Genomic DNA, 51,932 nt, shown 5'->3' with positions numbered 1-51,932 from the left:
TGGCGCTGTCTCTGGGCCTCGGGGGCGCGCGGAGCAGGGGGGTCGGGGGGGCTGTGGGCATGGCTCTGTGCCGCTTGGCGACTAGGGCAGTAGGGCAGTAGGTGTCTATTCAGCCGACAGCTTGCGGATGAGAAGCCGCAAGAGCTTTCCTACGCTCTCGCTGTGAGGCATCAATGATTCGACTGCCTCGCGAGAGGTAATTCCAACCCGTTGCGCGATTAGAAGGTGTGTCTCCAGTTCCTTGAGTGATCCCTGGGCGATCCTGAGAAACTGCTGGTAGGAAGCTCGGCTTTCTCGGCCGTAACCCTCGGCGATGTTGGCTGGCACAGACGTTGCTGCCCGACGCACCTGACCCGTCAGCCCGTAGAGCTCGTCCTTCGGCCAGGTCCTTGTGACTTGGGAGATTGCAACCGTTAGGTCCATGGCTTGCTGCCAGACGATCAGATCCCTGTACGATGCGATCTTGTCCGTCATCCTTGCCCTACTGCCCTACTGCCCTAACTGCCCTACTGCCATATTGCCCTACTCTCCTACTACACATTCAGCAGCAAATACTCCCGCTCCCATGGGCTGATCACTTCCATGAAGGTCTCGAATTCCGCCCGCTTGATCGCCGCATAAGTCGCTGCGAAGGATTTGCCGAGTAGGGCGCAGAGTTCCTCGTCGGCCTCGAACAGGTCGACGGCTTCGAGCAGGCCGCGCGGCAGGTCGATCTCATCCTCATTGGCGGTCGTCAGTACCGGCGGATCGGCCTTGATCTTATTGGTCATGCCGATCAGCCCGCAGGCGAGCGATGCGGCCAGCGCCAGATAGGGATTGGCGTCGGAGGAAGGAATGCGGTTTTCGACGCGCCGCGCTGCCGGGTCGGAGCGTGGCACGCGAAAGGCCGTGGTGCGGTTGTCGTAGCCCCATTTGTTGTTGACCGGCGCCGAGGCCGCCTGCGTCAGCCGCCGGTAGGAATTGACGTAGGGCGCAAACATCACCAGCGCGTTCGGCACATGTTTCTGCATGCCGCCGATGAAGTGGAAGAAGGCCTCGGTCTCCGAGCCGTCCTCCGCGGAAAAGACGTTCTTGCCGGTCTTCTTGTCGATGATCGACTGATGGATATGCATGGCCGAACCGGGCTGCCCCTGGATCGGCTTGGCCATGAACGTGGCATAGATCTCGTGCTTCAGCGCCGCCTCGCGGATGGTTCGCTTGAACATGAACACCTGGTCGGCGAGCTCGATCGGATCGCCGTGACGCAGATTGATTTCGAGTTGGCCGGCGCCCTCTTCGTGGATCAGCGTGTCGATCTCCAGGCCCTGGCTTTCGGAGAAATGATAGATGTCGTCGATCAGTTCGTCGAATTCGTTGACCCCGGCGATCGAATAGCCGGCGCCGCCGCCGATCGGCCGTCCGGAGCGCCCGACTGGCGGGGTCAGCGGGTAGTCCGGATCGGGGTTCTTGCGCACCAGGTAGAACTCGATCTCGGGCGCCACCACAGGTCTCAGCCCGCGTCTGTCATAGGCGGCAAGCACGCGCTTCAGAACGTTGCGCGGTGTGAACTCGACCGAGCGGCCGTCCTGGTGGACGAGGTCGCAGATGACCGCCGCCGTCGGGTCCTCCTCCCACGGCACCACCGTCAGCGTCGAGAGGTCAGGCATCAGCTTGAGGTCGCCATCGTCCTCCGGATAGTGGAAGCCGTTGCCGTCCTCCGGATAACCACCCGAGATCGTCGTCATGAACACCGCCGAAGGCAGGGCAAGCGAGGTGTTGGAGGTGAACTTCTTCGACGGCATCATTTTGCCGCGCGCAACCCCGGCCTGGTCGGGCGTGATGCATTCGATGTCTTCGATGCCGCGCCATTCCAGCCAGGCGCTGACTTCCTTCCAGTTCTTGACGCCACGTTGGTTTTTCACGAAGGCAGGCGTGCGGGCGCGTCCTCCGCGGCTCGACGGACGGACTTCCTTTTTTGCAGGCGGCATCAATCACCAGATTTGTTGCAGATTGTGGAGTATAGCCGTTGCCGGCGACCAAAGGGAAGGGGAGCCGGCTGGCGTGCGCCTCGATTACCGGGGGAACACAACGACTTCCGGATAAAAACATCCTGGTCTAGGGTCGGCGTCCCGCAACGCCGCAATTGAAGACGCCGAATGCAACACAGCCGCAAACTGACGACGATCGGCTTCGACGCCGACGACACGCTGTGGCAGAACGAACAGTTCTTCCGCATGACCGAGAAGCGCTTTGCCGCGCTGCTCGCCGACCACGCCGAGGAGGACTGGATTTCGGCAAGATTGCTGGAGGTCGAGAAGCGCAACCTCGCGGTCTACGGCTTCGGCATCAAGGGATTTACGCTGTCAATGATCGAGACGGCGATCGAGGTCACCGAAGGCCACGTGCCTGCCTCAACCATTGCCGAAATTCTCGCCGCGGGCCGCGAGATGCTCAGCCATCCGATCGAGCCGCTTCCCTATGCGCGCGAGACCGTGGAAAAGCTGGCCGGCGCCTACCGCCTGGTGCTGATCACCAAGGGCGACCTCTTCGACCAGGAACGCAAGCTCGCGCAATCCGGACTGGGCGAGCTGTTCCATGCGGTCGAAATCGTCAGCGACAAGAGCGCTGCCACCTATAGCCGGATCTTCAGCCGTTACGGCGATGGCCCGGAAAAGGGCATGATGGTCGGCAACTCGCTCAAATCGGACGTCGTGCCGGCAATCGAAGCCGGCAGTTGGGGCATCCACGTGCCGCATGAACTGACCTGGGTGCTGGAGCATGTCGAGCCGCCGGTCTCAGCACCGCGCTTTCGCCAGATAGCCAATCTCGGTGAACTGCCGGGCCTGATCGAGCGTATCGGCGAGATTGATTGATCAGGTCTGCAGTCGACGCGTCGCGATAGAGGTCAGTTGCGGCCGAGCCCGACCAGCCGGTCGATCACCGGCTGCAGCCGTTCGGTGGTGATCGGCTTGACGACCACCGCATCGATGACGCTCGACAGGCCCAGGGTCTCCGGAGTGCCGGTCTTGACTGAGAGCAGGATCACCAACGGAAGCGATTTGCCTGACGCCCTTCGCAGCGCATCGATGCCCGACAGCAAGGCGTCGCAGTCACCGTTCTCCGCTCCGCCGTCGAGAACGACAGTGCCGGGAATCAGCGCGTGCAAGGCCTTTGCCGCGGTTTCGGGAGTTTCCGAGATCGGTTTGAGGCCGGACCGCTCAACGATCTTTGAAACCACGACCCGGTTGATCGGTGATTTTCCGACCACCAGCACCCGCGAGAAATCTGGGAGCATCCGCGTCTCCACGCCCCGGCTAACGAACGCCGCCTGCTTTGCAGTCTCGATTTCGCGATTCGCTGGGCACATGGCGGGGCAGGCCGTTGTTCAGTGTTTCAATGCAGGGTTGAAACTTGACAGGTAATTGGCGTGAGATCGCTGCTCATGTCAAGCTGAAATGGCATATCAGGAGAATATCGCAAGAAACATTAAAATTCAAATTAAGTGCTTTTCTTTGCCGCCGCTCGAAAGGAGAAGTCGCCATTACAACTGGGCAGGCTTCAGCGAAGTTTGGCTGTGCAGCGCGAACGCATCAACTCGCAGCCGTAGCCGGATTGAAGCAGGTTGGATGAAGGCGAGGCAAGTCTGTCGCGAGCTTGTCGCATCGCCTCGCTGGACTATCCTTCCTCGTTGGCTAAGCACGTCTCTTTGAGCGACGGGAGATGACAATGGAACTCGTGACTCATAAGAAATTTAAAAACGGCCGGTTGATGCCATGGGGAAAGGGTACGGTCGTTACCGGCGCAAAGGGGTTTGTCTACCTTTCCGGAAATACCGCGACGGCCGAGGACTACGATCCGATCGGCAAAAGCGGCGGCGGCGCCATTGGCGACGCGGCAGCACAGTGGCGCGCAGTTCTCACCAACATCAAATCAGATCTGGAGGAGCTTGGCAGCGCGCTCGAGCATCTCATCCGGCTGACCTTCTTTGTTAAGGGGCCATTTCCCGATGGCGGCGTTCTGAGCTCCCCCAATTTCCGCTTGGACGTCTTGGACGAATTCTTTGCGGTGCACTGCCCGAAGCACTGCAGCTACAACAACCCGCCGCCCTCGGAAGTTATTGGAGTTGCAGCGCTTGCTCAGTCTGATCTTGTCATTGAAATCGTTGCATTAGCAGCTCTGCCGGACTAGGCAGAGCCGCAGCCTGCGAGGTGCGATAGCATGCGTTCAAAAAGGCGCGGTGCGGTAGAATTCATTAGTCGTGGCTCCGCTGTGTGACGATGACCGGGATCAGCAGATCGCCCCAGTTGCCATCGCCGCCATGGTGACGTGCCGAGCGCACCAGTTCGACCGAGACGCCGGCCTCGACCGCCTTCATCACCGACTGATTGAGCCTGTGCAGATCGTTCGCCAACATGCGAATGGTCGCCTGCTGGTCGACATTCATGCTGGTGGCTTGCTCTTCGGCCCGTTCCTTGACGCGGCTTATCGATGCCATTGGTCTTCTCCTTGTGTTGTCATGCCCGTTTGGGCGTTCCCTCTGTTTGTCTGCTATTCCGCTATTCCGCTGCCGGCCTGAATTGGGCGTGCTCGGTCGATCCATGCATGGCCGTTGTCGAAGACTGGCCACCGGTGATCGCCATCGAGACGGCGTCGAAATAGCCGGTGCCGACCTCGCGTTGGTGCTTGGTGGCAGTGTAGCCATTGGCTTCCGCGGCGAATTCCGCCTGCTGCAGTTCCGAATAGGCAGCCATCTGCCGCTCCTTGTAGCCGCGGGCGAGCTCGAACATGCCGAAGTTGAGCTGGTGGAAACCGGCCAGCGTAATGAACTGGAACTTGTAACCCATGGCGCCGAGTTCCTTCTGGAACTTCGCAATCGTCGCGTCGTCGAGATTCTTCTTCCAGTTGAAAGACGGCGAGCAATTATAGGCAAGCAGCTTGCCGGGATGGTGCTTGCGCACACCCTCGGCAAACGTCCTGGCCTGCGCCAGATCGGGCTTGGAAGTCTCGCACCAGATCAGGTCCGCATAGGGCGCGTAGGCGACGGCGCGGGCGATGCAGGGCTCGATGCCATTGCTGACACGATAGAAGCCCTCCGCGGTGCGGCCGGCGCCATAATCGACGAAGGGCTGGTCGCGCTCATCGATGTCGGAGGTCAAGAGCTGTGCCGCTTCCGCATCGGTGCGGGCCACGACCAGCGTCGGCGTGCCCATGACGTCGGCGGCAAGCCGCGCAGCGTTGAGGTTGCGGATGTGTGCAGCGGTCGGGATCAGCACCTTGCCGCCGAGGTGGCCGCATTTCTTCTCCGAAGCCAGCTGGTCCTCGTAATGGACGCCGGCCGCACCCGCCTCGATGAATGCCTTCATGATCTCGAAGGCGTTGAGCGGCCCGCCGAAGCCGGCTTCGGCATCGGCGACGATCGGCGCGAACCAGGTGTCGACCGACAGCCCCTTGCCTTCGGAAGTCTCGATCTGGTCGGCGCGCTGCAAGGTGCGGTTTATGCGCTTGACCAGTTCGGGCGCCGCATTTGCGGGATAAAGCGACTGGTCCGGGTACATGGCGGAAGCGGTGTTGGCATCGGCGGCGACCTGCCATCCCGACAGATAGATCGCTTTCAGCCCGGCCCGCACCTGCTGCATTGCCTGGTTGCCCGACATGGCACCGAGCGCGTTGACGAAATCCTCTTCATGGATGAGCTGCCACAGCCGGTTTGCCCCCATTTCGGCGAGGCTCTGCCGAATCTGCACCGAGCCGCGCAGCCGTCTCACGTCCTCTGGCGAATACGGCCGTTCGATGCCATCGAAGCGCCCTTGGGGCGCCGACGGGACAAGGTTGTAAAAATCGGTCATTGGTCACTCCAGGCTGGCTTTAATGCCGGTTTCGGAAACGCCGTACAGAAGGAATATGTGCGCCGTGTGCGTGACATCATTTACATGTCGGCACTACGCAAGCGAGACAAACTCCGAAATTGGCCATGAAATAAGAGAAAACCTGTGTTGTATTTGACTGATGAGAGCTGTAAATTTGTCATGATTGTAAACGCCGCCATGCCATCAGCGGATGTAAATTTTTGTCAAGGACAGTCGATTGGCCGACCATAAAATCTTTGCCGGGCCGCGCATTCGTCGCATCCGCAACGCCAAGGGCCTGACCCAGACGGCGATGGCCGAAGGGCTCGGCATCTCGCCGTCCTATCTCAATCTCATCGAGCGCAACCAACGGCCGTTGACGGTGCAACTGATCCTGAGACTGGCGTCCGTCTACAAGGTCGACCCACATGAATTGCAGGGCGAGGCGAGGGGTTCGGTCGCCGATTTGAAGGAAGTGTTTTCAGATCCGTTGCTGGCCGGCGAACTGCCAGGCGACCAGGAACTCATCGAGCTTGCCGAGGCGGCGCCCAACGCTTCCGCCGCTGTGATAAAGCTGTTTCGCGCCTATCGCGAGCAGGCCGCGCGGCTATCCGATCTCAACGAGCTGCTCGCGCGTGAGGGCAAAGCCACCGCACTCTCCGGCGCCCGGCTGCCGATCGACGAGGTGCATGAGATTTTCGAACGCCGGCCGAACCATTTTACCGCGCTCGAAGAGGAAGCCGAGGCATTCACGTCGGTGCTCGATCCCGGCGACGATCTGTTCAGTGCGTTGAAGGCTTGGCTGCGGCGTGAATTCGGCGTCGTCGTCAAGGTACTGCCGGTCGCCACCATGCCCAACTGGCGCCGTCGCTATGACCGTCACTCGCAGCGCCTGTTCCTGTCCGAGCGCCTGTCGCCATTCGATCAGTTGCGCGAGGTGGCGATGGAGGCCTGCCTGATCCGCATGAGCGTTGCTGTCGCTGCCGAAATCCAGGCGCTGAAGCTGACCACAGACGAAGCCCGCCGGCTCGCCCGTTTCGAACTCGGCCGCTATGCCGCGCACGCGCTGATGATGCCCTATCAGCCTTTTCACGCCGCTGCGGTCCGCGCCCGCTATGACATCGACATGTTGCGGTCGCGCTTCGGCGTTTCCTTCGAGCAAGCGGCGAACCGGCTGACCACGCTGCAGCGGCCGGGTGCGTCGGGCGTGCCATTCTTCATGCTCGAGGTCGACAGTGCCGGCAATCGCTTCCGCAAGGCGGGCAGCCACGGCTTTCCGCAAAGCCGCTTCGGCGGCGGCTGTCCGAAGCTGCCGGTCCATACCACCTTCGCCCAGCCCGGCCAAATCCTGGTCGAGGCCGTGGAAATGCCCGATGGTGCGGCGTTTCTCTGCATCGCCCGCACGCTCGAAGGCCCGCAGGGCTCGTTTGCCGAGCGACCGCGCCGCACCGCGCTGCTGCTCGGCTGCGACATCGGTTTTCGCGATGAGATCGTCTATGGAGCAGCGTTGCCGGGGCCGGCCGCCATCGGCAAGGCCGGACAGAACGCCACTGTGTCCGCGACGCCGGTCGGCCCTGCCTGCCGGCTGTGTGAACGCATCGGCTGCCTCGCCCGCGCCGAGCCACCGCTGACACGCCCGCTCGGCCTCGACGAGATGGTGACGGGACTGTCGGCGTTCGATTTTCAGTGACGGCAAACAGAGTTGCCGGGGATCGTGCCGCGGGCGCATTCTTCTATCGGCTACCGCTGCCTATCAGAACGTCCATTTCAATCGTCAGCGGCTCTCCAGGGCTCGGCGAAGCTAGCCCGCGCCAGACCTCCTCGCGCACGATGTGCTTCATATCCGGAGGAAGCTGGACATACTCCTGACCGCTCAATGTTGCGCCCTTGGCGATGCCGCTGAAATAGTCGTCGAAGGACGAGAACTTGATGGGCCGCGTTTCGAGCTGGACGTCAATCTTTCGAAACCCGGCGCGATAGAGCAAATCATGCAAGCATGTGGCGTCGGGGACGGAGAAGAAGCGATTTAGCTTTTCAGCTTTCTCAGGGGCATGGCGGGCGATTACCGCACCTATTCTGGCGAACAACGAACGCTCTGGCGTCGTTGTCACGCTAACTGCAGTCCAGCCGTTGGGGCGCAGAACCCGGCGAAATTCCGAAAGCGCTCCAAGCTGGTCCGAGAAGAACATGAGCCCAAGCTGACAGGTCACTGTGTCGAACCGACGGTCCTCATAAGGAAGCGCGTGAGCGTCGAACGTAGCGAGGGTGATTGGCTGGTCTTTCAAATTGCGTTTGGCGGATTCGAGCATGGCCGGCGAGATGTCGCCGCCAATCACGGCGCCGGAAGGGCCTACAATGATGGCAGCGGCTTGCGCTGCCGCTCCGGTGCCCGTTGCGACGTCGAGCACGCGATGGCCAGGCGCAATCCGTGCTGCCTTCAGCAAGGACGGGATAAACGAGTTCGTCGCACGGGCGAACAACTCGTCATAGCCAATCGCCGCCGTTTTGTAGAATGGCTCATCCATGGGGGCGCCCTATACATTTGCACCGCACGTCGAGCATGGGGCGTCTGTCGATGATCGGGCATCTCTGTGCACCTGTCGGTGCGCCAAATGGAACACGATGCTGGATCACTCCCCATCCCCGTCTTTGCGTTACGCGATTAAGGCACGTTTCTGTCGTCCGCTGTGCATCGTGCCGCCTCGAAATCGCCGACAGTCCGACTCATGACCGACATATCATCACCGCAGATCGCTGTTTCGCCTCCGCGAAATGAGGAGCGTATCGGTTTCCTGCTGGTGTTCCTGTCGGCCCTGATGTGGAGCCTCGGCGGTACCATTGCCCGTTTCATCGATGCCGGCGACAGCTGGACGGTGGTGTTCTGGCGCTCGGTCTGGGCCGCCGCCTTCCTGCTCTGCTTCATGGTCTGGCGCGACGGCTGGCGTGGCACGCTGAAGCTGTTTCGCGGCATGGGCCTGGCCGGCCTTGCGGTGGCGTTTTGTTTCGCCACGGCGTCGACCTCTTTCGTCGTGGCGCTTGCATATACCACCGTCGCCAACATCCTGTTGATGCAGGCCGGTGTGCCGCTTCTGGCGGCGTTGTTTGCCTGGGCGCTGTTTCGCGAGCGGGTGGCCGTGGCGACCTGGCTGGCGATCGCCGCCGTCATTGCTGGCGTCGCCATCATGGTCTCGGAATCGCTCGATGGCGCCGTATCGCCGATCGGCGACGGGCTGGCGCTGCTCATTGCCGTCATGTTCTCGATCGCCACCGTCATCACGCGCCGCTTTGCCCATGTGCGTATGACCCCGGCGACCTGCCTCGGCACGATGCTGGCGGCCGCCTTTGCGGCCTCCCAGGCGTCGGCACTCGGCGTTTCCAGCCACGATATGGGCTTTCTCTTTGCCTTCGGCGTGGTCAATCTGGGGCTCGGCCTCGCCTTCTTCGCCACCGGCGCCCGGCTTGTTCCGGCGGCCGTCGCGGCGCTGCTCGGCACGTTCGAGCCGATCCTAGGCCCGATCTGGGTCTGGCTCATTCATTCCGAGGTGCCGTCGGCGCGTACCATCGTCGGCGGTGCGGTTGTCGTCACGGCACTCCTCGTCCATATCGGGCTCGAATTCAAGCGCCAGACGCGGCCGCAACGGGCGGGCGTCACCGGTGTGCCTTCGCCTAATTGATGCAGCGCGCGCGCCAAAGCGAGATGGACCATTGACAATGTCGCAGCCGCGCGGGCAGGCTGCGATCACGGCAACAACAAGACAGGCGTATCTTGCCAAGTCTCCATGCCGGCTGCATCGAGGCCGGACAACATCGTCGTCTCCCTGCGCGCGCCGTAGCGAAAGCTTCTGACGGCGCCGCAACACCACCAACGCCACGCCAAGTCTTCACTGTCGCCTCGTCGCCGAACCATAATGGCGCCGGCAATTCGCGCTTGTCGCCTGCCTGCAAGCTCAATACCCTGAAGCAAATGCCCAGCCGGGCGCACGCCGCGACGAGCTGGCGACGGAACACTCATCAAAGGAGAATAGCATGACCCGCAAAGCGCTCTGGCTTTCGGCGACTTCGGCGTTTCTGGCAGTTTTTACCTTGGGCGTGCATGCCGAGGACCGTGTCGTCAATGTCTTCAACTGGTCGGACTATATCGACAGTTCGATCATCGACGACTTCACCAAGGAAACCGGCATCAAGGTCGTCTACGACACCTATGATTCCAACGAAATTCTCGAAACCAAGCTGCTTGCCGGTGGTAGCGGCTACGATGTCGTGGTGCCGACGGCAAGCCCGTTCCTGGCCCGTCAAATCCAGGCCGGGGTATATCAGAAGCTGGACAAGTCGAAGCTGCCCAACCTTTCCAATATGTGGAACGTGGTGATGGAGCGGGTTGCGAAGTTCGACCCCGGCAACGAATATTCGGTCAACTACATGTGGGGGACCACAGGCATTGGCTACAACACCGAGAAAGTGAAGGAAGCCCTCGGCGTCGATAAGATCGACAGCTGGGATGCGGTCCTGAAGCCGGAGAATATCGCCAAGCTCGCCAATTGTGGCGTGTACTTCCTGGATTCGCCTACAGACATTTTTCCGACTGTGCTGAACTATCTTGGCCTCAAGCCTGACTCGACCTCTCCTGACGACCTTGCCAAAGCCACAGATCTCATGCTGAGCATCCGGCCATCTATCCGCAAATTCCATTCGTCGGAATACATCAACGCGCTCGCCAATGGCGACATCTGCGTGGCTGTCGGATTTTCGGGGGATCTCTTCCAGGCCCGCGACCGTGCGGCGGAAGCGAAAAAGGGGGTCGACATCGCCTACACGATTCCAAAGGAAGGTGCGGAAATGTGGTTCGACGAAATGGCGATCCCGGCCGATGCACCGCATGTCGCCGAGGCACACGAATTTCTGAACTACATGATGAGACCAGAAGTTATTGCCAAATCCACCAACTTTGTCTTCTACGCCAATGGCAACAAGGCCTCTCAGCCGCTCGTCAGCAAGGAGATCCTTGATGACCCGGGCATTTATCCGGATGACTCGACGCTGGCCAAGCTGTTCACTGTCGGTCCATATGACCCCAAGACGCAACGTCTCGTCACCAGATCGTGGACCAAGGTCATCACGGGACAATAGTGATCTGACGCGACCCCGGTGGCTGACTGCCGGGGTCGTCTTTTAGGGACGGAATCAGGCACGGAGTGGGACATGAAATCGCTTGGCAGCATCCGCAGGGATTTCGCGCCATGGAACGATCCGAATGCCAAGCCATACATCCAGTTCGACAACGTCACCAAGAAGTTCGGCGACTTCACTGCCGTCAACAATCTGTCGCTGACCATCTTCGAACGCGAATTCTTTGCCCTGCTCGGGGCCTCGGGCTGCGGGAAATCGACGCTGCTCAGGATGCTTGCCGGCTTTGAGGAACCGACCGCCGGCCGTATCCTGCTCGATGGCCAGGATCTGCGCGGCATCCCGCCATATCGGCGGCCGGTCAATATGATGTTCCAGTCCTACGCCTTGTTTCCGCACATGACGGTCGAGAACAACATCGCGTTCGGCCTCAAGCAGGAAGGCATGGCCAAGGCCGATATCGACAAGCGCGTCGCCGAGATGCTGAAGCTGGTCAAGCTCGAGCAGTTCGCCAAACGCAAGCCGCACCAATTGTCGGGCGGCCAGCGCCAGCGTGTCGCACTGGCCCGCTCTGTGGCCAAGCGGCCGAAAGTCCTGCTGCTCGATGAGCCGCTTGGCGCACTGGACAAGAAGCTGCGCGAGGAAACCCAGTTCGAGCTGATGGACCTGCAGCAGAACCTTGGCCTCACCTTCGTCGTCGTCACCCATGACCAGGAAGAGGCGATGACGATGGCCGACCGCATCGCCATCATCGACAAGGGCGAGGTGATGCAGGTGGCGACGCCGGCCGAGGTCTACGAGGCGCCGGGTTCCCGCTTCGTCGCCGGCTTCGTCGGCAATGTGAATATGTTCGACGGCAAGATCGCGGCTGGCGAGGCCGGCAGCGCAAGCATCGACGCCGGCAACGGCATCACCATCCGCACCGAAAATGCCGGCCGTGCCGCCGCCGGAACGTCCGTTACCTTTGCTATCAGGCCGGAGAAGATCAAGGTTTCCTCCACGAAACCGGCTGGTGCCGTCAATGCCATCGAGGGCGAGGTCTACGACATCGCCTATCTCGGTGACATGACCGTCTATCACGTCAGGCTGGATGACGGTCAGGTGGTGCGGGCAAGTACCATGAACGCGGCACGCATCACCGAGGATCCGCTGACCTGGAACGACCGCGCCTGGGTTTCCTTCCGACCCGACGCCGGCGTCGTGCTGACACGGTAGGGACTGATCATGTCCGCTGTCACCGCCGCAACAAGCTCCTCGGCAAGCGCTGCCGGCAAATCCGCCTTGGCCAGGCTGGGAGCGGCTTTGGTTAGCCGTCTCGTCATCATCATCCCCTACCTCTGGCTGCTGTTCTTCTTTCTCGTCCCCTTCATCATCGTCTTTAAGATTTCGCTGTCGCAGACCGCGATAGCCATGCCGCCCTACACGCCGGTGCTCGATTTCCGCGACGGCGTTTCCGGGGTTGTCGCGTGGTTTGGCGCGCTCAATTTTGACAACTACATCTGGCTGACGCAGGACGCGCTCTACTTCAACGCCTATGTGACGAGCGTCATCGTCGCCGCCATCTCGACGGTCCTGACGTTGGTGATCGGTTATCCCATCGCCTATGGCATGGCACGCGCTCCGGCGACGATCCGCCCGACCTTGCTGATGCTGGTGATCCTGCCGTTCTGGACCTCGTTCCTGATCCGTGTCTACGCCTGGATCGGCATTCTCAAGCCCGAGGGCCTGCTCAACGAGCTGCTGCTCGCCACTGGCATCATCAGCCATCGGCTGATCATCCTCAACACCTACACGGCGATCTTCATTGGCATCGTCTACTCCTATCTGCCGTTCATGGTCCTGCCGCTCTATTCGGCATTGGAGAAGATGGACAATTCGCTGATCGAGGCCGCCAAGGATCTCGGCTGCCCGCCGACCAGCGCCTTCTGGAAGATCACGTTCCCGCTGTCGCTGCCCGGCGTCATCGCCGGCTGCCTGCTGGTGTTCATTCCCGCCGTCGGCGAGTTCGTCATCCCCGATCTGCTCGGCGGCTCACAGACACTGATGATCGGCAGGACGCTGTGGAGCGAATTCTTCGGCAACCGCGACTGGCCGGTGTCGTCTGCCGTTGCCGTCATCTTGCTGCTGCTGCTGATCGTGCCGATCATGCTCTTCCAGCGAGCCCAGGCGCGTGCCCAGGAGCAGGACCTATGAACGCTACCTGGAGCCGCTTCAACATCGTTTCGATCGTGCTCGGCTTTGCCTTTCTCTACCTGCCGATCGTCCTGCTCGTCGTGTTCTCTTTCAACGAGTCGAAGCTGGTCACCGTCTGGGGCGGCTTCTCGACGAAATGGTACGTGTCGCTGTTCCACAATCAGGGTCTGATGGACGCCACCTGGGTGACGGCGCGCGTCGGCGTCATCTCGGCCACCGTGGCGACCGTGCTCGGCACTCTGGCCGCGCTCACCCTGACGCGCTACACGCGCTTTCGCGGCCGGCTGCTGTTTTCCGGCATGGTGTTTGCGCCGCTGGTCATGCCGGAAGTCATCACCGGCCTGTCGCTATTGCTGCTCTTCGTCGCTGTCGGCTTCGACCGCGGCTTTCTCACGGTGACGCTTGCCCACACCACGCTGACCATGTGCTTCGTCGCTGTGGTGGTCCAATCGCGCCTGATCACGTTCGATCGTTCGCTGGAAGAAGCCGCGATGGATCTCGGTGCGCCGCCGGTAAGGACCTTCTTCCAGATCACGCTGCCGGTCATCATGCCGGCGATCGTCTCTGGCTGGATGCTGGCCTTCACGCTCTCGCTCGACGACCTGGTTATTGCCAGCTTCACCTCGGGGCCTGGCGCCACGACGCTGCCGATGAAGATCTACAGCCAGGTCCGCCTTGGCGTGACGCCGGAAATCAACGCGGCGTGCACCATTCTGATCGCGGTCGTCGCAGTTGGCGTGATCATCGCTTCGCTCGCAAACAAACGCCGCGAGGTGCAGCGGCAGCGCGACGAGCAGGCGGCGCAGCGAGGTTGAGTTCCTGCTGCCTACTCGCCTGAAACACCGCGACTTATCGGCGAGATGAACGGCGTGCTCCAGGTGCCGCCGACGAAGAACGACGACTGCTGGGGCGCTTGGCCGTTCGTCTGCGTGGCAGCCTGGCTCGGCTGGACGATGCCGCCGGACAGCGCCAGCCCGCGTCCGGCATAGGATGCGATGCCGGAAAGCCAGATCTTGTATTGCGCGGAATTCACCTCGGCCTTGTCGATGCGCGCCACGCCGTTCGAAACGCTCGCCTTGAGCTCGGCCCCGTCGATCGGCAGCGTTCCGTCCGAGACGTCGTCGAGCGCGAAGAATCCGCCCTGTTCGGTGTGCTTGAGGAACGCCGGCAGGTTAAGCCGGCTCAGCGCACCCGCGCCGAAGGTCGCGGACAGCGAGCCATTGGCGTTTTCGAAAATGGAGTCCCAGGTTCTGCCCGGCCCCTTGAGGATGACCGAAACGGTTCCGGTGCCGATCGGCACCAGCCGCGTCATCCCGGCCGCGGTGCCGAAAGCGCCGCCGTCGATGTCGGAAGCAAGCAGCCGGATCTCGACTTCCGTGCCGGCGGGCTTGCGGTCGAAACGGACGCTGCTTTGGACGTTGCCGCCAAAGGCGGATGCATCGGAGATGTCGAAGACGGCGAGGCCGTTCTTGACCTGGGCGGTGGCGGCGACGTCGGCAAGCTGGATTGCACCTGCCGTGGCATGCGCGGCGGACAGCCTGAGATCGAGATTGATCCGGTCGGCGAAGCTTGTGTCGATCTCGCCCGGACCGGCGGCGCCGGCGGATGGTACGGGGGTAAAGGCGGAGAGAAACGATCTGAGGTCGAGCGTATCGAAGGCAAGTGTGCCGGAGATCACCGGCAGTGCCTCGCCGTAGGTGAAGTCCAGCGCGCCCATTCCAGGGTTGTTGTCGAGGGTCAGGGCCGTATTTTCGAATTTGATGCGCCCGGCCGTCGTGGTGATCTTGCTTGAAACCGAGATCGAGCCGATTGCCGCACCGGGCGCGATGCCGGCCTGCGACCATTCGAGCACGCGTCGCAGCGAAGGTGCGGCAAATTTTGCCTGGCCGTCGAAATAGCCGTTCTCCGACATGCTGGCCAGCCCGTCGAAGGAAAAGCTGGCCGGCGCCGCCTTGAAGGAAAGCGTGACCGGTGCTGCGCCGCCGCCAAACAGCACAAGCGGGTTCGGCGATGCGGCGTCGACGGAAACGCTTTCGCCGCGCCATATCCCGGTTGCCGACAGCGTCGCATTGCTGTTCATCGCGGCCCAATTCGCCTGGCCGCTCAGGCTGCTCAATATCTCCTGGTCCTTGCCGCCGATGGCGGCGACCACGCGGCCGTCCCTGAACTCGACTGTGCCGAACGGATCTGCCGGCAGCTTGCCGAGATCCGGCTTGGCGGGATTTGTGTTGATCACCGCGCGGGCAGCATCGATCGAACGCGTAATGCGCCCGCCGCTCGGAATCGCAGGCAGGAAAAACCCGCTCGCGGTACGCTGAACCCTGATCGTCGGTCGCACCAGCCGCGCAGTCGAAAACACCACGTCGCCACGCAGCGCCGCCATAGCCGAGAGGTCGACCTCGACCCGCTCGGCCTCGATCACAGGCGGTGCATCCGTCTCTGTCCATTGCGACAGCGTCACGTCGCTCAGGATCGCCCGGAAATTCGGCCAGACCTCGATGCGCGGCGCGCCGTCGATGGTGACCCTGAAACCGCTCCAGGCGCTCATTTCCCACGCGATGCGGTCACGCACGATACGGGTCGAGGCGATCAACGGCAAGGCTGCGACAACCAGCGCGATGACGATGACGGCTGCGCCGATCGCCCATATTCCGCGTCGGATCAAAGGTGATGGCATATCGCCCCGTATGCTTCCATTCCGACAAAATCGCCCGACGGGTGTAACCGACGGCTGACGCATTTCAAGTCTTTATGGCCCGGCGATGGCATTTGCGCACACCCTGACCGGCGCGGTCCAACAAAATCTTGCTCTGCTGCATCGCGATATGCATAAGCGATGCAGCCTGCGGAGGAACAATGATGGCCGACGACGCACCGCTCTGGATGCCGACGCAAGAGCAGATCGACGCAGCGCCGATGACCGCCTTCATGAATGCCGCGGCGAGCAGGGCCGGCAAGGCTTTCTCTTCCTATGCCGACCTGCATCGCTGGTCGATCGATGACCGCGAGACCTTCTGGAGCCTGGTCTGGGACTTTTGCGGCATCGTCGGCGACAAGGGCGAACGCGTGCTGGTCGATGGCGACAAGATGCCCGGCGCGACCTTCTTCCCTGACGCGAAGCTGAACATCGCCGAGAATCTCCTGAAGAAAACCGGGCTTGGCGACGCCATCGTCTTTCGCGGCGAGGACAAGGTCGAGCGGCGGCTGTCCTGGAACGAGCTGCATGCGCTGACCTCGCGCCTGCAACAGCTCTTCCTGTCGCTCAAGGTGAAGAAGGGCGACCGCATCGCCGCGATGATGCCGAACATGCCGGAGACCGTTGCGGCGATGCTGGCTGCCGCCTCGATCGGCGCCGTCTGGTCGTCCTGCTCCCCCGATTTCGGCGAGCAGGGTGTTCTCGACCGGTTCGGCCAGATCGAGCCTGTCGTGTTCATCGCGCCGGACGGCTATTGGTACAATGGCAAGGCGATCGAAGTCGCCGACAAGATCGCGGCCGTGGTGGCGAAGCTCGCCACCGTGCGCAAGGTCCTGATTATCGATTATCTCGGCACCTCGACCGACGTCGCGGCAACCATCGGCAAGGCGGCTGCGCTGGAGGAGGCGCTGTCACCCTTTGCCGCCAGGCCTGTCAGTTACGAAGGGCTGCCGTTTTCGCATCCGCTCTACATCCTGTTTTCGTCAGGCACGACCGGCATCCCCAAATGCATCGTCCATTCAGCCGGCGGAACGCTGATCCAGCACGTCAAGGAAGAGCGGCTGCATGCCGGCCTGCTCGACGGCGATCGCTTCTTCTATTTCACCACCTGCGGCTGGATGATGTGGAACTGGCTGGTGTCGGGCCTGGCGTCGGGCGCCACCTTGCTGCTCTATGACGGCTCGCCTTTCTACCCGGACGGCAATGCGCTGTTCGACTTCGCCGATGCCGAGAAGATGACCTACTTCGGCACCTCGGCCAAATTCATCGATTCCGTGCGCAAGGCCGGCCTGAAGCCGATCCACACGCATGATCTTTCCAGTATGCGCACCATCTCCTCGACCGGCTCGCCGCTGTCGCCGGAAGATTTCCGTTTCGTCTATGAAGGCATCAAGAAGGACGTGCATCTCGCCTCGATCTCCGGCGGCACCGATATCGTCTCCTGCTTCGTGCTCGGCGTGCCGATCGAACCGGTATGGCCCGGCGAGATCCAGGGACCCGGCCTCGGCCTTGCCGTCGACGTCTGGGACGATGATGGCCGTCCGCTTCGCCAGGAGAAGGGGGAGCTCGTCTGCACCAAGCCGTTTCCGGCAATGCCGATCGGCTTCTGGAACGACCCTGACGGCAAGAAATACGAGGCCGCCTATTTCGAGCGCTTCGACAATGTCTGGTGCCACGGCGATTTCGCCGAATGGACCGCCCATGGCGGGCTGATCATCCATGGCCGTTCCGACGCCACGCTCAATCCGGGCGGTGTCAGGATCGGCACGGCGGAAATCTACAATCAGGTCGAGCAGATGCCGGAAATCCTCGAAGCGCTATGCATCGGCCAGGATTTCGACAATGACGTGCGTGTCGTGCTGTTCGTGCGGCTGGCTGCCGGCGTCGAGCTCGATGCCGAGCTGGAAAAACGCATCCGCGCGAAAATCCGCACCGGGGCGAGCCCGCGCCATGTGCCGGCCAAGATCGTCGCCGTCAGCGATATTCCGCGCACCAAATCGGGCAAGATCACCGAGCTCGCGGTCCGCGACATGGTGCATGGCCGCGCCATCAAGAACAAGGAAGCGCTCGCCAATCCCGAAGCGCTCGAGCTGTTCCGCAATCTGCCGCAGCTTGCCGACTGAGCATGAAGCCCGGGCTGGAACCGGGTCATGGTTAACGAAATGTCTCCGCGGAATTTACCTAGATTTCATGAGTGGTACACATTGGTAAATTTTCCGGCGTGCCGGTAAGGATTTGTTAAGGCCCGGCATCGATAGTCGTGCGTAACTTGAGGGAGAAATCCCGTTCCTCTTAGCCCCCAGAGGATCTGATTCGCTCAAGCCCCCGTTGTGACAGCAATTCTATCATTCAAGGCGTCCCATTGGACGCCTTTTTTCTTTGCGCAGCCATAGACCTAACCGGCCAGCACGCGGGTCGAGGGGAAGGCGACTTCGACCAGGGTTCCCTCGCCGGGCGTCGAGTTGATGGTGAACCGGGCACGGTTCGCTTCGACCATCGCCTTCGTCAGCGGCAGCCCGAGACCGGTGCCGTCGCCGCGGCCGCGCTTCAGCGCGTTGATCTGCTTGAACGGCTTCAGCGCCTGCTCGATCTCGGACTGGCTCATGCCGATGCCGGTATCGCGCACGCGCATGACGACGTCGCCGGAGAGCTCATAGGCGGTCGACACGATCACCTGGCCGCCGGCCTGCGTGTAGCGGACGGCGTTCGACAAGATGTTGAGCGCGATCTGCCGCACGCTGCGCAGATCGGCCACCACTTCCGGCAGTCGCGAGGCGAAGCTGGAGCGGATGATGACGCGTTCCCGGTTGGCTTGCGGCTGCATCATCGCCACGGTCTCGGCCAGCGTGTCGTTGAGCGACACCGCCTCATAAGCCATCTCCTGCTGACCGGCCTCGATTTTCGAAATGTCGAGCAGGTCGTTGACCAGATCGAGCACGTGGTTGCCCGAACGGTTGATGTCGCGTAGATAGTCGCGATAGCGGTCATTGGCCACCGGCCCGAATTTCTCGTCCACCATCAGCTCGGAAAAGCCGATGATGGCGTTGAGCGGCGTGCGGATCTCGTGGCTGATGCGGGCCAGGAAATCCGTCTTCTGCGACGAGGCGCGTTCGGCGACCGCGCGCGCCTGGGTCAGGTCCTCTTCGGCGCGCTTCCACTGGGTAATGTCGCGCACCACCGCGCAGAAGCCGCTGTCGTTGGGCAGTCTGCCGATGGTCATGAACAGTGGGATGAAGCGCCCCTGCGCCTCGCGTCCGATCACCTCGCGGCCATCGTTCATCACGCTTGCAACGCCGGGCTCCGACAGCCCCTCGAGATAGTCACGCGCCGCGCGCTGGCTTTCGATCGCAAACAGCGAGATGAACGGTTTGCCGGTCACCTCGTCGCTGTCGAAGCCGAACAGCGCTTCCGCCGGACGGCTAATTGAACGGATCGTTCCGTTACGGCCGATCAGCACGACGCCGTCGGTGGCGGTATCGATGATGGTGCGCATTTCGGCGATGCGCGCCTTGAGCTCGGAAACATCCGGCCGCGTTTGATCGTCGGCGGCGCCATGTGGAATGGCTGCTGCTTCGTCGTCGCCGGAACGGCGTACGACCAGCATCAGCGCCTTGCCGCTCCCCCAGGGGACGGAGCGTAAAATCGCGTCGATCGGAAATTCCTGACCGTCGCGCGTCTTCAGCCGTAGAGCGCGGTCGCTACCGTCCGAACTGCCGTCGTCGGCATAAGGATCGGCAAACAGCGCGCCGAGCCCGCCGGCCTCGTCCAGCGCGTCGAGCGTCGCATAACGGGTCAGGCCAAGGAATTCCTCGTTTGCGTAGTGCAGCTGGTCGCCGGAATGGATAAGCACCGGCACTGGCAGCTTGCCGAGGATCGAGGTATCCGGCCCCTTGTTGTCCTCTCCGGCAAACGCCGACGGCACGAAGCCGTCGAGTTTGAGCGGTGGTGCCAGCGGCCGCCCGATGGGCGGCACCTGGCCGGCAACGTCGGCTGCGGCTGTGCTGTCCTCGGACCAATCCTCGCTGTCCTCGGCGTCACGGAAATCTTCGGCCGTCATGCTGTCGTCGTCGCCATCCTGCGGCGCTTCGGCGACGATCGTTCGACGGTTCGTGCTGGGCTCAACGCCTTCCTGCGCTTCATCGCTGGGTTCGCGGTCGGCATAGCCGAGCAGCGATCCGGAAACAGGGCGTGTGACGGGTTCGCCGGCTTGCGCCTCTGCTGCCGTCTCGTCGGGTTGCTCGCCGTCGAGCCGGGCAAGATCGTTCTGGTCCTCGGCATCGGCCTCGGGCGGTTCGGCCGCCTCGCTTTCCGGACTTGGCGCCGGCATTTCACCCTTGTCCGTCGGACCGGCTTTTTTCAGCTTTGGTTCGTCGGCCTTGCCGGCTGCCTCGACTTTGGTCGCGGTCTCCGCAGCCGGCTTTGGCTTCTCGGCGCTGGGCTGTTCGTCTACCGGCTTTTCGGCCGGGGTGCTGTCCTTCTTGAGACGCTCGCCAATCTCGCGAAACGCGCTGCGTTCCAGCGTCGACAGGCCCTTGTCGTTGGCCGGCTGCCGGTGCTCGGCCAGCCGGATCACCTTGTCGGCAAAGCGCCGCTCGGGCTTTGGCACGATGGTCAACGCCGGCACTTCGCCCCGGAACGGATCGGCGGCTTTCGGTGTCTCGGGGGCAGGTTCAACGGCTTCGGGCCCGACCGCGGCAGGCTTCTCCTCGGCGACAAGGGCCATGCCGGCCGCGTCGGGATCGATCACCGCATCGCTGCTGCGGGCGACGCCGAAACCGCGAAAACCTTCGAAAACGCGGCTGCGGCTGTAAACCGGGAGCGCCGCCAGATCGACGGGTATCTTCAGATCGGTGCCGGCGACCGGCCACAGCACGGAGCGGCCGGACCAGGTGTCGCGCCGTTCGAGCAGGCCGGCGATCTCGCCTGAAGGATCGAGGCCGTAGGCGGCTGAAACGTCCTCGAAGCGGCGGCCGATCACGTCGGCTGCGGGCTTGCCGACGAGTTCGGTAAATTCCGGCGACAGGGCACTGAACCGGCCCTCTGCGTCGGTACGCCAGACGAAACGCATGGGCGCGGCCGTACGATCAATCGCGGGGCCGCGGCCTTGGGCCCGGGAAGCGGCTTTGATCGCTTGTGTGGCGCTTTCCTGCGGGGCGTCCAGACCGGCCGGCGAAGCGGCGGGGCTGGCTGGTGTCTCGGCTTCGCCGAACACACCTGCCCCGGGCGGGACCTGCGTGTCGTCGCCCGCATTGAAGTACCAATGGTCATGCTGCGTCGGCGTTTCGCCAGCCGTGTGCTGATTGTCGGCCCCCGAAACCTGCTTGGCTGTGTCGGCAGGCTCGTGCTCCGCCGATGCGGAGCTGCCTTCGATCGCCGCAAGGTCGATCTCCGCCGCGCCGGTGGTGGTGATTGGCGGCTCGGCGATTGGCTGCTCGTTGTCCTGGTCCGTTGGTTGGGGAAGACCGCTCGGCGCCGCTGCTGCCTCGCTGCCGGCTTCCGCGCCGGCGCGCTCGCCAACAGGAGCCTCGCCGTCAAGCCGGTCCTCGTCGATCACCACAAGCAGGTGCCGCTCGTCCGTCAGCCGGGCAAAGCCTGCCGGATAGGAATTGGACCCGCCCGGAACCAGGCGCTTGACGATGCGGTCGCTCTCATTCGCCACGTCGGCGACAAGCGCGGCCAGCGTCTCAGGCCGGATGCCGAGCGACGAAAAGCCGTCCGACGCGGCGTCGATATTGCCCTTGGCATCGACAAAGGCGATGTAGTGGCCGTCTTCGGTAAAGCCGCTGATGGCGCGATCGGCGATCTCGGCCGCGCTGCGCGAGCCGGTCTGCGCCGCCGGCAACGCCAGCATGATTGCTTCCTCGCCATCGGGCATGGTCACCGCGCTGGCCAGGAAACCAACCGCGCGGCTGGTCAGCCCGGTCGCCAGGCGGACCGTGATGGCACGGTCGCGGCCGATCCGCGGAAAACCGCTGGTTGCCATGATCTGGCGCCTGGCGATCAGCGGCAATCCTGCCGAAGCGCCGATGATGGCTCCGATGTCCGGATAGCCGAATACCGCTGCGCCGGGGCCGTTGGCCCATATCACCTGCTCGAGATCTGCCGACAGAATGGCGATCGCGTCGCCGGCGGCGAAGCGCAGGCGGACCGCGTCGAGCACGGCAACATCGAGGAAGGAGTAGTTTTCAGCCGGCATGCGCTTGGCGACCCTCACAGAGCGGGCAATTTGCGGTTAACGCTTTGTTAATAAAAGCCGACGGCGCGAAGGTCCACAAGTCATAGCGTGCAACCAGCGGAATCTCTAGGCGCGTGGTTAACGTCGCGAAACAAATAATCAATGGTGCGATGCAACAAACATGTTGCAATGCACAAAATTTGCCTTTATATTGCCACGATAGATGAACGAGACGGCTTTCTGTCAAAGCCGCTGCCGCTGAAAAGGATGGAAAATGTCCAGGACCAAGACCGCCGACACGATCGAAAACGTTGAATTCCCAAGCTTCGACGCTTCCAAGGCCACCGATCAGATCCGCGCCTTCGCCGAAAAGGGCGTCGAGCAGTCGAAAGAGGCCTATGCCAAGCTGAAGACCGGCGCCGAGGAGACCCAGAAGGCTCTGGAGTCGACCTACGAGACCGCCAAGACCGTTTCCAGCGACCTGTCGCTCAAGACCATCGCCGCCCTGCGCGCCAATGCCGAGGCCGGCTTCTCGCATTTCGAAGCCCTGATTGGCGCCAAGTCGCTGTCGGAAGTCGTCGAGCTGCAGACTGCGTTCCTGCGCAAGCGCGTCGAAATGACCGTTGAGCAGGCCAAGGACTTCCAGGCGGTTGCTGCCAAGGCGGCCGAGGACGTATCTAAGCCGATCAAGACCGCCTTCGAGAAGGCCGTGAAAGAAATTAAGATCGCCTAATATTTGCACACAGTTTGACGATGCATCAAAAGGTCGCATTTCGTCAGACAAATAGATGTGCGATATAGCGGTTTAAGCGAATACCCGGCGGGTGGAACCTCCTCCCTCTGCTCACCGGGATAACCAGCCAGCACCTCCTCCCGCTGGCTCGTAACAGGAAAAGGCCGGCACCTCCTCCCGCCGGCCTTTTCTTTGTCCGGCGAAAAATGACGCGATGCCGGAGCGATCTTTTGCTTTGCCAAAAGCCTTGAATTAAACTCCGATAGCCCGTATGGACGCATCGCCGAACGACAGAGCGGGTCCCGGAGAATGAACGTTCCGTCTGGATATCGCTCGGGCAAGCGTGCCGTTGTAGCTCAGATGGTTAGAGCGCCGGATTGTGGATCCGGAGGTCGCTGGTTCGATCCCAGCCAACGGTACCATTCAGCTTTCAGCCAGGTTTCTGACCAATAGCGCCAAGCGATCTCTACGACCCTGGCGCGGTCACCTGCGATCCCGCCTGACGCGCACCGCGCAGGTGATCCACAAGGGCTCTCAGCTTCGGCGCGATATTCCGTCGGCTGGGAAAATAAAGATAGAAGCCCGCAAACGGCGGAAAATAGTCGTCGAGGATTCGCACAAGCTCGCCGCGGTCGATCCAGGGGCGGAATGTGTCCGCCATGCCGAACGTGATTCCGGCGCCTGCAACGGCCAGCCGGATCATCAGCCACATGTCGTTAGTGGTGATCTCGGGCGCAACCGCCACGTCGAACTCGCGCCCGTCCTCGCCAAACTCCCACCGATAGGGCGAAACTCCCGGCGCCGGCCGCCAGCCGATACAACGATGAGCCACAAGCTCGCGCGGATGGGCGGGTGCTCCGAACTTTTCGAGATAGCGCGGGGCGCAGACGGCCATCTGTCGCTGATCGCCCGATACCGGCACGGCAATCATGTCCTGCTCGATCACTTCGCCGAGCCTCACGCCCGCATCATAACCTTCGGCAACGATGTCGAATTCCTCGTCGGTGACCACGATATCCAGATGCACCTCGGGAAATCTTTCTGCAAAGGACGCCAGCAACGGCCCTGACAGAAACGTCTCCGCGATCGACGAAACCGCGATCCGCAGCCGGCCGCGTGGGCGGTCCAGAAACTCCGTGGTGGCTTCGATTGCCGCGTTCACGTCGGCGATCGCCGGTGCGACGCTCGCCAGCAGGCGCTCGCCCGCCTCGGTCAGATTTACGCTGCGTGTCGTGCGCTGCAGCAATGCGATGCCAAGGCGCTGTTCAAGCCTGAGGACGCTCTGGCTGACCGCCGAGCGCGTCACGCCCAGCCGGTCTGCCGCAGCGCGGAAATTGCGTTCCTCGGCCACTGTGACGAAGACGGCAATTGCATTGAGATCGATGTCCATTGGTTAGCTAAACTTACCATCGAGGTTACCAGCGGGCGGGTTATCGCGACAATGCCATGGCTCTATCTCTGTCGCAATGGCAAGAAAGGCTTGATCCTCCCGATCAAGCCGATGCCGGATGACCAAGGAGATAACCCATGACATCACTGCCTTCCTCCTGGAACCTGGATGGAAAAGTCGCCCTCGTGACGGGCGCGGCACGCGGCATCGGCCGCTGCACGGCGGAGCTGCTGCGTGCCAGGGGTGCCCGGATCGTGGCAAGCGATCTCAGCGACACTGTACGTGAATTGGAAGCCGAGGATGTGGCAACCCTGGTCGGTGATGTCGCTGACGAGGCTCTGGCCAGACGCTCGGTCGAACTCGCGGCGAAGCGCTTCGGACGACTGGACATCGTCGTGAACAATGCCGGTCGCACGCTCAACAAACGTCTGACGGAGACCTCGGTCGACGACTATGACCGCATCCTGCAGATCAATGCGCGCGGCAGTTTTGTCACCGCTCGGGCTGCGGTGGAGTTGATGGCCGCCGGCGGTGGTGGCGCGATCGTCAATGTCTCGTCGATCTCGGCCGTCGCGGCCTTCGAGACGCAGGCGGCCTATGCATCCTCCAAGGCGGCAGTCGCACAGCTGACCAAGGTGATAGCGATCGAATACGGGCGCATGGGCATTCGCTGCAACGCCGTTGCCCCTGGCGTGATCGAAACCGACATCATGGAAGGCGTGGTGGAGAATGGCCGGGAGATGCTGCGCAGCTTCGGCGATGCGCATCCGATCGGCCGGATCGGCCAGCCGCAGGAAGTTGCCGAGGCCATCGCCTTTCTTGCCTCGCCGGCGTCCAGCTTCATCACCGGGTCCCTGCTTCTGGTCGATGGCGGCTACACCGCCCAGTGACCCCAAATAAGGCTGGCGCACTGCGGGAGCTCACCCGCACGCCATCCTTCACATCGTGAAAATAACCGCTGAACCAAAAGGATTATCTCGATGACCATGAACAAAGTTGTTCTGATCACCGGTGCCTCCAGCGGCATCGGTGCTGGCATCGCCCGCGAACTTGGCGCGGCAGGTGCAAAGCTGATGCTTGGCGCACGGCGCACCGACCGCCTTGAAGTCCTCGCAGCCGAAATCGAGGCAGCTGGTGGAATCGTTCGCGTACGAGCGCTCGACGTCACCAAAAGGGCGGATGTCGCAGCATTCGCCGATGCTGCGCGGGCCGAATGGGGCCAGGTCGACGTCATCGTCAACAATGCGGGCGTCATGCCGCTCTCGGCCATGGCAGCCATGAAGGTCGACGAGTGGGAGCTGATGGTGGACGTCAACATCAAAGGTGTTCTGTACGGCATCGCGGCGGTCCTGCCGGAGATGACGGCACGCGGCTCCGGGCATATCATCAATATCGGTTCCATCGGCGCACTGGCCGTCTCGCCCACGGCTGCCGTTTATTGCGCAACGAAATACGCTGTCCGCGCGATTTCCGATGGGCTCCGCCAGGAGAGTGACGATATCCGCGTAACCTGCATTCATCCTGGCGTGGTGGAAAGCGAGCTGGCCAACACGATCTCCGACGAAGCCGCTGCCGCCGCCATGAAAACCTGGCGTGCTATTGCCCTGCAACCCGATGCCATCGCCAGGGCAGTGCGCTACGCAATCGAACAGCCCGACGATGTCGACGTCAACGAGATCGTCGTGCGTCCGACGAAGGCGGCGCATTGATGCGATCCACTTTGGCCGCAATGCTTACGGGTATTGCCGTTGCTGTAGCCCCAACCGGCCTGACCCTTCCTTCAACTCCAATCCTTGCGGAGGAATCAATGACGCGCCAAGATCACCCCTATGTCGGAATGTGGGTCACCGAGGATCGCCATATCAGGCACGAACTCCTGCCGAACGGCCGTTATGACGAAGCGCGCGGTGACCGCGAGAGCGCCTATCGGGGACGCTATGAAGTGCAGGGAAACCACATAGAATACTGGGACGATACGGGCTTCACCGCGGACGGAGAGTTCGTCGAAGGCGTTCTCTATCATGCCGGCATGATCCTTTATCGCCAGCGGTAGAGAGCCACCCTGAGACAAGCAATTCAGGGTTCCACAAGACGCTATTGCATGCCTTGCATGAGGCGCTCGGCAGTTTGCACCACAAGGCCCGCCACACCACATATCTCCCGGCAAGCGCGGCGGAAAGAAGCAGGATCGCGGGCAGAGTCGACATTGCAAATGGTTGTCACTATATAGCGGCGGCTTTGACGGCTCGCCTTTTACCTGGTGCCGGCGAGTGCGCGGTAAATGTGCTAGCTATTGTGTTATCTATTGTGATCTAAAACGGCTTGAAAACCGAAAAAAAGCAAATAGAAACAATAGCGCGGGTCAAACGAGTTTCGTCGAGAGAATCAGTCCTCAAGAACCAGAACGTGCTCCTTGAACCCACCATTCCCTTCAGCTCTGTGGACCTCGGACAAGTTCGGCTTGCCGGGCGAAGCCGACTCGGCTCGAATGGCAGCACGCATCTTTTCGAAGATGCCGACGTTTATGATTACCAATCGGCATAGCCGCTAGGGAAACAGCAGTATGAGTGAACACGCGATCGAGTTCTTGCGCGGGTGGATTGGCGAAAAAGTCCATTGCCAGCCCTCGCCAGCCAGAATCGAGAAGCAGGCCGAGACCCTCGCCAGGGAATGTGCGGCCAAAGCTGCCGAAGCCGGCATACCCCTGGAGGATATCCAGGAAGAGGTCGGCGACATTCAGGAGCTCATTGCTTCGAGGCTCGAAGAGGCGGCCGAGGCCGATCAGGACGAGCAGAATTCCAACAAGCCTGCCGGCTGACGGATCGCCCCCGGCAAAACCTGCCGGGCGATTATTGCCTGTCTGATGCAGTTGCGCGGTCTTATCGCCGCGCAGCCTTGCCAAATCTCTCCTCGAGCCATGCTTTCGGCAACGCCGGCACGAAATTGCCGTCGCGCCCGGTCATGTCATCATTGGCGACCAGCGCGTTGAGGATGGCTTCCTCCACGCTCTGAACGACGGCGTCGAAGAACGGGTTGATGTCGGCATCCGGTATGTAGCCGGCGCTGACCAGCTTGCCGGCGGCGCCGCGCGCCGCATCGGCATTGGCCGTGCTGACGGCGAGAAAAATATCGCCGGATGAATTGTATCCATAGCCGCCGGTCAGCGCGACGCCGAGCGGCACGCGTTTCGCCAGTCTTTTCAACTGATGCGGCATGAATGGCGCATCGGTGGCGACGATCGCGATGATCGAGCTCTTTTCCGCTCGCGGCGTGTTGTCCCGGATCGCCGGTTCGGCGAGTTCCGCTCCGGCCCTGACGCCACGCACGACAAGGTTCCGCCGCGCACCGAAATTCGACTGGACGAAGCAGCCGATCGTGAAACGCTCTCCGTTCCAGTCGACGCTGCGCGAGGATGTGCCCGATCCCGCCTTGAAGCCAAAGGTGATCATGCCGGTGCCGCCGCCGACGCTGCCCTCTTCGATCGGCCCGCTTTCAGCCGTCTCGAGCGCCGAAAATACATGCTCGAAGCTCACATGGTGGCCGTTGATGTCGTTTAGAAAGCCGTCATAAGTCTCGCCCGCTACCGGCAGTGCCCAGGCGCTGTCGAGCGATTGCGGCAGCACCTTCTGCATCCAGCGCAGCGTTGCGTCGCGGCTGACGCCGCAGGAATGCGTGTTGGTGATGGTGATGGGAAGATTGAACGCTCCGAGTTCCTCTATCAGATGCGAGCCGGTCAGTTCGCCATTGCCATTGGCGCTGAACACGCCGGCGAACGCCGGTACGGCCAGTTCGCCCCTGGGCCGTGGCAGGATCGCGGTCACGCCGGTGCGTACTGGACCCTTGCCGACAACGGGCGGCCCGTCCCCTGAGATCAGCGTGGTATAGCCGACCGTCACGCCAGGCACATCGGTGATGGCGTTGAAGCGGCCCGGCGTGCCATCGAATGGGATCGCGAAGGCGCGGGCGCGCGGTTTGCCCGAGGGCGTCGCAAGATGAGGGTCGGTCATTTCTTCCTCAGAAAAGCGAACCTTGGCCGCCCGGCGCCTTGAGCTTGGCCGCGGGCTTGGCAACCGTCTTCGGCCGCGCCGTGCCACTGATGGCGACTGCATCCGCGGTGCCGTCGGCGAACTCCAGCGAAAGCGCCATTCCCGACACCACGTCCGTCGCATGCTTGACCACCGCGCCGTCCACATCCTTGACCAGTGCGAAGCCCCGCGCCAGCACGGCCTTGTGCGAGAGCGTCGCCAGCAACCGATCGGCCTGCGTCAGTTTTCCACGCAGACGGTCCAGTCGTCTCGAAATCGCGTGGTCCTGCCGCCGCGTCAGGGCCAGCAGGGCATCGCCTTGCAGTTTCTGCCGCCTCGCGATCGGCGCCGGTGACAGTCTGGCCGCCGTGCGCGAAAACCGCGCCCGACGCTCGCGCACGATGGCAAGGAACGCCGCTTGCGCACGGGCGAGGTCGCGGCGGGTCAGCGTGCGGGCTTCGTTCATGCGCCGCGACAAGGTGGCCGGCGTCAGCCGCTGCCCCAGAAGCCTGGCCCGCTTGCGCTCGACGCTGACCGACAGCGCCCGGCCAAGCCGGCTCGTCGCCTCGTCGAAGCGCCGCCGCGGCAGCGCCAGCAACTGGTCGGGCGAGGGCAGCGCACGGGCGGCCGCGCGCGCCGCTTGCCGCTTGCGTTCGAAATTGCGCGACACCGCGGTGTTCAACCGTGCGCTGAGACCGGCAAGCGTCGCTTCGAGGTCGACCTTGACCGGCACGGCGATTTCGGCGGCGCCCGTCGGCGTCGGCGCCCGCACATCCGCCGCCAGATCGACCAGCGTCCAGTCGGTCTCGTGCCCGACCGCGGAAATCAACGGAATGGCCGAAGCGGCGACGGCCCGGGCGAGCGCTTCGTCGTTGAAGCCCCACAGATCCTCCAGGCTGCCGCCGCCGCGTGCCACGATCAACAGGTCGGGCCGCGGGATGGCGCCGTCCCATGGCAGTGCGTTGAAGCCGTTGACAGCAGCGGTCACCTCCGCTCCCGCCATTTCGCCCTGCACCCGCACCGGCCAGACGAGCACATGCAGCGGAAAGCGGTCCTTGATGCGGTGGATGATGTCGCGGATGACGGCGCCTGTCGGCGAGGTGACGACGCCGATGACGCGCGGCATGAAGGGCAGCAGGCGCTTGCGGCCGGCGTCGAACAGGCCTTCGGCCTGCAGCCGGCGCTTGCGCTCTTCCAGCAGCGCCATCAGCGCGCCGGCACCGGCCGGCTCAAGATTGTCGATGACGATCTGGTAGTTGGACTTTCCGGGATAGGTGGTCAGCCTGCCGGTGGCGATCACCTCCATGCCTTCCTCTGGACGGAATTTCAGCCGGCTCATCGTGGTCTTCCACACCACGGCGTCGAGCCGCGCGCGATCGTCCTTCAGGCAGAAATAGGCATGGCCGGAGGAATGCGGCCCGCGATAGCCGGAAATCTCGCCGCGCACCCGTACATTGCCGAAGACGTCCTCGACCGTGCGCTTCAGCGCGCCGGAAATCTCGCTCACCGTATACTCGGTGGCGTTGGTGCGTGATTCGGATGCTGTGTCGCTCATCGGCCGATTGGGGGACGGTTGTTGGCCGCCGTCAAGGCGCCTGTATCCGGCCGCGTGTCATAACGCGATCCCATCATCTCGCTACGGCCAAAAAATTCGGCAGCCAGATAATCGCTGAACGCTCGAACTGCCGGCAACAGGCTGCGCCCCGAAGGCGACAGCAAAGTGATCCCAGCTTCTCCCGCCGTCCATTGCGGCAGGATGCGTTGCAATATGCCATTGCCTGTTTCGGCCTGGCAGAAATAGGCCGGCAGCGCCACGATCCCCAGGCCCGCAATGGCAGCCTGTTTCAGTGTTCCCAGATCGTCGCTGCGCAAGCGCGCCGTGAGCGGCATCAGGACAGTCTCGCCGCCGATATTGCGCAGTTTCCAGACCGCCCCGCCGGTCAGCCCGTTCAGTGCGAGGCCGCCATGGTCGGCAAGGTCCTGTGGGCTTGTCGGTGTGCCTGCGCCGGCAAGATAGATGGGTGCGGCGAAAAGATGCCAGGGCGTCGGCGCGAACCGACGCTGGATCAGGCTGGAATCGGGCAGCGGCTCGACATGGCCGCGAAGCGCAAGGTCAAACCCCTCGTCGACAAGATCCACATACCTGTTGGTCGCGTGCTGGATGATGTTTACCTTGGGAAACGTTAAAAGGAACCGGGGTAGCAATTCCGCCAGGAACGACTGCGCCATGCCGATCGAGCAGGTGAAGCGGACCGTACCGCTGGGCTCGGCCAGTCGTCGCGCCGCGGCGCCTTCGGCCGATTCCGCCTCGACCAGCATTCCCACAGCAAACTGATAGACCTCCTGGCCGATATCAGTGACGGCGAAGCTGCGGGAGGTTCGCTGGATAAGACAGACGCCCAGCTGTTTCTCGAGCTCGATGATGCGCCGGCTGATGTTGGACTTTGATCGTCCAAGCGCGTGGCTTGCGGCAGTGAAGCTCTGTTTCTCGACCACCTTCGCAAAATAATAAAGATCGTTCAGATCCAGCACAGTCGCACATCGTTGCCAATAGAGGACGATGCTTCCAGTTATATGCCATTTTGGCTGTTTCGTCCAGATATTACCTTGCCAATTGCCGCGCTGATCAGCGGGTGCTGGGCTCCATTTGGAAAAAGGAATAGGCATGACCGACCAGTTGAATATGAGCCACCACTCGAGCGTGGCTGACGTATCGGCCCGACCACGGTTTGGTCTGGTTTTGACATTGCTGGCTTTTGCCCAGCTTATTATTTCGATCGACTACAATATCGTTTTTGTCGCTTTGCCCGAGATCGGCCTGGGCCTCGGCTTCTCGGCGCAGACCCTGCAATGGGTCGTGAGTGCGTATGCGGTTGCGTTTGGCGGTTTCCTCTTGCTTGGAGGCAGGGCATCCGACCTGCTTGGGCGGCGGCGAATGTTCGTTTTCGGGCTTGTCCTCTACGCAGTGTCTTCGCTGGTCGGCGGTTTCGCCACGACGCCTCAGATCCTGATTGCCGCGCGCGCCGTGCAGGGCTTGGGCGGCGCCTTTCTTTTCCCGGCCACCCTGTCGCTGGTCAACACCACCTTCAGCGAAGGTCGCGAACGCAATATCGCTTTGTCCGTATGGGCCGGCTCTGGTGCCGGGGGCATGGTTCTGGGCTCGTTGCTTGGCGGCGTGCTGACCCAGGCATTCGGCTGGGAGGCGGTGTTCTTCGTCAACGTGCCTGTGGCCGGCATCGCGATCGTGGCGGCCTTTCCGGTGATTCTAGGAGACAGCGGGTACCAGTCAGGCGGCAAGTTCGATCTGCCGGGCGCATTGACGGCGACGGTCGGTACCACCCTGCTCGTTTTCACGCTCGTCCAGGGTCCAGAGTACGGCTGGGCCTCACAGGGTATTCTGGTCAGCGCTGCCGTTGGGATCCTGTTGCTGGCGCTCTTCGTGGCCATAGAGGCGCATAGCCGCGACCCGTTGCTGCCGCTGCGGCTGCTGGCCAACCGCAACCTCAGCACCGGCGTCGTCACCACATTCCTGTTCACCGCCACGTTCGGTTCTTTGCTCTATTTCCTGTCTTTCTACTTCCAGACAGTGCAGGGCTTCGGCGTTCTGCAGACTGGTTTCGCCTTCATGGTCCCGATGTTGGCCGTCTTGTCGGGCAATGCGCTGAGCGGTCGGATGGCGACCCGTCTGGGTACACGAAACACACTCGTCGTCAGCCTTGCGATCGGCGCGATTGGTACGGCGGGCCTGGGCATGGCCATGTCGGCGGACAGCACTTATGCCGACCTGGTCCCCGGACTGATTGTCTTCAGCCTCGGCGGCGGCATCACCTTTCCAACAATGTTCGCAGCCGCAGCCAAGGGCGTTGCCGCGCATGAGCAAGGCATCGCCTCAGGCATTGCATCCACGGGTCAGCAGGTCGGTAGCGCGGTGGGGCTGGCTGTCCTGGTAGCCGTTGCAAACGCCGGCACCGGCGGTTTGACAGGAGAAGCGCTGCGCGTCGCTACCGCTGAGGGTGTGCGGATGGCCGTCTATCTCGCCGCTGCCGGTACCGCGGCGATGATCCTCGTCGCACTGAATTTCCGTCGTCATTGAGCCCTAACTTGCATCGGCTCCGCGGTGGCAGGCCCCATGGCGCTATGAGACACGAAGCCCTACCAGCCCGGCAGGATCTGGTTCGGCTTGGTCCGCTTCATCTTCGCGAAGGCGAGGGCGGCGAAATCGAACGTGCCGGTCTCCTCGCCGAGCGGCACGGAAATATTGTCGAGGCTTTCCGAAATATGGCGGGCGAGCGCGTCGACGATCTCCGGCCGCGAGGTCTGGCCGCGCATGATGCCGATGCGGCAATCGGGCAGGGCGCCGAAACCGTCGGCCTCGCCCAGCACCCGCATGCCGGGCCGCAGCGCGCATTCCGGCAGCACCGAGATCGCCAGGCCGGAAAGCACCGCCGCGGCGATAACGGTGGCCGAGAAGCTGGTGAACAGGATGCGGTAATCGCGGTTCTGCTGGTCGAGCACGTCGGCGGCGGCCCGCCGCCAGATGCAGTTCGGCCGGCCGAAGGCCATCGGCAGGATCGGCTGCTCATGCGTCGCATGATTGGCCGAGGTAACCCACAGCAGCGGTTCGCGCCGCACCACTTCCGATTGGCCGCGCGCGTCATTGTGCGTCACCAGCGCCAGGTCGAGATTGCCGCGCTTGATGTGTTCGACCAGTCCCGGCGTCGGTTCGCAGATAACGGTCAGTTCGACATGCGGGTTGGAACGGGCAAACCGCGCCATGATCTCGGGCAGGAAGCGATCGGCATAGTCGTCCGGCGTGCCGATGCGGATGGTGCCTTCGAGCCGGCGGTCGTCGAAGGCGGCCAGTGTTTCCTTGTTGAGATAGAGCAGCCGCCTTGCGTAAGAGAGCAGCCGGTCGCCTTCCTCGGTCAGCCTGTTGGTGCGGCCGTCTTTTTCGAACAGCGGCTTGCCGATCCGCTCTTCCAGCCGCCGCATCTGCATCGACACCGCAGACTGGGTGCGATGCACGGCTTCCGCCGCGCGGGTAAAGCTGCCGGTGTCGACAATCGAGATGAAGGTCTGCAACTGATCGAGATCGAGCGGCGCTTTCATCGGTCTAATCCATCATTGATGTTGATGCTAAAGATTAGAAACATTCGTTGGATTAATCAATCGCGCCGTGGCAAATTCCGACTGTCCACATGAAAGCATGTGAATCGAAGCCGGAACGGCCGCTGTCGCCAGCGCCCGATCGACTGGTTTCGCTCGTTCGAATGTGAAGGAGACCGACATGGCTACGTTTGATTTCGCTACCGAGACCTCGCGCATCACCTCGCGTCCGGCCGTTGCGACGCGCGTGGCCAATGCCGCTGCCAATGTTTACCGCGCCTGGAAAAACCGCCGCGCCTTTTATCGCCTCGGCGAGATGTCGGATGCCGAACTCGCCGACATCGGCCTGACCCGAGCCGACCTGCACGTCGCTGTCGGTGTGCCCTTTGGCCGCGATCCGACCGAGAGGCTTCGCGTTATCGCGGTCGAGCGCGCCGAAACGATCGAGGATATTGCCCGCAAGGTGGCCTGATCGCACAAAGTCGCGATTTTGGTTGCATTGAACCTTTTGAGGCACGACGCCACCAAGTTACGCAGGCTCCCCACTCCCTGCCGGATCCCCCCGGCCAGCCTGCGCGCTGCCCGGTCCTCCCAGGACCGGGCTTTCTTTTTTGGGCGGCACTGATGATTGGATGCCGGTGTCTAGTCTACCGCCGGCCCATACCCTGCTTGAACTGGTCGAAGATCGACTCCATGCCTTTCTGGTAGTCGTCGCGCTGCTGGGCACCCGTCTCGAACATCTTGCCGAACAGGTCGTCGAACGGATTTCTCGGCCTGCCGCTCGGATTGGCCTGCGGCTGCGGCGCCTGGGGCTGCTGGGGCGCCTGACGCGCCTGCGGCTGCGGTTGTTGCGCACCACCGCCGAACATGTCCTGCAGTACTTTGCCGAGCGGATTGTCACCATAAGGGTTCTGTGTCTGCTGGGGCTGGTTCTGCGGCTGCTGCGGCTGTTGCGCGCCGCCGCCGAACATGTCCTGCAGCACCTTGCCGAGTGGATTGTCGCCATAAGGGTTCTGTGTCTGCTGCGGCTGGGTTTGCGGCTGCTGCCCGCCGCCGAACATGTCCTGCAACAGCTTGCCGAGCGGGTTGTCGCCGTAAGGGCTCTGCGTCTGTTGCGGCTGCTGTGCGCCGCCGAACATATCCTGCAGGACCTTGCCGAGCGGATTGTCCGCCGGGCCTGCAGGCTGAGGGGCCGGCGCCTGGCTGCCGCCGCCCGCCTGCCGCATCATCTGCTCGATGAGCTCGCCGAGCGGATTGCCGCCGCCGGGCCCACCCCCTGCCGCATGCATCTGCCCGCCTAACTGGTTGGTGGTCTGCTTGAACAGCCCGCCCATCATCATCGAGGCAATTGCCGGCAGCATCTGCTGCAACACCTGCTGGCTGACACCGCTCGCCTGCGCGGCCTGGCTGGCGACGGCGCGTGACAGATCCTTCGAGCCGAACAAATGCCCCAGAATTCCGTTGCCTTCATCGAGGCCCTGCGGCGAGAAGGCCCGGCTTGCATCCTCGAAATATTTGGCGTGCTGGCCGCTGGCCATCGCCGTCATGAAGGAGCCGAGTCCATAAGGGTCCGCTGTGTTGCGCTTCAGCCCCTGCGAAAAGGCCGGCAGCAGCGCCGCGACCGCCGCCTGCGTCTGCTGCTGCGAAAGCCCGAACTGCTGGGCCAGCGCCTGCATGCCATTGCCGTTCTGGGCCTGTGCCAGAATATCGAACAAGGAAGGCATTGTTTTCTCCTCCGGCAAATCCTCGTTTGGAGAAGCCTAGTTCGTTTCCATCACTGATTGAAGCGAATTTGCCGGACCGTGGCTCATGCGGATAGCGAAGCGTTAATACGCGTATTCCATGAACACCGGCTCGATCGAGCCGCCCCAGCGTGTGTGGTAGGCCGACAGCATCTCTTCGGCGCTGGTCGTGCCGCGCGCGACGACTTCGTCGAGCGTGTTGAGGAACGAGGTCTCGTCATAGCCGTCGCGGTTCTTGCGGCCGCGGTTCTTCAGTCCCATGCGCGAGATGACGAGCACGTCGCGGGCGATCTCGCGCAACGTCGTGTTGCGGAAGGGCGCTGAAATGCCCTGTTCCGGCACTGCGTTGCGCATTGCCAGCACTTCGTCATAACTCCAGCTCGAAGTCAGCGCCTCGGCCGCGTCGAGCGCAGCCGCATCGTAGAGCAGCCCGACCCAGAAGGCCGGCAGCGCGCAGATGCGCCGCCACGGCCCGCCATCGGCGCCGCGCATTTCGAGAAAGCGCTTCAGCCGCACGTCCGGGAACAGCGTCGACAGATGGTTCGCCCAGTCGCCCATCGTCGGCAGCCCGTCCGGCAGTTCGTTATGGGCAGCACCTGCCATGAACTGGCGGAAGGTGATGTGCGTCATGTCATGGTACTGGCCGTCGCGGATGACGAAATACATCGGCACGTCGAGCGCCCATTCGACATAATCGGCAAAGCCGAAATCGGGCGAGAAGCAGAATTCGAGCAGGCCGGAGCGCTGGTTGTCGGTGTCGCGCCAGATCTCGCCGCGCCAGCTCTGCAGGCCGTTCGGCCGACTTTCGGTGAAGGGCGAGTTGGCAAACAGCGCCGTCGACAGTGGCTGCAATTTCAGCGACACCTGCATCTTGCGGCGCATGTCGGCTTCGCTCTCGAAGTCGAGGTTCACCTGGATGGTGCAGGTCCGGTACATCATGTCGAGGCCCTTGGTACCGACCTTGGGCATGTAGCGGGTCATGATCTCGTAGCGCGATTTCGGCATTTTCGGCGTCTCGGCCAGCGACCATTTCGGGCTGCCGCCAAGGCCGAGAAAACGAATGCCCATCGGTTCGGCGATCTCGCGTACCTGCGCCAGATGCGCATTGCCTTCGCGGCAGGTCTGGTGGATCGTCTCCAGCGGCGCGCCGGACAGCTCGAACTGGCCGCCGGGTTCCAGCGAGATCGCGCCTTGGCCGGTCGGCTCGACCAGGCCGATGATGCGGCCGGCATCCATGATCGGGTCCCAGCCGAGTTTGTCCTGCATGCCTTCGAGGATGGCGCGGATGCCGCGCTCGCCGCCATAGGGCACCGGCGCATTGCCGTCGATATAGAACGGGAATTTCTCGTGCTCGGTGCCGATCCGCCATTTGTCGCGCGGCTTGTTGCCTTCGGCCAGGTGCTCGACGAGTTCGTCGACGCTTTCTATCGGCCGGAAATCGGTAGTATCGCGCGCCATAATAGCCCTCCGCACATGACCCCGAAAATCGGCTTCGATTTTCGGAAAGGATCATGTGCCCAATCAATATGCTACAGCGTCCTTTGCGCGCCCGAAAGGACGCGCTGCGCTGCAGAGCGGCCGGACGACCGCCGGCGCTAGATGGACGAAATGTCAGTAGCCGATCAAGCGAAAAATCCTGAGCCAGAGGGTAACGGGAATTGATCACCAATCGCCGATTGTCGCCTGGATCAGCGCCAGTGCCGCCACCGCCGCCGTATCCGCTCGCAGGATGCGCGGCCCGAGCGGAATGGCGGTAACGAACGGCAGCGCTCTCAGCATCCTGCGTTCCTCGTCGGAAAAGCCGCCCTCCGGCCCGACTAGCAGCGCGAGCTTGTTCTCCCGCACCGCCTGCAATGCCGGCAGGGGATTGTTGGTGGCGGCATCCTCGTCGCAGAAGATCAACCGCCGCTGACGATCCCAGTTGTCGAGCAGGCGCTCGAATTTTTCCGCTTCGCGCACATCCGGTACCGCCAATATGCCGCATTGTTCGGCCGCCTCGACGACATTGGCGCGCAGGCGCTCGATGCCGGGTTTTGCCACTTGCGTATGCTGGGTGATGACCGGCTGCAGGCTGCCGGCGCCCATCTCCACCGCCTTTTGCACGAGGTAGTCGAGCCGTCCTTGCTTCAACGGCGCGAAGCAATAGACGAGATCGGGCAGTGGCGGCTGCGGCCGCTGCAGCGCCATCACCTTCAGGCGCAACGCCTTCTTCGATTTCGCGGCGATCGCCGCCGACCATTCGCCGTCGCGGCCGTTGAACACCAGAACCTCGGCGCCTTCGCCGAGCCGCAGCACATGCGAGAGATAATGGCTCTGCTGCGGGCCGACCTCGAACTCGGTATCCGGTCCAAGCTCGTCCGGCACGAACAGCCGCTGCATCTTGTAATTGGCGCGCATCGCCGAGGAATGCGGCAACGTCACCCTCGGCGTCAAGCCTCGGCGGAAGGATGCCAGACAGGCTCGTAGCCTTGCTGCAGCACCGAAACAGTTGTCGCCGGCGTGAGCATGTGGATTGGACCGTCGGCAAAACCGCCGAACCCCACCGGTTCGCGATAGCCGCCGAAACTCCAGGACAGCGCGGCGCCGTCAAACAGGGCGTACGCCCTGTTTCCTGACGAGATCATCGTGCCGTCCGGCAAGTCCGCAAGCGCCTCCGGTTCCAGTCTCGGCGCCGGTCCGCCCGATGCCAGGCGCTCCTTGTGCAGGCGCTTGTCGAGTTGCGGCGCGCGCGGCTCGGCAATGCCGAAGGCGTCGCCGAAGCGCTGGACAAAATCCCTGGCTCGCTCGCGCCGGCAGAAAAAGCACGGCCGGTGCCCGGCCGCCAGCGCCGTCACCTCGTCGAGGAAAAACAGTTCGGTCCAGCCGGCCTTGCCGCCCAATTGGTCGTCGCTTTGCCGGTTGCGCCCCATCGGCTCGCGCCGCACATTGCGGAATTCGCAGACGCAGATGATCCAGGCTTGCAGCGCCCAGCGCTTCTTCAACAGCGTTCTCGTCTCGGCGTCGTGAATGATGCCGCGATTGCCCATGAACAGGCCGCGCTCCGGCACGGCATGGATGGCGCCGAACGGATCGACCCGGTTTTGCAGTGGCATAGGCGTTCCTTGTTGGCTGCGATGCTGGCGCCATGATATCGCTCGCTGCATCTATTTCATGTCAGCAGGTTTCGATGCGGGTCTTGGTCGTCCAGAACTTCGACAATGAGGGCCTTGGCCAGATCGGCGCGGCGCTTGTCGAGGCCGGCGCCGATATCGACCTGCGCCGGCCCTATCGCGGCGACGCGCTGCCGCAAGATAGCGGCGGGCATGACGCCATGGTGGTGCTCGGCGGCGCCCAGAATGCACTGGACGACGAGCTCTGTCCTTATTTTCCGGGCCTGCTCGACCTGACGCGCGATTTTGCCGAGAGGGATCGCGCGGTGCTCGGCATCTGCCTTGGCGGCCAGTTGGTCGCGCGCGCCTTTGGCGGCGAGAACCAGATCGGCGGTGCCTCGGAGTTCGGCTGGCACGAGGTCGCGCTCACCGCGGCCGCGAACGCCGATCCGGTGCTCGCCGCCTTGCCCGAAAAATTCCCGATCTTCGAATGGCACGACGACACCTTTGTCTTGCCTGAGAGGGCCGTGCGGCTGGCCGGCAACGCCGTCGCCGAGAACCAGGCGTTCCGCATCGGCCGCGCCGTCTATGGCTTCCAGTTCCATTTCGAGGCCGACCGGCCGATGGTTCGCGACTGGAGCACCTCCTTCGCACCGCTGATTGCCGAGCGGCATCCTGAATGGGCAGGTCGGCTCGACGATGAAATGGCCCGCAACGGACCGCAAGCCGATGCCGCCGGCCTGGCCATCGCCCGCGCCTGGGTGGCGACGATCTGACGACTCATACAGCCAACGTTGCCTATTTGGCGACGTTGCATATTTGGCACGCGGCGCCAAATCCGCCGGGGATAACGCGTTTCATCCTTGGCCTGTGTCAATCCGCTAGCCTAAAAGGCGCCGCTCTGCATCTTCCGTGCAACCGCGATGAACCTATCCTGTGACCCGCGCGACACACCGCCGATACAGAACATGCCTAGAAGCGCGAAACCGTCAGACATTTGCGACGAATTTTGCGTTTCAACGCATTGGTAACCCGCTCGTGCATAGATGCAGGAAGCTCAACAAGAGATGACGTCCGTGAAAGCAGCCTTTTTGTCCTTTGCCATGTTGTCGGCCATTGTCTTGTGCGGCCTCGGCATTTATTCCGCCGACGCGGCCAACAACCACAATGCCGTCGACGGCTACGGCGTCACCGCCGCGCTTCGCTAGACCCTCTGCTCATAACCCCACGCCTTCCCTAAGCCCGCTCACCCGTGACTGTCAGGATATGCTTGTCCGCGCCGTCCACGACGAGCGCGGTGAGGTTTCCCGACTGCCAGGCGAGGGTGTCGACATTGACGCGGTTGCCTGTGATCTCGGGCTTGGGCACCGGCGTATGGCCGTGCACCACGATCTTGGGATGAAGACCGGTGTGATCGTGGAAGACCTCGCGGATCCAGATCAGGTCCTGCCGGCTCTGGCTTTCCAGCGCAATGCCAGGCCGGATGCCGGCATGGCAGAAGAAGAAATCGCCGAACGTGACTGAAAAGGGCAGCGAGCGCAGGAACTCGACATGGTTCTGCGGCACTGCCTCGACCAATGCGGCGTGGCCTTGCCGCAATGCCGCATCGGCGCGGCCAAACCAGGCGCTGCTCCCACCGAGTGACACACCATACGACAGCGCCGTCTGGATGCCGCCATAGCGCATGAACAGCCCGTCCTGATCGGGGACATCGAGAAAATCGAGAAAGCCGAGATCATGATTCCCGGCCAGCATCAGGTGACGCGGATCGCGTTTTTGCGCGTCGATCAGGAAATCGATGACGCCTGTGGAGTCCGGGCCGCGGTCGACATAGTCGCCGAGATGGATCACGCGCCAATCGGCCGACGGCCTTTGACCGAGCTCCGCCTCGATCCGCCGGTGCATGGCGGCCAGCAGGTCGAGCCGGCCGTGCACATCGCCGATCGCATAAAGGCGCATGCCTTGCGGTCCGCGCGCCTCGTAAAAATTGATGCCGGGCTCGGTCAATGCCTGCGTCGCCTCCGTGATCATGCTGTCACGGGACTTTAGCGCCGAAGCTGATCCTTGCCCATGTCGGTGACCAGACGCTTTCCGCACAGTGCCAGCGTTATGTCCATCTCCTTGCGGATGATTTCCAGCGCCTTGGTAACCCCTTCCTTGCCGAGTGCGCCGAGGCCGTACAGGAAAGGCCGGCCGATATAGGTGCCCTTGGCGCCGAGGCACAGTGCTTTGAGCACGTCCTGGCCGGAACGGATGCCGCCGTCCATATGCACCTCGATCGTGTCGCCGACGGCATCGGCGATCTCTTCGAGCGCCATGATCGATGACGAGGCGCCGTCGAGCTGGCGGCCGCCATGGTTGGAAACGATGATCGCATCGGCACCCGACCTGGCCGCCATCATCGCATCTTCCTTGTCGAGAATGCCTTTCAGGATCAGCTTGCCGCCCCAGCGCTCCTTGATCCAGGCGACGTCCTTCCACGACAGATGCGGATCGAACTGCTCCTTCGTCCACGACGAAAGCGAGGCGAGGTCGCCGACGCCCTTGGCATGGCCGACGATGTTGCGGAAGCTCCGGCGCTTGGTCCCGGCCATGCCGACGCACCAGCGCGGCCTTGTCGCCATCTGCCAGAGGTGCTTCGGCGTCATCCGCGGCGGCGCCGAAAGCCCGTTGCGGATATCCTTGTGGCGCTGGCCCAGGATCTGCAGGTCGAGCGTCAGCACCAGCGCCGAACATTTCGCCGCCTTTGCCCGGTCGATCAAATCGAAGACGAAATCCTTGTCGCGCAGCACATAGAGCTGGAACCAGAACGGCTTCCTGGTCACCGACGCGACATCCTCGATCGAGCAGATGCTCATCGTCGACAGCGTGAACGGCACGCCGAATTCTTCCGCCGCCTGCGCCGCCAGCATCTCGCCGTCCGGATGCTGCATGCCGGTCATGCCGGTCGGCGCCAGCGCCACCGGCATCGCCACCTTCTCGCCGATCATGGTCGATTCCAGCGAGCGGTTGTCCATGTCGACCAGCACGCGCTGGCGGAACTTGATCTTTTGGAAATCCTCTTCGTTGGCTCGGTAGGTGCTTTCGGTCCAGGCGCCGGAATCGGCGTAGTCGAAGAACATCTTCGGCACACGGCGGCGCGCCAGGTCCTTGAGGTCGGCGATGGTGAGGATGCTGCTCATGGATCTTTTTCCGCTGGTTCTTCGCTGGTTCGTCGTTGAATTTTCTGGCCGCGGCCTACGGCTGTTTTCTTGCCGGCTCGCCATCACCGGGCTCGGAGCGCTGCCTGAGCCTCAGCCGCGACACGCGCTGCCAGTCGCCGCTGCGCTCGGCCTCGGCCATCGACCGTTCGACATAGGAGATGTGGTCCATCGCCGCCTGCCGCGCCGCGGCCGGATCGCCGGCCTTGACCGCGGTGTAGATTGCCCGGTGCTGCGAAAGCAGCGCCTCGCGCGCACCCGGCACGCTGAACACCAGCCGCCGGTTCTGGAACACGCCTTCCGACAGCAGCCGGTAACAGGCGCGCAGCGTGTGCAGCAGGATGATGTTGTGCGCGCATTCGCAGATCGCGTGATGGAACTCAACGTCGATTTCCGCCTCGTCGTCGAAATTGCCGGTCCGGTGCGCCTCGTCCATCCGTGCCATGATGCGGTCGAGCAGCGCCAGATCGTCCGATGTGGCGCGCCGCGCCGCATATTCCGCCGCCACCGCCTCGATCTCGCGGCGGTACTCCAGATAGTCGGTCACCGCCTTGCGATGCATCGAGATCAGGTCGGCCACCGGCTTCGTGAACAGCTGGCCGATGACGTCGGCGACATGGGTGCCGCCGCCTGGCCGTGTCGTCAATAGCCCGCGCCCTTCCAAGGCTTTCAAGGCATCGCGCAGGATCGGCCGCGACACCTCGAACTGGCGCGCCAGCTCGCGCTCGCCCGGCAGCCGGTCGCTGGTGCGCAGCACGCCTTCGAGGATCAGGCTCTCGATCTGCTGCACCACCTCGTCGGCAGTGCGCGAATGCTCGATCCGGGAGAAAATGTCGCTCAAACGGGGTGCCTGGGGGTTGAACCGATGTCGCGCAAGATAAAGCCAGCGTCGCCAACTGGTCAAATTATTTATCCAATTCGCCCGGCCGGGTCGGTTTCACAGCCGCGGCTTCATATCACCTTCTGCTAAACTGGCTGTTTGCGTCCCCTGGCGATTGCCTCTAGAGCAATTCCAGGAAAAGTGTGAAACGGTTTTCCGTCCGGAATTGCGCAGAATCAAAGGGATAGAGCGGTTCGGCGTTTCCGTGAAACGATAAAACCGCTCTAGAGGGACATCATTGCCAAAGGGCTCAGAGAAGCCCGGGGGACCAGCCGTGCCAGACGCCGACCCGTCCAATCTCGAATTCCAGCTGCGCGCCAAAGCCATGGGCGGCAGCGTCATGGGCTTTCCGGCGCATGAAGGTCGGCCCGGCGCGCTCGGCGAGGTCCACGCCCGACCGCATCCGCTGGTCGAAAAGCCGCGCGTGCTGGTGCAGCTTTCCTTCATGACCGAAGGCGGCTCGAGCGTCGATCTGGCAGTGCTTTCGGAACTGTCGCAGCGCCTTGGTATTGCCGCGCCCGACCGCCATGCCCGCCATCACGCGATGAAGTGGGGCAAGGGCTCGCTGCGCTGGGAACGGCACACGGAGTTCTCGACCTATCTCTGGGAAGGGCCGCTCGCCGAAAACGGCAGGGGGCAAGAAGATACCCCCTTCGGCAACGGGTTTTCGCCGCCGGGCACGGTGATTTCCGGCATCAGGCTCGAAATCCGCAAATGGACACCGGCGAACGAGCGGCTGATCGCCGGCTTCGACCCGACCAGCCTGTGCTATTCGCTGGTCGAGCGCGGCAACGCGGCCATCGTCACCGATTTCCGCCAGGATGGCGACGGCTTGACCCGCATGCTGGTGCTCGATCGCGGGCTGACACCGGCGCGCACCGGGGCGCTGTCGCAGCGGCTGATCGATATCGAGACCTACCGCACGCTGGCCATGCTTGGGCTGCCGCTGGCGCTGATGCTTTCGGGGCGTGCCCGCCGCATCGAGGACAGGCTGGCCCAGACCACGCTGGAAATGAAGGTCGCCGAAACCCGCGACAGCCAGACCTTGCTGGCCGACCTGACCGAACTTGCCGCCGAACTGGAGGCGGATGCCGCCTCCAGCCTCTACCGGTTCGGCGCCAGCCGTGCCTATGACGGCATCGTCGGCGAGCGGCTGGAGGCGCTCGAGGAAGAAGCCGTGCCCGGCTACGACACCTGGGGCGGGTTCCTGCAGCGGCGCGTCGCGCCGGCCATGCGCACCTGCCGTTCGGTCGAGGAGCGCCAGGCCAATCTGTCGCGCAAGCTGACCCGTGCCACCACGCTGCTGCGCACCTGGGTCGACGTCGAGGTCGAGAAGCAGAACCGCGACCTGCTGGCGTCGATGAACAATCGCGCCCGCCTGCAATTGCGCCTGCAGCAGACGGTGGAGGGACTCTCGGTCGCCGCCGTCTCCTACTATGTCGTCGGCCTCATCGGCTACGTCGCCAAGGGCGCCTCGATCTTCGGCCATGCCTTTGCGCCGGAAATGGTCACCGCCGCCTCGGTGCCGCTCGCCGTCCTGCTCGTCTGGTGGGGCGTGCGCCGTGTCCGCCGCATGCACTCCGAACCGGGCAAGCAGCCGGGCGAGTAGTGTGGGGCGCAGCGGCAGATTGCCGCTGCGGAAGGCTGTCCCGGCCATAGGCCCGCGATCCCGGCCACAGCGGCATTTGCAACAGATAGCCGTCGCTGGTAAAAGATTTTTACCAGTCGGTCGAAGGAGGCTGTCGATGTCCGGTCTTGCGATGCCGAAACCAGACGACGCCACGCTGCGCCGGCGCGATGAGATCGTCGCCGATATGCGCATCATCGTGCCGGGCGAGGGCGTCGTCGACGCAGCCAATGCGATGCGCGCCTTCGAGAGCGATGGGCTCACCGCCTACCGGCAATTGCCGCTGGTCGTGGTGCTGCCGCAAACCGTGGCGCAGGTCTCGCGCGTGCTGAAATATTGCAGTGACCGCAATATCCGCGTCGTGCCGCGCGGCTCCGGCACCTCGCTCTCCGGCGGCGCGCTGCCGCTGGAAGACGCGGTGCTGCTGGTGATGAGCCGCTTCAACCGCATCCTCGAGATCGATTTCCAGAACCGCATCGTCGTCGCTCAGCCCGGCGTCACCAATCTCGGCATCACCACCGCCGTCGAGCAGGAGGGCTTCTATTACGCCCCCGATCCATCCTCCCAGATCGCCTGCTCGATCGGCGGCAATGTCGCGGAAAATTCCGGCGGCGTGCACTGCCTAAAATACGGTCTCACCGCCAATAATGTGCTTGGTATCGAGATGGTGCTGATGAATGGCGAGGTGGTGCGCCTCGGCGGCAGCCATCTCGACGCGGAAGGCTACGACCTGCTCGGCGTGATGACCGGCTCCGAAGGATTGCTCGGTGTCGTCACCGAGGTCACCGTCCGCATTTTGAAGAAGCCCGAGACGGCGCGTGCCCTGCTGATCGGCTTCCCGACCAGCGAGCAAGCCGGCCAATGTGTCGCCGACATCATCGGCGCCGGCATCATCCCGGGCGGCATGGAGATGATGGACCGCCCGGCCATCCACGCCGCCGAGGATTTCGTCCAGGCCGGCTATCCCCTGGATGTCGAGGCGCTGCTGATCGTCGAGCTGGACGGGCCGGGTGTCGAGGTCGACCATCTGATCGGCCTGGTCGAAGCCATTGCCTATAGGAACGGCTCGACCACATGCCGCATTTCGCAATCGGAGCAGGAGCGGCTGAGTTTCTGGGCCGGCCGCAAGGCAGCCTTCCCGGCGGTCGGCCGCATCTCGCCCGACTATTACTGCATGGACGGCACCATCCCGCGCAAGGAATTGCCGCGCGTCCTCGCCGGCATGCGCGAACTGTCGGAGAAATACGGGCTCGGCGTCGCAAATGTCTTCCACGCCGGCGACGGCAATCTGCATCCGCTGATCCTCTACGACGCCAACGTGCCGGGCGAGCTCGACAAGGCGGAGAGTTTCGGCGCCGACATATTGCGGCTCTGCGTCAAGGTCGGCGGCGTGCTGACCGGTGAGCACGGGGTCGGCGTCGAGAAGCGCGACCTGATGCCGGAAATGTTCAACCAGATCGATCTCGACCAGCAGATGCGCGTCAAATGCGCCTTCGACCCCAATCACCTGCTCAACCCGGGCAAGGTATTTCCGCAGCTGAGGCGATGCGCGGAGCTCGGGCGGATGCACGTGCATCGCGGGCAGCTGGCATTTCCGGACATTCCGAGGTTTTGAGGGGTATGTTGGCGCTTGGACACCCCCCTCTGTCCTGCCGGACATCTCCCCCGCAAGGGGGGAGATTGGCTGCTTCAACGTCCTGCTCGCCTTCAAGCGTTGATGGTTGGCGAAAGCCTAAGCGACATCCGATCTCCCCCCTTGCGGGGGAGATGTCCGGCAGGACAGAGGGGGGTGGGAAGGATCGCGGCTTCTCGTCATTTACGACTGGTGGTTCTGCCGCATGACCACCTTCACCCCGACCACATCAGCGGAAACCCTCTCCACCATCGCCTGGGCCGCAGCGGAAGACTCGCCGCTCGAGATCCTCGGCCATGGTTCCAAGCGCGGCATCGGCCGGCCGCAGCAGAGCGAGCATACGCTCGACCTGTCGAACCTGTCCGGCGTCACGCTCTATGAGCCGGCCGAACTGGTGCTGTCGGCGAAAGCCGGCACGCCGCTGGCCGCGATCGAAAGCCTGCTTGCCGAAAACGGCCAGCAACTGGCCTTCGAGCCGATGGACTACGGCCCGCTGCTCGGCGGTGAACCAGGACGAGGCACGATCGGCGGCGTGCTGGCCGCGAACCTTTCCGGCCCGCGGCGGCTGAAGGCCGGGGCTGCGCGCGATCACATCCTTGGCATCGCGGCCGTTTCCGGCCGTGGCGAGGCCTTCAAGTCGGGCGGCCGTGTGGTCAAGAATGTCACCGGCTATGATCTGTCCAAGCTGATGGCCAACAGCTGGGGCACGCTGGCGGTGTTCACCGACGTCACCTTCAAGGTGCTTCCCGCTGCCGAGACCGAAGTCACGCTCGCCATCCGTGGCCTGCTCGACGATCATGCCACCGCCGCCATGGCGCTGGCACTGGGTTCCAGCGCGGAGGTGTCGAGTGCGGCCCATCTTCCTGAACGGGTCGCCGCGCGGGTCGCCGGCGGCAGTCTCGGCAGCGATGCGGCGACGCTGCTGCGCATCGAGGGTTTCGGCCCGTCGGTCGCCTACCGCATCGCGGCGCTGAAAGACCTGCTGAAAAACGCCGGTCCGCTGCAGGAGATTTCCGGTTCGGTCTCGTATTCTGTCTGGCGTGACATCCGCGATTGCGCGCCGTTCGCCGATGGCAGCGAAAGGCCGGTGTGGCGCGTCTCGATGGCGCCGTCGCAGGGCCACCTTATGGTGCTGGCGCTGCGCATGCAGGCCGCGGTCGATGCCTTCTACGATTGGCAGGGCGGGCTGATCTGGCTGCGCATGCAGCAGGACGATCCAGAGGCCGGCCTGTTGCGCGGGCTGATCAGAAAGCATGGCGGCGGCCATGCCACGCTGGCTCGCGCAACCCCTGCGCATCGCGCGGCGATACCCGTGTTCGAACCGCAAGCGCCGCCTCTTGCAGCACTGTCGGCGCGGCTGAAGGCCGAATTCGACCCGAAGAATATCCTCAATCCCGGGCGTATGGCGCCGGGCGCAGGCTCTGCTACTCTCGCCCCAGCAACCGAGGGAGGAGCGCAATGAGCGATGCAGGCCAAAACGGTACGTCACGCCAGACCGACCGCTGGCTGGAGCCCGGTCCGACCAACGCGCTGGTCATCTATATCCTCTATCTCGCCGGCCTCGTTATCGGCGTCAGCGGCATTGTCGGCATCGTCCTGGCCTATATCAACCGCGGCAAGGCCGGCGGCTTCGTCGAAAGCCATTACGCATTCCTGATCCGCACCTTCTGGATCGGCCTGCTCTATGCACTGATCTCGGCGCTGCTGATGGTCGTGGTCGTCGGCGTCGTGCTGATGGTCGCTGTCGCCGTCTGGTTCATTGCCCGCTGCATTCTCGGCCTGCAGGCGCTGCAGCGCGGCGCGGCGGTCAAGAACCCGGAAAGCTGGTTCCTCGGACTATGAGCATGATCCCAAAAAGCGGATACCGGTTTTGGGAAAAGATCATGCTCAAACGGTAAGGATTCGTTTACGTGCAGACCTCCTTCTCGCTTGCCCAGCTTGCCGATCCGCATGTCGCGGAATCGGAAAAGATCCTGCGCAAATGCGTGCATTGCGGCTTCTGCACTGCCACCTGCCCGACCTATGTGACGCTCGGCAACGAACTGGATTCGCCGCGCGGCCGGATCTACCTGATCAAGGACATGCTGGAAAACGGCCGTCCGGCAGACAAGGAGATCGTCACCCATATCGACCGCTGCCTGTCCTGCCTTGCCTGCATGACCACCTGCCCGTCTGGCGTCAACTACATGCATCTGGTCGACCACGCTCGCGCCCATATCGAGGAGACCTACAAGCGTCCGCTGGCCGATCGCCTGACACGCGCCATGCTGGCCTTCGTGCTGCCTTATCCCTCGCGCTTTCGCGCGGCGCTCAAGCTGGCGAAGCTCGGCCAGCCATTCGCCGGCCTGTTCGAGAAAATCCAGGCCTTGAGGCCGCTGGGCGCCATGCTCGGGCTCGCACCGGCGTCGGTCCCGGCAGTCTCGCCGATGGCCTCGCCGGGCGTCCATGCAGGGCAGGGCGGCAAGAAAAATGGCCGCGTCGCCATCCTCACCGGCTGCGCGCAATCCGTGCTCGATCCCGGCATCAACGATACGGCGATTTCGCTGCTGACCCGGCTTGGCGTCGAGGTCGTCGTGCCCGAGGGCGAGGGCTGCTGCGGCGCGCTGGTGCATCACATGGGACGCGAGGACGCTGCCTTGGCGTCGGCCCGACGGAACGTCGACGCCTGGACGCGCGCCATCGAGCAGGGTGGGCTCGATGGCATCGTCATCACCGCATCCGGCTGCGGCACCACCATCAAGGATTATGGCTTCATGCTGCGCCTCGATCCTGCCTACGCCGACAAGGCGGCGCGCGTGTCGGCGCTGGCCAAGGACATCACCGAATATCTCGGGAGTCTCGACCTGCCGGAACCGGTGCGTAGACCGGGCACTATCGTCGCCTATCACTCGGCCTGCTCGATGCAGCATGGCCAGAAGATCACCCGCCAGCCGAAGGAGCTTCTGGTCCGGGCCGGGTTCGTCGTGCGCGAGCCGCGCGAAGGGCATCTCTGCTGCGGTTCTGCCGGCACCTACAACATCCTGCAGCCCGGGATTTCGGCGACGCTGCGCGACCGCAAGGTCAGGAATATCGAGGCGACCGGCGCTGAAATCGTCGCCACCGGCAACATCGGCTGCATCACCCAGATCGCCTCCGCCGCGACGCTGCCGGTGGTGCATACGATAAAGCTGCTCGACTGGGCCTATGGTGGGCCGAAGCCCGAAGGCGTTCGCGAAGACAGGGTGGTTGTCGCGGCCGAGTGATCCGCCAGTCGCCTACTCCGCCGCCAGTCTGTCCGCCGTGCCGTAGGTTGCCTGGTAGCGGGCGCGCTGGCGGCTGAGCGCCACCATCGTGTTGCGCAGCAGGATCGCCACGGTGATCGGGCCGACGCCACCAGGCACCGGCGTGATCCACGACGCGACGTGCCTGACGCTCTCGGCATCGACGTCGCCGACGATGCGGCTCTCGCCATCCGGCCCGATTTCCGAATTGATGCCGATATCAATCACGGCGGCGCCCGGCTTGACCATGTCGGCCTTGATCAGCCGCGGCTTGCCGACGGCCACGAACAGCGCGTCGGCGCGGCGTGCATGTGCCGCCACCGAGCGCGTCATGTGATGGCAGACGGTTACCGTCGCGCCTTCGCTCATCAAAAGGAAGGCGATTGGCTTGCCGACGATCTCGGAGTGGCCGACGACCACCACTTCGAGCCCCTTGAGGTCGAGGCCGGTTTCCCTGAGCAGTTCGACCGAGGCAGCGGCAGTGCAGGGCGCCAGGTCGAGCTGGTTGTAGACGATGTTGCCGATCGACGCCGGATGCATGCCCTCGACGTCCTTGAGCGGATGCACCGCCGCCTGCAGCGTCTTGATCGGGATGTGCACCGGCACCGGCCGCTGGATGATGATGCCGGTGACGCGCGGGTCGGCGTTCAGGCCGTGGATCGCCGCTTCGAGTTCGCCGGCGGTGATGTCGGCGCCAAAGCGCCTTTCCTCGAAGCCGATGCCGGCCAGCCCGGCCTTGGCGCGCTGGTTGCGGACATAGACGTCGACCGCCGCTGTGTCGCCGACGGTGATCGACACCAGCTTGGGCGGAAAGCCTTCGGCGGTGGCGATCGCCGCGTCCTCGCGCACGCCGGCGATGATGCGTTGGGCAACCGGGCCGCCCTTGAGATAGCGGCTGTCATCGGAGAGGGACATCGAGATAGGGCCTTTGTCTGGAACTTTGGCCACCACATAGCAAAGGGACGGCGAAAAGGCAGCGCGAAAAGCGAACCGCTATGCCTGTCGCGCGACGTGCCGGCGAAATCTTCGTCAATTCTCGCTGGCGGAAACAAAAAGGGCAGCACGGCTTGCCGCGCTGCCCTTTCGTGACTGGCCGCATCCCCACACGGCCCGTCCCCCGTTGTTTATTCATCTGGCCTCAGAAAGCCAAAGCTAATGTCTTTCTAGACCAGATGATTCGTCGCGGCAATTATATCACCACCACCATTGTTCCGATATTCACGCGCTCGTAAAGATCGACCACATCCTCGTTGCGCATGCGGATGCAGCCCGACGACACCGCGCCGCCGATGGTCCAGGGCTGGTTGGTGCCGTGGATGCGGTATTCGGTCGAGCCGAGATAGAGCGCGCGTGCGCCGAGCGGGTTTTCCATGCCGCCGGCGAGATAGGTTGGCAGATAACGGCCCTTTGCGGCTTCGCGGGCGATCATCACCGCCGGCGGCCGCCAGTCCGGCCAGACCCGCTTGTTGGTGATCTTGTGGGTGCCGGACCATTCGAAGCCCGGCTTGCCGGTGCCGACGCCATAGCGCCGCGCCTTGCCGTTCTTCTCGACCAGATAGAGGAAATTCTCTCTCGTATCGATGACGATCGTGCCCGGCTTCTGCGGGCCGTCATAGGCGACTTCCTGCGGCAAATAGGCGGGATCGATCTGCGGCCGCATCACCATGCGCTTGGCCGGCGCCTGCACCGCTGCGGTGCGCAATTGATCCGGTTCGGCCTGGCGCCGGTAGCGCCGTAGCGGCTGCGCTTCTTGCCGGCTCTGCCGCACGATGCCCGGCGCATGGCCGAGCTGTAGCACCCAGGGCGCTGAAAGGTCGGGGCTGACCACCACCGGCGGCCTCTCGGCATAGCGGTCGTTGGCATTGGCGGCACCAGCGGCAAGCACGGCCGCGGCGCCGAACAGTGGGAACAAGAATATCTTCATCGGATCGCACCTTGATCGTCGAACATGCCGGGGCGCAAAGCCTCCCCGATTTCCGCGACATTGGGCGCGAAGCGGCAACCGAAACATGAATCGGAATGCGTAAAATGCCGATCTGTCAGTAAAGCTTTTGGTGTGGTTACCGCCCGGTTCAGGAATCTGGTAAAGCCGCGGTAAAGGCGGCGCCAAATCGCGCTAACGCCAAGACACGAACGGAATTCCGCCATGGATGAAAAGACAGGTCTGCTTGCTGGTCCCGACGGCATCGCGCGCTGCTTCTGGCACGGCAATCTGCCGGATTACCTGCACTACCACGACCACGAATGGGGCCGGCCGGTCGCCGACGATCGCCGGCTGTTCGAAAAGATCTGCCTCGAAGGCTTTCAGTCGGGCCTGTCCTGGCTGACCATCTTGCGCAAGCGCGACAATTTCCGCGAGGCCTTCGCCGGCTTCGATGTCGACAAGATCGCTGCCTTCACCGACCAGGATGTCGAGCGCCTGCTCGGCAATGCCGGCATCATCCGCCATCGCGGCAAGATCGTCTCGACCATCAACAACGCCAAACGCGCCCGCGAGATCATCGACGAGGCCGGCTCGCTGGCCGCCTGGTTCTGGAAATTCGAACCCGGCCCGCACGAGCGCCCCGAGATCGTCGACCTCGCCCATCTGCGCGCCAATCCGACGACGGCCGTCTCAGTCCGCATTTCGAAGGAGCTGAAGAAGCGCGGCTGGAGCTTTGTCGGCCCGACCACCGTCTACGCTTTCATGCAGGCGATGGGGCTGGTCAACGACCATCTCGAGGGCTGCGTCTGCCGGGAACCGGTCGAGGCGGAGCGGAAAGCGTTCAAACGGCCGAAATAGCGGCTCAGGCGCCGCCGGCGCCGGCCAGGAAAAACCCGGCCAGGATGGCCGCCAGCGCGGCGAACACCGGATAGATCACCAGCAGGCCGGTCATCAGCACGTCGCGCATGGTCGGCCCGCTGCGCTGTTGCGCCGCGATCTCGAACGGTCCGGCGATTTGCTTCGTCGTTTTTGGCGCATAACCATCGGCCGGCCGCAGCCGGACCGGGGCGTCGCGTGCGCCGCTATCGATAATGTCGAACTTCTGTAGCGTGGCCATGGCCCCGAACCCCTTGTTTCGGCGCGCTTATCGGCCCGGATTGTGTCGGCACGATGCCGCGCGCATGGCGCAATTGTTTCAGCTTCTTTTTCTTGCCTTCTCCCCTTGTGGACCTGTTGCGCAGTCATGAGCAAAAGCTTGCGGCGGCGGGGTTGCGGCGGTTGTTCGCTTGTTTGCGGGGGATTTGACGTCTT

Annotated in this window: 47 protein-coding genes and 1 tRNA gene; 25 read left to right on the top strand and 23 right to left on the bottom strand. The window is 63.1% G+C overall.

Features of this window, described 5'->3' with window-relative positions; translation table 11 throughout:
• Positions 1-105: 105 nt before the first annotated feature.
• A complete protein-coding gene (locus tag NKH91_RS30285; protein WP_023719407.1) occupies positions 106-474 on the bottom strand; it encodes a four helix bundle protein in 369 nt (122 codons plus the stop codon).
• A 59-nt stretch (positions 475-533) separates the two neighbouring features.
• The gene (locus NKH91_RS30280) at positions 534-1,967 is read right to left on the bottom strand and encodes a glutamine synthetase family protein (RefSeq protein WP_023719406.1); all 1,434 of its coding nucleotides are present in this window, start codon (positions 1,965-1,967) and stop codon (positions 534-536) included.
• A 168-nt stretch (positions 1,968-2,135) separates the two neighbouring features.
• Here NKH91_RS30280 and NKH91_RS30275 point away from each other — a divergent pair, with 168 nt between their 5' ends.
• Positions 2,136-2,852, top strand: coding sequence for an HAD family hydrolase (locus NKH91_RS30275; protein ID WP_352493833.1), 717 nt, complete (start codon positions 2,136-2,138; stop codon positions 2,850-2,852).
• A 32-nt stretch (positions 2,853-2,884) separates the two neighbouring features.
• Here the strand turns inward: NKH91_RS30275 and NKH91_RS30270 are convergent, their stop codons facing one another.
• Positions 2,885-3,274, bottom strand: coding sequence for an ANTAR domain-containing protein (locus tag NKH91_RS30270; protein ID WP_156948085.1), 390 nt, complete (start codon positions 3,272-3,274; stop codon positions 2,885-2,887).
• A 431-nt stretch (positions 3,275-3,705) separates the two neighbouring features.
• Between NKH91_RS30270 and NKH91_RS30265 the strand changes: the two genes are divergently transcribed.
• On the top strand, positions 3,706-4,167 hold the full coding sequence (locus tag NKH91_RS30265; RefSeq protein ID WP_023719403.1) for a RidA family protein: 462 nt from the start codon (positions 3,706-3,708) through the stop codon (positions 4,165-4,167).
• A 64-nt stretch (positions 4,168-4,231) separates the two neighbouring features.
• Here the strand turns inward: NKH91_RS30265 and NKH91_RS30260 are convergent, their stop codons facing one another.
• Together NKH91_RS30260 and aceA are read right to left on the bottom strand one after the other, a co-directional pair.
• The gene (locus tag NKH91_RS30260) at positions 4,232-4,474 is read right to left on the bottom strand and encodes an SMc00767 family acetate metabolism repressor (RefSeq protein WP_023719402.1); all 243 of its coding nucleotides are present in this window, start codon (positions 4,472-4,474) and stop codon (positions 4,232-4,234) included.
• Positions 4,475-4,535: 61 nt separating this feature from the next.
• Positions 4,536-5,825 carry an isocitrate lyase gene (gene aceA, locus NKH91_RS30255; protein ID WP_023719401.1) on the bottom strand — a complete coding sequence of 430 codons (1,290 nt, stop codon included), beginning with the start codon at positions 5,823-5,825 and terminating at the stop codon, positions 4,536-4,538.
• Positions 5,826-6,063: 238 nt separating this feature from the next.
• On the opposite strand from aceA, the gene NKH91_RS30250 reads away from it, so the two are divergent.
• Positions 6,064-7,515 carry a helix-turn-helix domain-containing protein gene (locus NKH91_RS30250; RefSeq protein ID WP_352885457.1) on the top strand — a complete coding sequence of 484 codons (1,452 nt, stop codon included), beginning with the start codon at positions 6,064-6,066 and terminating at the stop codon, positions 7,513-7,515.
• Between the two features lie 43 nt (positions 7,516-7,558).
• Here the strand turns inward: NKH91_RS30250 and NKH91_RS30245 are convergent, their stop codons facing one another.
• Positions 7,559-8,305, bottom strand: a complete 747-nt coding sequence (locus NKH91_RS30245; RefSeq protein WP_352482383.1) for a class I SAM-dependent methyltransferase — start codon at positions 8,303-8,305, stop codon at positions 7,559-7,561.
• A gap of 246 nt (positions 8,306-8,551) precedes the next feature.
• On the opposite strand from NKH91_RS30245, the gene NKH91_RS30240 reads away from it, so the two are divergent.
• From NKH91_RS30240 to NKH91_RS30220, 5 genes are all read left to right on the top strand, one after another.
• A complete protein-coding gene (locus NKH91_RS30240) occupies positions 8,552-9,499 on the top strand; it encodes a DMT family transporter (protein WP_352885458.1) in 948 nt (315 codons plus the stop codon).
• A gap of 352 nt (positions 9,500-9,851) precedes the next feature.
• On the top strand, positions 9,852-10,952 hold the full coding sequence (locus NKH91_RS30235) for a polyamine ABC transporter substrate-binding protein (RefSeq protein ID WP_352791200.1): 1,101 nt from the start codon (positions 9,852-9,854) through the stop codon (positions 10,950-10,952).
• Positions 10,953-11,024: 72 nt separating this feature from the next.
• Positions 11,025-12,164: an ABC transporter ATP-binding protein gene (locus NKH91_RS30230; protein ID WP_352885459.1), complete on the top strand. Its 1,140-nt coding sequence runs from the start codon at positions 11,025-11,027 to the stop codon at positions 12,162-12,164.
• 9 nt (positions 12,165-12,173) lie between these two features.
• Positions 12,174-13,142, top strand: a complete 969-nt coding sequence (locus NKH91_RS30225; RefSeq protein ID WP_031194151.1) for an ABC transporter permease subunit — start codon at positions 12,174-12,176, stop codon at positions 13,140-13,142.
• Entirely contained in the window at positions 13,139-13,957 is an 819-nt protein-coding gene (locus tag NKH91_RS30220) for an ABC transporter permease (RefSeq protein ID WP_352791192.1), read from the top strand. Before NKH91_RS30225 ends, NKH91_RS30220 begins: the two co-directional genes overlap by 4 nt.
• 11 nt (positions 13,958-13,968) lie before the next feature.
• Here NKH91_RS30220 and NKH91_RS30215 read toward each other — a convergent pair whose 3' ends face one another.
• Positions 13,969-15,819: an AsmA family protein gene (locus tag NKH91_RS30215; RefSeq protein WP_352885460.1), complete on the bottom strand. Its 1,851-nt coding sequence runs from the start codon at positions 15,817-15,819 to the stop codon at positions 13,969-13,971.
• Positions 15,820-16,001: 182 nt separating this feature from the next.
• Here NKH91_RS30215 and NKH91_RS30210 point away from each other — a divergent pair, with 182 nt between their 5' ends.
• The gene (locus tag NKH91_RS30210) at positions 16,002-17,960 is read left to right on the top strand and encodes an acetoacetate--CoA ligase (RefSeq protein WP_352885461.1); all 1,959 of its coding nucleotides are present in this window, start codon (positions 16,002-16,004) and stop codon (positions 17,958-17,960) included.
• A gap of 272 nt (positions 17,961-18,232) precedes the next feature.
• Here the strand turns inward: NKH91_RS30210 and NKH91_RS30205 are convergent, their stop codons facing one another.
• Positions 18,233-22,033, bottom strand: coding sequence for a PAS domain S-box protein (locus NKH91_RS30205; RefSeq protein ID WP_352885462.1), 3,801 nt, complete (start codon positions 22,031-22,033; stop codon positions 18,233-18,235).
• 253 nt (positions 22,034-22,286) lie between these two features.
• Here NKH91_RS30205 and NKH91_RS30200 point away from each other — a divergent pair, with 253 nt between their 5' ends.
• Positions 22,287-22,745 (top strand): phasin, encoded by a 459-nt coding sequence (locus NKH91_RS30200; RefSeq protein ID WP_352482378.1) that lies wholly within the window; start codon positions 22,287-22,289, stop codon positions 22,743-22,745.
• Positions 22,746-23,090: 345 nt separating this feature from the next.
• Positions 23,091-23,167: transfer RNA gene (locus NKH91_RS30195), tRNA-His, on the top strand.
• Positions 23,168-23,211: 44 nt separating this feature from the next.
• Here NKH91_RS30195 and NKH91_RS30190 read toward each other — a convergent pair.
• Entirely contained in the window at positions 23,212-24,135 is a 924-nt protein-coding gene (locus NKH91_RS30190; protein ID WP_352885463.1) for a LysR family transcriptional regulator, read from the bottom strand.
• A gap of 137 nt (positions 24,136-24,272) precedes the next feature.
• Between NKH91_RS30190 and NKH91_RS30185 the strand changes: the two genes are divergently transcribed.
• From NKH91_RS30185 to NKH91_RS30170, 4 genes are all read left to right on the top strand, one after another.
• Positions 24,273-25,025, top strand: a complete 753-nt coding sequence (locus NKH91_RS30185) for an SDR family NAD(P)-dependent oxidoreductase (RefSeq protein WP_352592555.1) — start codon at positions 24,273-24,275, stop codon at positions 25,023-25,025.
• Between the two features lie 90 nt (positions 25,026-25,115).
• Positions 25,116-25,844: an SDR family oxidoreductase gene (locus NKH91_RS30180; protein WP_352493844.1), complete on the top strand. Its 729-nt coding sequence runs from the start codon at positions 25,116-25,118 to the stop codon at positions 25,842-25,844.
• Positions 25,844-26,188 (top strand): Atu4866 domain-containing protein, encoded by a 345-nt coding sequence (locus NKH91_RS30175; protein WP_502895967.1) that lies wholly within the window; start codon positions 25,844-25,846, stop codon positions 26,186-26,188. The genes NKH91_RS30180 and NKH91_RS30175 overlap by 1 nt, the downstream gene beginning before the upstream one ends.
• A 510-nt stretch (positions 26,189-26,698) precedes the next feature.
• Positions 26,699-26,953, top strand: a complete 255-nt coding sequence (locus NKH91_RS30170; protein ID WP_023719384.1) for a DUF768 domain-containing protein — start codon at positions 26,699-26,701, stop codon at positions 26,951-26,953.
• A gap of 61 nt (positions 26,954-27,014) precedes the next feature.
• Here NKH91_RS30170 and NKH91_RS30165 read toward each other — a convergent pair whose 3' ends face one another.
• From NKH91_RS30165 to NKH91_RS30155, 3 genes are read right to left on the bottom strand one after another with little or no spacing between them, the layout of a single operon-like run.
• Positions 27,015-28,142, bottom strand: a complete 1,128-nt coding sequence (locus NKH91_RS30165) for a DmpA family aminopeptidase (protein WP_352885464.1) — start codon at positions 28,140-28,142, stop codon at positions 27,015-27,017.
• Positions 28,143-28,149: 7 nt separating this feature from the next.
• Positions 28,150-29,715 (bottom strand): exodeoxyribonuclease VII large subunit, encoded by a 1,566-nt coding sequence (gene xseA, locus NKH91_RS30160; protein WP_352482369.1) that lies wholly within the window; start codon positions 29,713-29,715, stop codon positions 28,150-28,152.
• Positions 29,712-30,692 carry a LysR substrate-binding domain-containing protein gene (locus NKH91_RS30155; protein WP_352482368.1) on the bottom strand — a complete coding sequence of 327 codons (981 nt, stop codon included), beginning with the start codon at positions 30,690-30,692 and terminating at the stop codon, positions 29,712-29,714. Before NKH91_RS30155 ends, xseA begins: the two co-directional genes overlap by 4 nt.
• Positions 30,693-30,825: 133 nt before the next feature.
• On the opposite strand from NKH91_RS30155, the gene NKH91_RS30150 reads away from it, so the two are divergent.
• Positions 30,826-32,253, top strand: coding sequence for an MFS transporter (locus tag NKH91_RS30150; RefSeq protein ID WP_352885465.1), 1,428 nt, complete (start codon positions 30,826-30,828; stop codon positions 32,251-32,253).
• Positions 32,254-32,312: 59 nt separating this feature from the next.
• Here the strand turns inward: NKH91_RS30150 and NKH91_RS30145 are convergent, their stop codons facing one another.
• The gene (locus tag NKH91_RS30145) at positions 32,313-33,269 is read right to left on the bottom strand and encodes a LysR substrate-binding domain-containing protein (RefSeq protein ID WP_023716458.1); all 957 of its coding nucleotides are present in this window, start codon (positions 33,267-33,269) and stop codon (positions 32,313-32,315) included.
• 178 nt (positions 33,270-33,447) lie between these two features.
• On the opposite strand from NKH91_RS30145, the gene NKH91_RS30140 reads away from it, so the two are divergent.
• On the top strand, positions 33,448-33,738 hold the full coding sequence (locus NKH91_RS30140; protein WP_023716459.1) for a DUF1127 domain-containing protein: 291 nt from the start codon (positions 33,448-33,450) through the stop codon (positions 33,736-33,738).
• 175 nt (positions 33,739-33,913) lie between these two features.
• Here NKH91_RS30140 and NKH91_RS30135 read toward each other — a convergent pair whose 3' ends face one another.
• The 4 genes from NKH91_RS30135 to NKH91_RS30120 all read right to left on the bottom strand — a co-directional run bounded on the left by NKH91_RS30135 (position 33,914) and on the right by NKH91_RS30120 (position 38,100).
• The gene (locus NKH91_RS30135; protein WP_352493846.1) at positions 33,914-34,990 is read right to left on the bottom strand and encodes a DUF937 domain-containing protein; all 1,077 of its coding nucleotides are present in this window, start codon (positions 34,988-34,990) and stop codon (positions 33,914-33,916) included.
• Positions 34,991-35,092: 102 nt separating this feature from the next.
• Positions 35,093-36,466 carry a glutamate--cysteine ligase gene (locus NKH91_RS30130; RefSeq protein WP_352641499.1) on the bottom strand — a complete coding sequence of 458 codons (1,374 nt, stop codon included), beginning with the start codon at positions 36,464-36,466 and terminating at the stop codon, positions 35,093-35,095.
• Between the two features lie 204 nt (positions 36,467-36,670).
• The gene (locus NKH91_RS30125; RefSeq protein ID WP_352641552.1) at positions 36,671-37,405 is read right to left on the bottom strand and encodes a 16S rRNA (uracil(1498)-N(3))-methyltransferase; all 735 of its coding nucleotides are present in this window, start codon (positions 37,403-37,405) and stop codon (positions 36,671-36,673) included.
• 32 nt (positions 37,406-37,437) lie between these two features.
• Positions 37,438-38,100, bottom strand: coding sequence for a hypothetical protein (locus NKH91_RS30120; RefSeq protein ID WP_352641501.1), 663 nt, complete (start codon positions 38,098-38,100; stop codon positions 37,438-37,440).
• 74 nt (positions 38,101-38,174) lie between these two features.
• On the opposite strand from NKH91_RS30120, the gene NKH91_RS30115 reads away from it, so the two are divergent.
• Positions 38,175-38,873: a type 1 glutamine amidotransferase gene (locus NKH91_RS30115; protein ID WP_023716464.1), complete on the top strand. Its 699-nt coding sequence runs from the start codon at positions 38,175-38,177 to the stop codon at positions 38,871-38,873.
• 291 nt (positions 38,874-39,164) lie between these two features.
• Positions 39,165-39,305, top strand: coding sequence for a hypothetical protein (locus tag NKH91_RS30110; RefSeq protein ID WP_023716466.1), 141 nt, complete (start codon positions 39,165-39,167; stop codon positions 39,303-39,305).
• A 28-nt stretch (positions 39,306-39,333) separates the two neighbouring features.
• On the opposite strand, the gene NKH91_RS30105 is transcribed toward NKH91_RS30110, so the two are convergent.
• The 3 genes from NKH91_RS30105 to NKH91_RS30095 are packed head-to-tail and all read right to left on the bottom strand — an operon-like array spanning position 39,334 to position 42,138.
• The gene (locus tag NKH91_RS30105) at positions 39,334-40,104 is read right to left on the bottom strand and encodes a metallophosphoesterase family protein (RefSeq protein WP_352885470.1); all 771 of its coding nucleotides are present in this window, start codon (positions 40,102-40,104) and stop codon (positions 39,334-39,336) included.
• A 38-nt stretch (positions 40,105-40,142) separates the two neighbouring features.
• Entirely contained in the window at positions 40,143-41,279 is a 1,137-nt protein-coding gene (locus tag NKH91_RS30100) for an alpha-hydroxy acid oxidase (RefSeq protein WP_023716468.1), read from the bottom strand.
• A gap of 55 nt (positions 41,280-41,334) precedes the next feature.
• Positions 41,335-42,138: a FadR/GntR family transcriptional regulator gene (locus NKH91_RS30095; RefSeq protein ID WP_023716469.1), complete on the bottom strand. Its 804-nt coding sequence runs from the start codon at positions 42,136-42,138 to the stop codon at positions 41,335-41,337.
• 364 nt (positions 42,139-42,502) lie between these two features.
• Here NKH91_RS30095 and NKH91_RS30090 point away from each other — a divergent pair, with 364 nt between their 5' ends.
• From NKH91_RS30090 to glcF, 5 genes are all read left to right on the top strand, one after another.
• Positions 42,503-43,786, top strand: coding sequence for a DUF3422 family protein (locus NKH91_RS30090; RefSeq protein WP_023716470.1), 1,284 nt, complete (start codon positions 42,503-42,505; stop codon positions 43,784-43,786).
• Positions 43,787-43,922: 136 nt separating this feature from the next.
• Entirely contained in the window at positions 43,923-45,419 is a 1,497-nt protein-coding gene (locus NKH91_RS30085) for an FAD-linked oxidase C-terminal domain-containing protein (protein WP_352493848.1), read from the top strand.
• Positions 45,420-45,642: 223 nt separating this feature from the next.
• Positions 45,643-46,899 (top strand): FAD-binding protein, encoded by a 1,257-nt coding sequence (locus NKH91_RS30080; RefSeq protein ID WP_023716472.1) that lies wholly within the window; start codon positions 45,643-45,645, stop codon positions 46,897-46,899.
• Positions 46,896-47,279: a DUF4870 family protein gene (locus tag NKH91_RS30075; RefSeq protein ID WP_352885466.1), complete on the top strand. Its 384-nt coding sequence runs from the start codon at positions 46,896-46,898 to the stop codon at positions 47,277-47,279. Before NKH91_RS30080 ends, NKH91_RS30075 begins: the two co-directional genes overlap by 4 nt.
• Positions 47,280-47,347: 68 nt before the next feature.
• Positions 47,348-48,679 (top strand): glycolate oxidase subunit GlcF, encoded by a 1,332-nt coding sequence (gene glcF / locus NKH91_RS30070; protein WP_352885467.1) that lies wholly within the window; start codon positions 47,348-47,350, stop codon positions 48,677-48,679.
• 12 nt (positions 48,680-48,691) lie between these two features.
• On the opposite strand, the gene NKH91_RS30065 is transcribed toward glcF, so the two are convergent.
• Together NKH91_RS30065 and NKH91_RS30060 are read right to left on the bottom strand one after the other, a co-directional pair.
• A complete protein-coding gene (locus NKH91_RS30065; protein WP_352885468.1) occupies positions 48,692-49,612 on the bottom strand; it encodes a bifunctional 5,10-methylenetetrahydrofolate dehydrogenase/5,10-methenyltetrahydrofolate cyclohydrolase in 921 nt (306 codons plus the stop codon).
• 274 nt (positions 49,613-49,886) lie between these two features.
• Positions 49,887-50,621, bottom strand: coding sequence for a L,D-transpeptidase (locus NKH91_RS30060; RefSeq protein WP_352885469.1), 735 nt, complete (start codon positions 50,619-50,621; stop codon positions 49,887-49,889).
• Positions 50,622-50,843: 222 nt separating this feature from the next.
• On the opposite strand from NKH91_RS30060, the gene NKH91_RS30055 reads away from it, so the two are divergent.
• Complete coding sequence (locus tag NKH91_RS30055) at positions 50,844-51,479, top strand: DNA-3-methyladenine glycosylase I (protein ID WP_352641514.1); 636 nt, start codon at positions 50,844-50,846, stop codon at positions 51,477-51,479.
• Positions 51,480-51,483: 4 nt separating this feature from the next.
• Here NKH91_RS30055 and NKH91_RS30050 read toward each other — a convergent pair whose 3' ends face one another.
• Positions 51,484-51,738 (bottom strand): hypothetical protein, encoded by a 255-nt coding sequence (locus tag NKH91_RS30050; RefSeq protein WP_352641517.1) that lies wholly within the window; start codon positions 51,736-51,738, stop codon positions 51,484-51,486.
• Positions 51,739-51,932 lie beyond the last annotated feature (194 nt).

Origin of the sequence: Mesorhizobium sp. M0894 (genome assembly GCF_040319725.1) — a bacterium.
In the GTDB taxonomy this organism is placed as follows: Bacteria; Pseudomonadota; Alphaproteobacteria; order Rhizobiales; family Rhizobiaceae; genus Mesorhizobium.
This window is presented reverse-complemented; position numbering and strand designations above follow the sequence as displayed.

Bases quoted from the DNA above. Each gene is read 5' to 3' on its own strand.
- NKH91_RS30165 (WP_352885464.1), bottom strand. From the start codon at position 28,142: ATGACCGACCCTCATCTTGCGACGCCCTCGGGCAAACCGCGCGCCCGC.
- NKH91_RS30285 (WP_023719407.1), bottom strand. From the start codon at position 474: ATGACGGACAAGATCGCATCGTACAGGGATCTGATCGTCTGGCAGCAA.
- NKH91_RS30275 (WP_352493833.1), top strand. From the start codon at position 2,136: ATGCAACACAGCCGCAAACTGACGACGATCGGCTTCGACGCCGACGAC.
- NKH91_RS30280 (WP_023719406.1), bottom strand. From the start codon at position 1,967: ATGCCGCCTGCAAAAAAGGAAGTCCGTCCGTCGAGCCGCGGAGGACGC.
- NKH91_RS30200 (WP_352482378.1), top strand. From the start codon at position 22,287: ATGTCCAGGACCAAGACCGCCGACACGATCGAAAACGTTGAATTCCCA.
- NKH91_RS30080 (WP_023716472.1), top strand. From the start codon at position 45,643: ATGACCACCTTCACCCCGACCACATCAGCGGAAACCCTCTCCACCATC.
- NKH91_RS30120 (WP_352641501.1), bottom strand. From the start codon at position 38,100: ATGCCACTGCAAAACCGGGTCGATCCGTTCGGCGCCATCCATGCCGTG.
- NKH91_RS30115 (WP_023716464.1), top strand. From the start codon at position 38,175: ATGCGGGTCTTGGTCGTCCAGAACTTCGACAATGAGGGCCTTGGCCAG.
- NKH91_RS30065 (WP_352885468.1), bottom strand. From the start codon at position 49,612: ATGTCCCTCTCCGATGACAGCCGCTATCTCAAGGGCGGCCCGGTTGCC.
- NKH91_RS30125 (WP_352641552.1), bottom strand. From the start codon at position 37,405: ATGCGCGCCAATTACAAGATGCAGCGGCTGTTCGTGCCGGACGAGCTT.
- NKH91_RS30225 (WP_031194151.1), top strand. From the start codon at position 12,174: ATGTCCGCTGTCACCGCCGCAACAAGCTCCTCGGCAAGCGCTGCCGGC.
- NKH91_RS30140 (WP_023716459.1), top strand. From the start codon at position 33,448: ATGGCTACGTTTGATTTCGCTACCGAGACCTCGCGCATCACCTCGCGT.
- NKH91_RS30090 (WP_023716470.1), top strand. From the start codon at position 42,503: ATGGGCGGCAGCGTCATGGGCTTTCCGGCGCATGAAGGTCGGCCCGGC.
- NKH91_RS30100 (WP_023716468.1), bottom strand. From the start codon at position 41,279: ATGAGCAGCATCCTCACCATCGCCGACCTCAAGGACCTGGCGCGCCGC.
- NKH91_RS30235 (WP_352791200.1), top strand. From the start codon at position 9,852: ATGACCCGCAAAGCGCTCTGGCTTTCGGCGACTTCGGCGTTTCTGGCA.
- NKH91_RS30240 (WP_352885458.1), top strand. From the start codon at position 8,552: ATGACCGACATATCATCACCGCAGATCGCTGTTTCGCCTCCGCGAAAT.
- NKH91_RS30075 (WP_352885466.1), top strand. From the start codon at position 46,896: ATGAGCGATGCAGGCCAAAACGGTACGTCACGCCAGACCGACCGCTGG.
- NKH91_RS30190 (WP_352885463.1), bottom strand. From the start codon at position 24,135: ATGGACATCGATCTCAATGCAATTGCCGTCTTCGTCACAGTGGCCGAG.
- NKH91_RS30205 (WP_352885462.1), bottom strand. From the start codon at position 22,033: ATGCCGGCTGAAAACTACTCCTTCCTCGATGTTGCCGTGCTCGACGCG.
- NKH91_RS30220 (WP_352791192.1), top strand. From the start codon at position 13,139: ATGAACGCTACCTGGAGCCGCTTCAACATCGTTTCGATCGTGCTCGGC.
- NKH91_RS30145 (WP_023716458.1), bottom strand. From the start codon at position 33,269: ATGAAAGCGCCGCTCGATCTCGATCAGTTGCAGACCTTCATCTCGATT.
- NKH91_RS30230 (WP_352885459.1), top strand. From the start codon at position 11,025: ATGAAATCGCTTGGCAGCATCCGCAGGGATTTCGCGCCATGGAACGAT.
- NKH91_RS30270 (WP_156948085.1), bottom strand. From the start codon at position 3,274: ATGCTCCCAGATTTCTCGCGGGTGCTGGTGGTCGGAAAATCACCGATC.
- NKH91_RS30170 (WP_023719384.1), top strand. From the start codon at position 26,699: ATGAGTGAACACGCGATCGAGTTCTTGCGCGGGTGGATTGGCGAAAAA.
- NKH91_RS30060 (WP_352885469.1), bottom strand. From the start codon at position 50,621: ATGAAGATATTCTTGTTCCCACTGTTCGGCGCCGCGGCCGTGCTTGCC.
- NKH91_RS30180 (WP_352493844.1), top strand. From the start codon at position 25,116: ATGACCATGAACAAAGTTGTTCTGATCACCGGTGCCTCCAGCGGCATC.
- NKH91_RS30110 (WP_023716466.1), top strand. From the start codon at position 39,165: ATGACGTCCGTGAAAGCAGCCTTTTTGTCCTTTGCCATGTTGTCGGCC.
- NKH91_RS30050 (WP_352641517.1), bottom strand. From the start codon at position 51,738: ATGGCCACGCTACAGAAGTTCGACATTATCGATAGCGGCGCACGCGAC.
- NKH91_RS30265 (WP_023719403.1), top strand. From the start codon at position 3,706: ATGGAACTCGTGACTCATAAGAAATTTAAAAACGGCCGGTTGATGCCA.
- NKH91_RS30130 (WP_352641499.1), bottom strand. From the start codon at position 36,466: ATGGCGCGCGATACTACCGATTTCCGGCCGATAGAAAGCGTCGACGAA.
- NKH91_RS30215 (WP_352885460.1), bottom strand. From the start codon at position 15,819: ATGCCATCACCTTTGATCCGACGCGGAATATGGGCGATCGGCGCAGCC.
- NKH91_RS30185 (WP_352592555.1), top strand. From the start codon at position 24,273: ATGACATCACTGCCTTCCTCCTGGAACCTGGATGGAAAAGTCGCCCTC.
- xseA (WP_352482369.1), bottom strand. From the start codon at position 29,715: ATGAGCGACACAGCATCCGAATCACGCACCAACGCCACCGAGTATACG.
- NKH91_RS30210 (WP_352885461.1), top strand. From the start codon at position 16,002: ATGGCCGACGACGCACCGCTCTGGATGCCGACGCAAGAGCAGATCGAC.
- NKH91_RS30055 (WP_352641514.1), top strand. From the start codon at position 50,844: ATGGATGAAAAGACAGGTCTGCTTGCTGGTCCCGACGGCATCGCGCGC.
- NKH91_RS30135 (WP_352493846.1), bottom strand. From the start codon at position 34,990: ATGCCTTCCTTGTTCGATATTCTGGCACAGGCCCAGAACGGCAATGGC.
- NKH91_RS30150 (WP_352885465.1), top strand. From the start codon at position 30,826: ATGACCGACCAGTTGAATATGAGCCACCACTCGAGCGTGGCTGACGTA.
- NKH91_RS30175 (WP_502895967.1), top strand. From the start codon at position 25,844: ATGCGATCCACTTTGGCCGCAATGCTTACGGGTATTGCCGTTGCTGTA.
- aceA (WP_023719401.1), bottom strand. From the start codon at position 5,825: ATGACCGATTTTTACAACCTTGTCCCGTCGGCGCCCCAAGGGCGCTTC.
- NKH91_RS30085 (WP_352493848.1), top strand. From the start codon at position 43,923: ATGTCCGGTCTTGCGATGCCGAAACCAGACGACGCCACGCTGCGCCGG.
- NKH91_RS30260 (WP_023719402.1), bottom strand. From the start codon at position 4,474: ATGGCATCGATAAGCCGCGTCAAGGAACGGGCCGAAGAGCAAGCCACC.